Origin of the sequence: Rhodococcus sp. BH5 (assembly GCF_027583855.1) — a bacterium.
GTDB lineage: Bacteria > Actinomycetota > Actinomycetes > Mycobacteriales > Mycobacteriaceae > Rhodococcus_F > Rhodococcus_F qingshengii.
This window is the reverse complement of record NZ_JAJHVW010000013.1, coordinates 113,416-163,724: the sequence shown is the minus strand read 5'-3', so window position 1 is coordinate 163,724 and position 50,309 is coordinate 113,416. Positions and strand designations below refer to the sequence as shown.

The 50,309-nt window shown below is 62.8% G+C and carries 44 protein-coding genes and 1 tRNA gene; 13 read left to right on the top strand and 32 right to left on the bottom strand.

Annotated features, from left to right (window positions below; translation table 11 throughout):
- Positions 1 to 671: 671 nt before the first annotated feature.
- Positions 672 to 1,931, bottom strand: coding sequence for a UDP-N-acetylglucosamine 1-carboxyvinyltransferase (murA, locus tag RhoBH5_RS26875; protein WP_030537339.1), 1,260 nt, complete (start codon positions 1,929 to 1,931; stop codon positions 672 to 674).
- 54 nt (positions 1,932 to 1,985) lie between these two features.
- Between murA and RhoBH5_RS26870 the strand changes: the two genes are divergently transcribed.
- Positions 1,986 to 2,558, top strand: a complete 573-nt coding sequence (locus RhoBH5_RS26870) for a cob(I)yrinic acid a,c-diamide adenosyltransferase (protein WP_003941362.1) — start codon at positions 1,986 to 1,988, stop codon at positions 2,556 to 2,558.
- Between the two features lie 10 nt (positions 2,559 to 2,568).
- Here the strand turns inward: RhoBH5_RS26870 and RhoBH5_RS26865 are convergent, their stop codons facing one another.
- The 22 genes from RhoBH5_RS26865 to argS form a co-directional block, all read right to left on the bottom strand.
- On the bottom strand, positions 2,569 to 2,991 hold the full coding sequence (locus RhoBH5_RS26865) for a DUF2550 domain-containing protein (protein WP_029255703.1): 423 nt from the start codon (positions 2,989 to 2,991) through the stop codon (positions 2,569 to 2,571).
- Between the two features lie 49 nt (positions 2,992 to 3,040).
- On the bottom strand, positions 3,041 to 3,409 hold the full coding sequence (locus RhoBH5_RS26860) for a F0F1 ATP synthase subunit epsilon (RefSeq protein ID WP_003941287.1): 369 nt from the start codon (positions 3,407 to 3,409) through the stop codon (positions 3,041 to 3,043).
- A 6-nt stretch (positions 3,410 to 3,415) separates the two neighbouring features.
- Positions 3,416 to 4,867 carry a F0F1 ATP synthase subunit beta gene (gene atpD / locus RhoBH5_RS26855; RefSeq protein WP_003941349.1) on the bottom strand — a complete coding sequence of 484 codons (1,452 nt, stop codon included), beginning with the start codon at positions 4,865 to 4,867 and terminating at the stop codon, positions 3,416 to 3,418.
- A 3-nt stretch (positions 4,868 to 4,870) separates the two neighbouring features.
- Entirely contained in the window at positions 4,871 to 5,854 is a 984-nt protein-coding gene (locus RhoBH5_RS26850) for a F0F1 ATP synthase subunit gamma (RefSeq protein ID WP_003941320.1), read from the bottom strand.
- 48 nt (positions 5,855 to 5,902) lie between these two features.
- On the bottom strand, positions 5,903 to 7,546 hold the full coding sequence (gene atpA / locus RhoBH5_RS26845; protein WP_007726218.1) for a F0F1 ATP synthase subunit alpha: 1,644 nt from the start codon (positions 7,544 to 7,546) through the stop codon (positions 5,903 to 5,905).
- 62 nt (positions 7,547 to 7,608) lie between these two features.
- Positions 7,609 to 8,433, bottom strand: coding sequence for a F0F1 ATP synthase subunit delta (locus RhoBH5_RS26840; RefSeq protein ID WP_003941304.1), 825 nt, complete (start codon positions 8,431 to 8,433; stop codon positions 7,609 to 7,611).
- 5 nt (positions 8,434 to 8,438) lie between these two features.
- The gene (locus RhoBH5_RS26835; RefSeq protein ID WP_019749173.1) at positions 8,439 to 8,996 is read right to left on the bottom strand and encodes a F0F1 ATP synthase subunit B; all 558 of its coding nucleotides are present in this window, start codon (positions 8,994 to 8,996) and stop codon (positions 8,439 to 8,441) included.
- A gap of 7 nt (positions 8,997 to 9,003) precedes the next feature.
- Positions 9,004 to 9,246 carry an ATP synthase F0 subunit C gene (locus RhoBH5_RS26830; protein ID WP_003941327.1) on the bottom strand — a complete coding sequence of 81 codons (243 nt, stop codon included), beginning with the start codon at positions 9,244 to 9,246 and terminating at the stop codon, positions 9,004 to 9,006.
- Between the two features lie 83 nt (positions 9,247 to 9,329).
- A complete protein-coding gene (atpB, locus tag RhoBH5_RS26825; protein WP_030537337.1) occupies positions 9,330 to 10,157 on the bottom strand; it encodes a F0F1 ATP synthase subunit A in 828 nt (275 codons plus the stop codon).
- 280 nt (positions 10,158 to 10,437) lie between these two features.
- Positions 10,438 to 10,908 carry a glycine zipper family protein gene (locus tag RhoBH5_RS26820; protein ID WP_030537336.1) on the bottom strand — a complete coding sequence of 157 codons (471 nt, stop codon included), beginning with the start codon at positions 10,906 to 10,908 and terminating at the stop codon, positions 10,438 to 10,440.
- A 32-nt stretch (positions 10,909 to 10,940) separates the two neighbouring features.
- Entirely contained in the window at positions 10,941 to 12,128 is a 1,188-nt protein-coding gene (locus tag RhoBH5_RS26815; RefSeq protein ID WP_030537335.1) for a glycosyltransferase family 4 protein, read from the bottom strand.
- Positions 12,125 to 13,450, bottom strand: coding sequence for a serine hydroxymethyltransferase (glyA, locus tag RhoBH5_RS26810; protein WP_030537334.1), 1,326 nt, complete (start codon positions 13,448 to 13,450; stop codon positions 12,125 to 12,127). The genes RhoBH5_RS26815 and glyA overlap by 4 nt, the downstream gene beginning before the upstream one ends.
- A gap of 2 nt (positions 13,451 to 13,452) precedes the next feature.
- A complete protein-coding gene (locus RhoBH5_RS26805; RefSeq protein ID WP_003941345.1) occupies positions 13,453 to 14,115 on the bottom strand; it encodes an L-threonylcarbamoyladenylate synthase in 663 nt (220 codons plus the stop codon).
- Entirely contained in the window at positions 14,112 to 15,044 is a 933-nt protein-coding gene (gene prmC / locus RhoBH5_RS26800) for a peptide chain release factor N(5)-glutamine methyltransferase (RefSeq protein WP_270008994.1), read from the bottom strand. The genes RhoBH5_RS26805 and prmC overlap by 4 nt, the downstream gene beginning before the upstream one ends.
- Before the next feature lie 77 nt (positions 15,045 to 15,121).
- Positions 15,122 to 16,201 carry a peptide chain release factor 1 gene (gene prfA / locus RhoBH5_RS26795; protein WP_192713359.1) on the bottom strand — a complete coding sequence of 360 codons (1,080 nt, stop codon included), beginning with the start codon at positions 16,199 to 16,201 and terminating at the stop codon, positions 15,122 to 15,124.
- Positions 16,202 to 16,347: 146 nt separating this feature from the next.
- On the bottom strand, positions 16,348 to 16,584 hold the full coding sequence (rpmE, locus tag RhoBH5_RS26790; protein ID WP_003941310.1) for a 50S ribosomal protein L31: 237 nt from the start codon (positions 16,582 to 16,584) through the stop codon (positions 16,348 to 16,350).
- Positions 16,585 to 16,810: 226 nt separating this feature from the next.
- Entirely contained in the window at positions 16,811 to 18,940 is a 2,130-nt protein-coding gene (gene rho / locus RhoBH5_RS26785) for a transcription termination factor Rho (protein ID WP_058227676.1), read from the bottom strand.
- 503 nt (positions 18,941 to 19,443) lie between these two features.
- Entirely contained in the window at positions 19,444 to 20,388 is a 945-nt protein-coding gene (gene thrB, locus RhoBH5_RS26780) for a homoserine kinase (RefSeq protein ID WP_007726194.1), read from the bottom strand.
- Between the two features lie 44 nt (positions 20,389 to 20,432).
- Positions 20,433 to 21,515 carry a threonine synthase gene (thrC, locus tag RhoBH5_RS26775; protein ID WP_003941280.1) on the bottom strand — a complete coding sequence of 361 codons (1,083 nt, stop codon included), beginning with the start codon at positions 21,513 to 21,515 and terminating at the stop codon, positions 20,433 to 20,435.
- Positions 21,512 to 22,825, bottom strand: a complete 1,314-nt coding sequence (locus RhoBH5_RS26770) for a homoserine dehydrogenase (protein ID WP_007726192.1) — start codon at positions 22,823 to 22,825, stop codon at positions 21,512 to 21,514. The genes thrC and RhoBH5_RS26770 overlap by 4 nt, the downstream gene beginning before the upstream one ends.
- Entirely contained in the window at positions 22,822 to 24,243 is a 1,422-nt protein-coding gene (gene lysA, locus RhoBH5_RS26765; protein ID WP_003941384.1) for a diaminopimelate decarboxylase, read from the bottom strand. Before lysA ends, RhoBH5_RS26770 begins: the two co-directional genes overlap by 4 nt.
- Complete coding sequence (gene argS, locus RhoBH5_RS26760; protein WP_208690473.1) at positions 24,240 to 25,892, bottom strand: arginine--tRNA ligase; 1,653 nt, start codon at positions 25,890 to 25,892, stop codon at positions 24,240 to 24,242. Before argS ends, lysA begins: the two co-directional genes overlap by 4 nt.
- A gap of 216 nt (positions 25,893 to 26,108) precedes the next feature.
- Between argS and RhoBH5_RS26755 the strand changes: the two genes are divergently transcribed.
- Both RhoBH5_RS26755 and RhoBH5_RS26750 read left to right on the top strand, forming a co-directional pair.
- The gene (locus RhoBH5_RS26755) at positions 26,109 to 26,936 is read left to right on the top strand and encodes a DUF3105 domain-containing protein (RefSeq protein WP_003941378.1); all 828 of its coding nucleotides are present in this window, start codon (positions 26,109 to 26,111) and stop codon (positions 26,934 to 26,936) included.
- Entirely contained in the window at positions 26,929 to 27,648 is a 720-nt protein-coding gene (locus RhoBH5_RS26750; RefSeq protein WP_270008993.1) for a DUF305 domain-containing protein, read from the top strand. Before RhoBH5_RS26755 ends, RhoBH5_RS26750 begins: the two co-directional genes overlap by 8 nt.
- Positions 27,649 to 27,703: 55 nt before the next feature.
- Here the strand turns inward: RhoBH5_RS26750 and RhoBH5_RS26745 are convergent, their stop codons facing one another.
- Positions 27,704 to 30,073 carry a phosphoketolase family protein gene (locus RhoBH5_RS26745; protein WP_003941371.1) on the bottom strand — a complete coding sequence of 790 codons (2,370 nt, stop codon included), beginning with the start codon at positions 30,071 to 30,073 and terminating at the stop codon, positions 27,704 to 27,706.
- A gap of 243 nt (positions 30,074 to 30,316) precedes the next feature.
- On the opposite strand from RhoBH5_RS26745, the gene RhoBH5_RS26740 reads away from it, so the two are divergent.
- From RhoBH5_RS26740 to RhoBH5_RS26725, 4 genes are all read left to right on the top strand, one after another.
- Positions 30,317 to 30,392 (top strand) — tRNA-Arg (locus RhoBH5_RS26740).
- Positions 30,393 to 30,481: 89 nt separating this feature from the next.
- The gene (locus RhoBH5_RS26735; RefSeq protein WP_221742665.1) at positions 30,482 to 31,408 is read left to right on the top strand and encodes a LysR substrate-binding domain-containing protein; all 927 of its coding nucleotides are present in this window, start codon (positions 30,482 to 30,484) and stop codon (positions 31,406 to 31,408) included.
- Positions 31,409 to 31,536: 128 nt separating this feature from the next.
- Positions 31,537 to 32,865, top strand: a complete 1,329-nt coding sequence (locus RhoBH5_RS26730) for an MFS transporter (RefSeq protein ID WP_007726181.1) — start codon at positions 31,537 to 31,539, stop codon at positions 32,863 to 32,865.
- 2 nt (positions 32,866 to 32,867) lie between these two features.
- Entirely contained in the window at positions 32,868 to 34,745 is a 1,878-nt protein-coding gene (locus RhoBH5_RS26725; protein ID WP_158170827.1) for an FAD-dependent monooxygenase, read from the top strand.
- Between the two features lie 73 nt (positions 34,746 to 34,818).
- On the opposite strand, the gene RhoBH5_RS26720 is transcribed toward RhoBH5_RS26725, so the two are convergent.
- The gene (locus RhoBH5_RS26720; RefSeq protein WP_007726177.1) at positions 34,819 to 36,348 is read right to left on the bottom strand and encodes an MFS transporter; all 1,530 of its coding nucleotides are present in this window, start codon (positions 36,346 to 36,348) and stop codon (positions 34,819 to 34,821) included.
- Positions 36,349 to 36,433: 85 nt separating this feature from the next.
- Here RhoBH5_RS26720 and RhoBH5_RS26715 point away from each other — a divergent pair, with 85 nt between their 5' ends.
- The gene (locus tag RhoBH5_RS26715; RefSeq protein WP_003941367.1) at positions 36,434 to 36,811 is read left to right on the top strand and encodes a MarR family winged helix-turn-helix transcriptional regulator; all 378 of its coding nucleotides are present in this window, start codon (positions 36,434 to 36,436) and stop codon (positions 36,809 to 36,811) included.
- A gap of 233 nt (positions 36,812 to 37,044) precedes the next feature.
- Complete coding sequence (locus RhoBH5_RS26710; RefSeq protein ID WP_270008992.1) at positions 37,045 to 38,196, top strand: N(5)-(carboxyethyl)ornithine synthase; 1,152 nt, start codon at positions 37,045 to 37,047, stop codon at positions 38,194 to 38,196.
- 9 nt (positions 38,197 to 38,205) lie between these two features.
- Here RhoBH5_RS26710 and RhoBH5_RS26705 read toward each other — a convergent pair whose 3' ends face one another.
- The 5 genes from RhoBH5_RS26705 to RhoBH5_RS26685 form a co-directional block, all read right to left on the bottom strand.
- On the bottom strand, positions 38,206 to 38,577 hold the full coding sequence (locus tag RhoBH5_RS26705) for a limonene-1,2-epoxide hydrolase family protein (RefSeq protein WP_007726173.1): 372 nt from the start codon (positions 38,575 to 38,577) through the stop codon (positions 38,206 to 38,208).
- On the bottom strand, positions 38,574 to 39,728 hold the full coding sequence (locus tag RhoBH5_RS26700) for a 3'(2'),5'-bisphosphate nucleotidase CysQ (protein WP_047270166.1): 1,155 nt from the start codon (positions 39,726 to 39,728) through the stop codon (positions 38,574 to 38,576). Before RhoBH5_RS26700 ends, RhoBH5_RS26705 begins: the two co-directional genes overlap by 4 nt.
- Complete coding sequence (cysC, locus tag RhoBH5_RS26695) at positions 39,725 to 41,569, bottom strand: adenylyl-sulfate kinase (RefSeq protein WP_042923180.1); 1,845 nt, start codon at positions 41,567 to 41,569, stop codon at positions 39,725 to 39,727. The genes RhoBH5_RS26700 and cysC overlap by 4 nt, the downstream gene beginning before the upstream one ends.
- Complete coding sequence (gene cysD, locus RhoBH5_RS26690; RefSeq protein WP_270008991.1) at positions 41,569 to 42,495, bottom strand: sulfate adenylyltransferase subunit CysD; 927 nt, start codon at positions 42,493 to 42,495, stop codon at positions 41,569 to 41,571. The genes cysC and cysD overlap by 1 nt, the downstream gene beginning before the upstream one ends.
- Positions 42,496 to 42,638: 143 nt before the next feature.
- Positions 42,639 to 43,574 carry a helix-turn-helix domain-containing protein gene (locus RhoBH5_RS26685; protein WP_270008990.1) on the bottom strand — a complete coding sequence of 312 codons (936 nt, stop codon included), beginning with the start codon at positions 43,572 to 43,574 and terminating at the stop codon, positions 42,639 to 42,641.
- A 116-nt stretch (positions 43,575 to 43,690) separates the two neighbouring features.
- Here RhoBH5_RS26685 and RhoBH5_RS26680 point away from each other — a divergent pair, with 116 nt between their 5' ends.
- The 3 genes from RhoBH5_RS26680 to RhoBH5_RS26670 are packed head-to-tail and all read left to right on the top strand — an operon-like array spanning position 43,691 to position 46,789.
- Positions 43,691 to 44,857 carry a hypothetical protein gene (locus tag RhoBH5_RS26680; protein ID WP_030537322.1) on the top strand — a complete coding sequence of 389 codons (1,167 nt, stop codon included), beginning with the start codon at positions 43,691 to 43,693 and terminating at the stop codon, positions 44,855 to 44,857.
- 2 nt (positions 44,858 to 44,859) lie between these two features.
- Complete coding sequence (locus RhoBH5_RS26675) at positions 44,860 to 45,642, top strand: SDR family oxidoreductase (RefSeq protein WP_054801046.1); 783 nt, start codon at positions 44,860 to 44,862, stop codon at positions 45,640 to 45,642.
- 7 nt (positions 45,643 to 45,649) lie between these two features.
- Positions 45,650 to 46,789 (top strand): sulfotransferase family protein, encoded by a 1,140-nt coding sequence (locus RhoBH5_RS26670; RefSeq protein WP_270008989.1) that lies wholly within the window; start codon positions 45,650 to 45,652, stop codon positions 46,787 to 46,789.
- 73 nt (positions 46,790 to 46,862) lie between these two features.
- Here RhoBH5_RS26670 and RhoBH5_RS26665 read toward each other — a convergent pair whose 3' ends face one another.
- Both RhoBH5_RS26665 and RhoBH5_RS26660 read right to left on the bottom strand, forming a co-directional pair.
- Positions 46,863 to 47,708: an alpha/beta fold hydrolase gene (locus tag RhoBH5_RS26665; protein ID WP_270008988.1), complete on the bottom strand. Its 846-nt coding sequence runs from the start codon at positions 47,706 to 47,708 to the stop codon at positions 46,863 to 46,865.
- Complete coding sequence (locus RhoBH5_RS26660; RefSeq protein WP_270008987.1) at positions 47,705 to 49,495, bottom strand: N-acyl-D-amino-acid deacylase family protein; 1,791 nt, start codon at positions 49,493 to 49,495, stop codon at positions 47,705 to 47,707. The genes RhoBH5_RS26665 and RhoBH5_RS26660 overlap by 4 nt, the downstream gene beginning before the upstream one ends.
- Positions 49,496 to 49,592: 97 nt before the next feature.
- Here RhoBH5_RS26660 and RhoBH5_RS26655 point away from each other — a divergent pair, with 97 nt between their 5' ends.
- The gene (locus RhoBH5_RS26655) at positions 49,593 to 50,240 is read left to right on the top strand and encodes a TetR/AcrR family transcriptional regulator (RefSeq protein WP_054186755.1); all 648 of its coding nucleotides are present in this window, start codon (positions 49,593 to 49,595) and stop codon (positions 50,238 to 50,240) included.
- Positions 50,241 to 50,309: the final 69 nt, after the last annotated feature.

Below are 50,309 nucleotides of genomic sequence, written 5' to 3'. Positions count from 1 at the left end.
AAGCACGCCGCCAGCGTTCGTCCTGAGCCAGGATCAAACTCTCCGTTGAAGACTCTAGATATCACCAACCCGAAGGCCGGCTAATCAGTCATAGACAAAAAGAGTCAAATCACTAGCAAAAAACTCAACTAGCAAAAAATGTGTCGGCAACCATTCAGACGGAAGAATGAACAATCACCGACGAAAAATACTCACACCCCGAACATCAGAACCGAAACCCGAAGGCCCGGAACATCATTCGACATGTGAAGTACCAAAATAATTTTGGCACTGACATTCATCGACACACTGTTGAGTTCTCAAAGAACACGCGCACACCATCACCGCGACCTTCAGGCCACTCGCTCCGGGGCAACTTTTCCAGCCTATCCCATCGTGATCATCGGCGCAAACCGCTGAACATTCGGGGAAGAACTGGAGGTGAAGCACAACCATACATGATGGAAACTACTTCGGATTTTGGTCAGGCACTTCGTACAACCTCGTGTCACTCGCCGTGAAGCGGGAGTCGGTGTCCGTGTCGCTCTGACTTGGAATAAGTTACGCGAACCTTCAATCAATTCACAAATCGCCTGGTCACTACACCGAATTGGCCGATTAAGGCCAGGTCAGACCGTTGAGCCTTTCCGCCAACTGCGAATAGGCCCGAGTGTGACGCCGAGCACCGATACCTAGTCGGTGCCCACCCGCTCGATCACTCCCCCGAGTCCACGGAGATTCTCGACGAATCGCGGGTACCCACGGTCGATGTGGAAAATATCGTGAACTTCGGTGGTTCCGTCCGCAACCAACCCCGCAAGCACGAGCCCGGCGCCGGCCCGAATGTCCGAAGACCACACCGGTGCACTCGACAACACCGGAACTCCGCGGATCACCGCATGGTGACCGTCAGTACGAGCGTCGGCGCCGAGTCGGATCATTTCCTCGACAAATCGGAAACGCGATTCGAATACGTTCTCGGTGATCATCGACGTGCCTTCGGCAACCGCAGCCAAACCGATTGCCATCGGCTGCAGGTCGGTCGGGAATCCGGGGTACGGCAATGTTGCGAAATTGACCGCTTTAGGCCGTTCACGCTGAATGACGCGGAAACCGTCAACCTCGGGAGTCACCTCCGCGCCGGCCGTCCGAAGCTTGTCGAGGACCAGTCCGAGATGCTTGTGGTTCACCCCACGAACGCGGACGTCACCCCTGGTCATGGATGCCGCGACACCCCACGTTGCAGCGACGATCCGATCGCCGATGACACGGTGCGTAGTCGGTTCCAACTTGCGGACGCCTTGAATGGTGAGCGTCGAACTTCCGCCGCCAGATACCTTGGCGCCCATCTCGTTGAGCATGTTGCACAGATCCACGATCTCGGGCTCACGTGCAGCGTTGTCGATCACTGTCTCACCACGGGCGAGGACCGCTGCCATCAAGATGTTCTCGGTTGCACCCACAGACGGGAAGACCAGGCGGATGTTCGCTCCATGCAGGTCGTCTGCCTCGGCAACTACACATCCGTGTTCGATCTCGCTGCGCGCACCCAACAGGCGGAGCCCGGATTGGTGCATGTCGAGGGGCCTCGAACCGATGGCGTCACCGCCAGGCAAGGCAACAACAGCGCGTCGACAACGCGCGACCAGCGGACCGAGAACACACACTGACGCTCGGAACTGTTTCACCGCATCGAAGTCAGCGTGATACTTCGGCTCGGCCGGCGTCGTGATCCGCACTTCGGAATCTTCGAGTTCGACTTCGCAGCCCAGACCTCGCAGAACGTCCGCCATCAGCGGTACGTCGAGAATGTCCGGGCAGTTGGTCACGACAGTGGTGCCTTCGGCCAACAGCGCCGCGGCCATCAGCTTCAGCACACTGTTCTTGGCCCCTCCCACCAGTACTTCACCTTCGAGGCGGTTACCCCCGGTCACAAGAAAGTGCTCACTCACGGTTCACAGCCTAGAGCCACAACCTCGTCGGCACCGCGCCGGTACCGTAGCCCTATGTCTGTTCACCTGACGAAGATCTACACCCGGACCGGCGACGACGGGACCACGGGCCTCAGCGATTTTTCCCGCGTGTCCAAGAACGATCCGCGTCTGATCGCCTACGCGGATTGCGACGAGACCAATGCAGCGATCGGTGTGGCCGTTGCCCTCGGCACTCCCCCGGAGAATCTCCTTGCAATGCTGCGCCAGATCCAGAACGACCTTTTCGACGCAGGGGCCGACTTGTCCACCCCCGTGGTCGAGAACCCGAAGTACCCGCCGCTACGAGTGACTCAGTCCTACATCGATCGACTCGAAGGATGGTGCGATGAGCTCAATGAGCAACTGGCACCGTTGAATTCGTTCATTCTGCCGGGCGGTACCGCCTTGGGAGCCCTGCTTCACGTAGCAAGAACCGTCTCGCGGCGTGCGGAGCGTGCGGCTTGGTCCGCCATCGATGCGAACCCGGAGGACACGAGCGTGCTCCCCGCGAAATACCTCAACAGATTGTCGGATCTGCTCTTCATCATGGGAAGAGTGGCAAATCCTGAAGGCGATGTGCTCTGGAAGCCCGGCGCCGGAGCTTGAGCGGGACCGGTCAGGCGGTGCGTCGCCTACGGGCGCGCCCGTCCGGCCGCGATTCCACCCAGGACAGGAACGCTGTCAATGCTCCACTGTCCAAAGCGATTTCGTAGGCCGACGAGCCGTCATTGACCTTGACCACGACGATGTCGTCGCTCATGATGTCGAATTCGGTACCCGAGGGAGAGCGACGGCTCTCGACCTCGATACCTTGACGATCGATCCTGGAGTCCGGGCCCGGCCGCAGACTCGACAGTTTGAAAAAGACGAAGGTGCTTTCGCCGTAGCGAATGATTCCGTGACGCCACCCGCTGTCCCCCGGGGACGGCAGAACACGAAGCAGTGCAGCGGTACCGCCGCGACGCAGAACCAGCAGACGATACAGAAAAGCCGCGACGAGAACCGCGAGCAGCACAACCAGAATGATCAACACAGTCATTCCGAATGTCACTGTTCGTCGGCTCCCGTCGCGGCTTTACTCGAGTAACTTACGCGCGCTCGACGGCCCGGAGCTGACCCTTGGCGACCGCAATCGCTTCGAGGTCGCCCGAGTTCTCGGCCAAGACAGCCTTGGCTGCCTCGACGTCGATGTCCTGTGCCATGTCCGCGGACTCGGCAAGGATCGTCACCGTCGTCGCAGTGACGGAGAGAAATCCTCCGTGTACCGCAGCAACGATACGCTCGCCGTCGACCGAGGTGATCGACACGGTTCCGCCCTCGATCAGCTGGCCGAGGACCGGCTCATGCCCAGGCATGATTCCGATTTCACCCTCGGTGGTCTGAGCGCTGACCAGCGTCGCCGAACCAGACCACAAGCGCTGCTCGACGGCAACGAGTTCTACGGTCATCTCAGCCATCGTGGACTACTTCCCGGCCATCTTCTTGGCTGCAGCCTCGACGTCGTCGAGTCCACCGCAGCTGTTGAATGCCTGCTCGGGCAGGTGATCGAACTCGCCCTTGCAGACGCGGTCGAAGGCTTCGATCGTGTCGCGGAGCGGCACGACGGAGCCGGGCTCACCGGTGAACTTCTCGGCAACGATGAAGTTCTGGCCGAGGAACTTCTGGATACGACGGGCGCGGCCGACGAGGACCTTGTCCTCTTCCTGAAGCTCGTCCATACCGAGGATGGCGATGATGTCCTGCAGTTCCTTGTACTTCTGCAGGATGCGCTTGACCTCGTTGGCAACGCGGAAGTGCTCGGCACCGACGATGCCGGGCTCCAGGATGCGGGAGGTCGAGCTCAGCGGATCCACAGCGGGGTAGATACCCATCTGCGAAATCGGGCGCGAAAGCTCGGTGGTGGCATCGAGGTGCGCGAAGGTCGTAGCCGGCGCGGGGTCGGTGTAGTCGTCGGCGGGCACGTAAATAGCCTGCAGCGAGGTGATCGAGCGACCGCGAGTCGAGGTGATGCGCTCCTGGAGCTCACCCATCTCGTCCGCCAGCGTGGGCTGGTAGCCCACTGCCGAAGGCATACGGCCGAGGAGGGTGGAAACCTCGGAGCCTGCCTGCGTGAAGCGGAAGATGTTGTCGATGAACAGCAGAACGTCCTGGCCCTGAACGTCGCGGAAGTACTCCGCCATCGTCAGTGCGGACAGGGCGACGCGCATACGCGTTCCGGGCGGCTCGTCCATCTGGCCGAAGACAAGGGCGGTGTCCTGGAGGACGCCCATCTCTTCCATTTCCAGGTGGAGGTCGGTGCCCTCACGGGTACGCTCACCGACGCCTGCGAACACCGAGGTGCCCGAGAACTCGCGAGCGATACGCGTGATCATTTCCTGGATCAGAACGGTCTTGCCGACGCCGGCGCCACCGAACAGGCCGATCTTTCCACCCTTGACGTACGGGGTGAGGAGGTCGATGACCTTGATGCCGGTCTCGAGGATCTCGGTCTTACCTTCGAGCTGATCGAAGGCTGGTGGCTTGCGGTGGATTCCCCACTGCTCGCCGTCGCGGCCGAGGCCCGGGGTGTCGAGGCAATCGCCCAGTGCGTTGAACACGTGGCCCTTGACGACGTCACCGACGGGAACCGAGATCGGCTTGCCCGAGTCGGTCACTGCAGTGCCGCGGACGAGTCCGTCGGTGGGCTGCATGGAGACGGTGCGGACCAGGTTGTCACCGAGGTGCTGTGCAACCTCGAGCGTCAGCGTCTTGGCGACCGAGGGAAGCGTGATCTCGGCGTTCAGGGCGTTGAACAGTTCAGGAACAGCGCCACGCGGGAATTCAACGTCCACGACGGGACCGATGACCCGCACGACGCGGCCGGCTACGGCCGAAGCCGAACCTGCCCCGTTGTTTTCGGTTACTGCTGCGGTCATGTGCTAGTCACTTCCTGCGCTCGAGGCGAGCGCGTTGGCGCCGCCGACGATCTCGCTGATTTCCTGGGTGATCTGGGCCTGGCGAGCCTGGTTGGCCTGACGGCTCAACGTGTTCACCAGTTCGTTTGCGTTGTCCGTCGCGGCCTTCATGGCAGTACGACGGGCTGCCGACTCCGATGCCGCAGCATCGAGAAGCGACGAGAAGATACGAGTGCTGACGTACTTCGGGAGAAGAGCGCCGAGAAGCTTCTCGGGCTCGGGCTCGAAGCTGAAGTCCGCGACGGGGCCATTGTCATGGTCGTCGTCGTGGCCGTTGGTCAGCATGTCGTCACCGAGTTCGATGCGCTCTTCCGACACGAAGACCTCGAGAGGAGCCATACGGCGAACCTCGGGAGTCTGCGTCAGCATCGACACGAAGCGGGTGTAGACGATATGGAGTTCGTCGACGCCCTCGATCGTGCCTTCACCGTTCGGAGCGGCAACCTGGTTACCCGAACCAGCCATGAACAGCTCCACCAGGTGGCGGCTGGCCTTCGCTGCATCCGAGTAACCCGGATCCTGCGAGAAGCCCGTCCACGCAGCACCGATGTCGCGGCCGCGGAACGTGTAGTAGCCGAGCCCCTTGGAACCGAGCACGTACACGACCGGCTCCTTGCCCTCGCTGCGGAGGAGAGCCATGAGCTCTTCTGCCTGCTTGAGGACGTTGGAGTTGTAGCCACCACACATGCCGCGGTCACTGGTGACAACGAGGACCGCTGCCCGCTTGGGCTCCGGACGCTCGTTGAGCAACGGGTGATCGAGCGAAGCAGACGCACTCGCCAATTCGGTGAGTACCTTCGTGATCTCCTCGGCATACGGCTTGGACGCGGCGACGCGAATCTGAGCCTTGGTGATACGCGAAGTCGCGATCAGTTCCTGTGCCTTGGTGATCTTCTTGGTCGAGTTGACCGACTTGATACGAGACCGCAATTCGAGAATGCTCGCCATCGATCAATCACTCTCCCTTCGGAATTCGCAGTGTCATGGGCGCGTACGTCACTTGCTGACGGTCTTGCGCTTGACGTTGATCTGCTCGTTCGCGACCTCGTCGGCGCCCAAAGCGTCAGCCTCGGCTTCGTTCACGACCCGGCTTCCGTCGGATGCGATGAAGCCTTCCTTGAACTTGTTCGTCGCGGCGATCAGCTCAGCAGCGTTGTCGGCATCGAGTGCCTTACCGCCGTTGATGCTGGAGTAGACGCCAGCAGCCGAGTGCTTGAGGTCTTCGAGCAGTTCCTTCTCGAAGCGACGGACGTCGCCGATCGGAACGCTGTCGAAGATGCCTTCGCCGGCCAGGTAGATCGAGACGATCTGGTCCTCGACGGGGATCGGGCTGTACTGATCCTGCTTGAGCAGCTCGACCAGACGGGCGCCGCGCTCGAGCTGAGCCTTGGAGGCAGCGTCGAGGTCGGAAGCGAAGGCGGAGAACGCTTCGAGCTCACGGAACTGAGCCAGTTCCAGACGCAGCGAACCGGAAACCTTCTTCATGCCCTTGGTCTGTGCAGCGCCACCGACGCGGGAGACCGAGATACCGACGTTGATCGCGGGGCGAACGCCCTTGTTGAACAGGTCGGACTCGAGGAACACCTGACCGTCGGTGATGGAGATGACGTTGGTCGGGATGTAAGCCGAGACGTCGTTCGCCTTGGTCTCGATGATCGGCAGAGCCGTCAGCGAGCCACCGCCGAGTGCGTCGGACAGCTTCGCCGAACGCTCCAGCAGACGGGAGTGCAAGTAGAAGACGTCACCAGGGTAAGCCTCGCGTCCCGGCGGGCGACGCAGCAGCAGCGAGATGGCGCGGTACGCCTCTGCCTGCTTGGTCAGGTCGTCGAACACGACCAGAACGTGCTTGCCCTGGTACATCCAGTGCTGGCCGATGGCCGAGCCGGTGTACGGTGCGAGCCACTTGAAGCCTGCGGAATCAGATGCCGGAGCAGCAACGATGGTGGTGTATTCCATCGCGCCCTTCTCCTCGAGGGCAGCCTTGACGCCCGCGATGGTGGAACCCTTCTGACCGATGGCAACGTAGATGCAGCGCACCTGCTTGTTGACATCGCCGGAATCCCAGTTGGCCTTCTGGTTCAGGATGGCGTCGATGCAGACCGCGGTCTTGCCGGTCTTGCGGTCGCCGATGATGAGCTGGCGCTGGCCGCGGCCGATCGGGGTCATGGCGTCGATAGCCTTGATACCGGTCTGGAGCGGCTCTTCGACCGGCTGGCGCTCGAGCACCGAAGCGGCCTGGAGCTCGAGTGCACGGTTCTCGGTGCTCTCGATCTCGCCGAGGCCGTCGATGGGCGCACCCAGCGGGTCGATGACGCGGCCGAGGAAAGCATCGCCGACGGGAACCGACAGAACGTCGCCCGTGCGCTTTACTTCCTGGCCTTCTTGAATGTTCTGGTAATCGCCAAGGATGACGGCACCGATTTCGGTGGCATCCAGGTTGAGCGCGACGCCGACGATTCCACCGGGGAACTCCAACAGCTCGTTGGACATAGCCGAAGGCAGGCCAGAGACGTGCGCAATGCCGTCACTGGTGTCGGTCACTGTGCCGACCTCCTCACGGGAGGCCTCCGGGGAGTAGCTCGCGGTGTAGTTGTCGATCGCGCTACGGATCTCGTCGGAGGAGATCGTCAGCTCCGCCATGTTTTTCCTGCTCTCGGTGTCTGGTCTTCGAAAAGATCTGGAGTATGTGTTCGGCTGAAGGACTACTTGAGGTTCTTCCGCAGTGCTGCGAGTCGACCCGCTGCGCTGCCGTCGATAACCTCGTCGCCCACCCGGACGACCAAGCCGCTGAGGAGTTCTGGATCAACCTCGACGTGTACTGCTACCGGCTTCCCGTAGGTGCGGGTAAGAGTGCTGGCCAAGCGATCCGACTGCTCCGAGCTCAACGCCGAGGCGCTGCGAACGTGAGCAACGGTGGTATCGCGCTGCGCTGCGGCAAGATTCGACAGCTGATCGAAAGTGTCTGCGGGTGCAGACTTCAACCGGCCGACGGCCTGTCCGGCGAGTGCCTCGGTGACCGCGGTGACCTTGCCGTAGAGCAAGCGGGAGAGGAACTCACGCTTGCGGGCTGCGGGAACCGACAGATCCGAGAGCGTCTGCTCCAGGCTGGGATCCCCTGCCACGATGCGACCGAGACGGAAGAGCTCGTCCTCAACGGTGTCCAACTGGCTCTGATCGGCTGCGGCGCGGAGCAGAGCTTCGCGTCCGAGCAGTTCGAGCGAGTTGACCAAGTCGCGGGCCGCAGACCAGTCCTGGCCTGCAGCTGCCTTCACGGTGGCGAGCGCCTCGGCGCCGACCTTTCCGGAGAACAACTGCTCTGCCAAAGCCTGGCGACCAGCGGCCGGTGCCGAAGCGTCAGCCAGCGCGCTGCGAAGAGCGCGCTGGCCGTCGAGTACCTCGACCACCGAGAAGAGCTCGGACCCAGCCTGAGCAGAAGCAGCAGTTGCGGCTCCTGCAGAGACGGCGCCCAGGGCACTGCTCAGCGCAGAACGAGTCTGCGCCAAGGCTTCACGGCTCGCTGCGTACATGTTGCTCACTTCCTGGCTGAATCAGCGCTGACGGTGTCGAGCTCGTTGAGGAAACGATCAACCGTTCCGGCGCGCTTCACGTCGTCGGCGAGGGACTCCCCGATGACCTTCTCGGCCAGGTCTACAGCGGTCTTGCCGAGATCCGAGCGGAGCTCAGCGACGATCTGCTGACGCTGGGCGACGAGCTGGCTGTGGCCTGCGGCCACGATACGGTCGCTCTCGTCCTGCGCCTGAACCTTCATGTCAGCGATGATCTGCTGACCCTGGGTACGCGCTTCCTCACGGATCTGCGCTGCCTCGGTACGAGCTTCGGCGAGCTGCGCGCGGTACTGCTCGAGCGCGGCCGCTGCCTCTGCCTGTGCGTCTTCGGCCTTCTTGATGCCGCCCTCGATCTGCTCGGTGCGTTCGGCCAAGACCTTCTGGAACTTCGGAAGAACGAGCTTCCAGAAGACAAAACCGACTACGACGAGCGCAACCGCGGACCACACGATGTCGTATGTCTCGGGCAAGAGAGGATTGTGTGTCTCCTCTGTTGCCGCGAGCACTGCGAAGGTGGCTCCCATGTCTGTCTTAGAAAATGAAACCGGCGACAAGGCCGATCAATGCGAGGGCCTCGGTGAATGCAATACCGAGGAACATGGTGGTACGAACCTGTCCGGCCATCTCGGGCTGGCGGACCATGCCTTCGATTGCCTTGCCCACAACGATGCCCACGCCGATGCCGGGGCCGATTGCTGCGAGGCCGTAGCCGATGGCTCCGTAGCCGCGCGACTTGGTCTCGACAACTTCCTGAGCGAGGTAAGCGATGCTCATGGTGTTCCATTCCCTTTCTGTTGACCTCTGCCGGATTCGGCAAGAGGCTCAGTTCTTGGTGTAGCTGGTGAGGAGGTAAAAGGTCAGTGCTCGTCGGCGTGGAGCGCCAGTTCGATGTACACCGCGGTCAGCAACGCGAACACGTAAGCCTGCAGGAAGATGACCAGCAGCTCGAAGAACGTGAATGCGATACCGGCGATGATCGACGGAACGCCGAAGATCGCCTGGAATCCGCCGGACACGAAGAAGAAGTAGTTCGTCGCGCTGAAGAACAGCACCAGCAGGATGTGGCCGGCCAACATGTTGGCCATGAGACGAACCATCAGCGTGAACGGGCGCAGGATGAAGGTCGAGATGAACTCGATGGGCACCAACAAGAAGTGCAGGGGCAGCGGGACGCCGGGAACGACGATGCTGCTCTTGACGTACTTGAAGAAGCCGTACTTCTTGATTCCGACGTAGTTGAACACGATGTAGGCGAGCGCCGCGAGTACCAGGGGCATACCGATTCGTGCGTTCGGCGAGATGTTCAGGAAAGGAATGATGCTGGCCAGGTTGCTGGCGACCACGATGAAGAAGATCGTCGTGATGACCGGCAGGAAGCGCTTGCCCTGTTCCTTGCCCAGGATCTCCTCGGCGATGTTGATACGAACGAAGTCGAGCGCAAGCTCGGCGGCGTTCTGCATCCCACGGGGAACCAATCGAGGACTGCGCATCGCGATCACGAAGAAGGCTGCGACCAGCACCGACATCAGCAGACGAATCAGCATCAGACGGTCGAGCTCGAAGGGGCCCGCGTGAATCAACACGGAGGGCGGGAAAAAATCGTCTAGTGACGGCGCATGGAATTCATCCGCGGCCAGGGTGGTGACGCTCAGCGTTCTCTCCCGTAGTCGGTCCGCAGCCATCATTGACTGCGGTTCGATCGGACATTGACGATCTACAAGTCGACAAGTTCGACTCGCGCATTCGTCAGCAGCTGGAGAACCCTAGAGGGGCCTGGCGTCTGTCGGTGTCGGCGACTCTCGTCGACTCAGTGGTCAGAATTTCGACCACCTGCGAGCACATGGCATCGTCGGCTGAGTGTTACTCGGCCCACCATTGCTCTCGCTTGAACCGAACCTTATCAAGTCATCTACGACATTGTGTAGATGGGGTACCTGGAAGTCCGATTAGTTACCTCTTGTAGTACTACTCGTCGTCGTCGACGTTGCTGCTGGGAGCGGGATCGACGTACGGAGTTTTGGTTCCCAGGACGCCGTAAGTCTCCGCACCGAGCACCACGACCAGCGACATGATGATGACCAGGACGAGGGCGGTCTTGTTGTAGAAATCCATGTCCGAGAGGACAAAGAGAACCACCATCGCGAGAATCATCTTCAGCAGCCAGGTACCGAGCAGAACGGCACCGGCCGTGAGCGCAGGCAGCTTCGCTGTGAGCAGCACGCCCAACGCCGTGAACAGGATGAACCCGCCGCCGACGGCTGCGCCGATCAGAGCGCCGTAGACGCCTTCCTTACCGGCGAAGAGCCCGCCCAGGAGCGCGCCGACCACGGCCAGCGCGATCAGCCCCATCACACCCCACTTCACGGCCGACTTCATGGCGGCGGTCGAATCAGGGATGGGTTGCGAGGCAGGTACAGGCTGCGGCGTGTTCGTCACGATGCCCAAGGGTAATGGATCGGAAAACTTGGCTAGCGACGCTGCTGCTTGCGATCGATCAGCGAAGGCACCGCAGTGAAGAACAACGCAAGAACCAAACCGGCCGCGACGAGTACAACAACCAGCTGACGATTGAGCAGCGAGGATCCGACGGCACCGAACGCCAGGACGCTGACCCACAGGTAGATGACCAGCACAACTCGTCGGTGCGTGTGTCCGATCTGCAAGAGGCGATGATGCAGGTGCATCTTGTCCGGACTGAACGGACTGACGCCCGCTTTCGTCCGGCGGATCACGGCCAGGAGCATGTCCAGCATCGGGATGAACATCACAGCCCCGACCAGCAACAACGGCGCGAGGAGGCCGACGAGGTCGCGGGTTCCGTAAGCAGCGAGCGGAATACGACCGGATGCACTGGTGGAGATCGCGGCCAGCATGAGACCGATCAACATCGACCCGGAATCGCCCATGAAAATGCGCGCTGGATTGAAGTTGTGTGGAAGAAAACCGAGACAAGCGCCTGCCAAGGCCGCCGCGATCATCGCCGGCGGGTAGACACTCGCGTCGCCGCCCTGATCGTGGAGAAGACCGATCGAGAAGATGAGGATGGCGAGCGCCGCGATCAGCCCCAACCCGGCGGCCAATCCGTCGAGACCGTCGACAAAATTCATGGCGTTGATGGTCGCGACGGCAACAGCAACGGTGAACAGTCCGGATTGAATCTGATCGAGGATGATGGTGGACCCACCGTCACCGCCGAACGGGTTGTAGATGATGAACCAGCTGACGCCCATCACCACGAGAACGCCGGCAGCAGTCACCTGACCGACAAATTTGGTGAGGGCGTCGAGGCCCCACCTGTCGTCGATCACACCCACGAGGACGATGACGGCGCCAGCTACGAGCGCAGCGTGTACGTCAGGACTGCCGAAGCCGAAACCTCTTGTGAGCGCGGGTAATTGCTGCGCAAACAGCAGACCGACAGCCATGCCGACATACATTCCGACGCCACCGAGGCGCGGAATCGGCTCGACGTGAACGTCCCGATCACGAGGAATCGCGACAGCGCCGAACCTCAGCGCCAACAACCGGACTGCGCCAGTCGCCAGGTAGGTCACCACCGCCGCCGTACACAGCACGAGCAAAAGTTCACGGATGGGAACACCCGCTCCCCCGCCACCCTGTGCCAGATACGTGGTCGCCTCGTAGGAAGTGATCACTGCTCGAGATCACCCGTCTGGCGGGCATAGGCAGGCTTTGCCCGGACCAGTTCGCGAACGCCGTCGGCAACTGCTGCCAACTCGGCCTCTCCTGACGTGGTGGCGGGGTCCGCGACAACTGCGCGCGCGATCAACTCCCCCACCACGCTCATGTCGGAGCGGTTGAAACCCTGGGTCGTGACGGCCGCGGATCCGACGCGGATTCCGGACGTGACGGCGGGCGACTGCGGATCGAACGGAATCGCGTTCTTGTTGAGCGTGATCGAAGCCAGTCCGCACCTACGCTCGGCGTCGACTCCGGTGACACCGCTTGCGCGCAGGTCGAGAAGCGCCAGATGTGTGTCGGTTCCACCGGACACGGTGCGCAGGCCGCGAGCTTCCAACGACTGCGCGAGTGCCGATGCGTTGGCAACCACTTCCTGTGCATACCAACGATATTCCGGCGTCGACGCTTCCTTGAAGGCAACCGCCTTCGCAGCGATCGCATGCATCATCGGGCCGCCTTGAATGAAGGGGAACACCGCGCGATCTACAGCCGAGGCATGCTCGCTGCGGCACAGGATCATTCCGCCGCGCGGGCCTCTGAGGACTTTGTGCGTCGTCGCGGAGACGACGTCGGCGTACGGAACGCACGAAGGTATCGCCCGGCCTGCCACCAGTCCGATGAAGTGGGCGGCGTCGACCCACAGGATCGCACCGACCTCGTCTGCGATCGAGCGGAAGGCTGCGAAGTCGATGGTGCGGGAGTACGCGGTCGCGCCGGCGACGATGATTTTCGGCTTGTGCGCCAGAGCTAGGGTGCGAACCTCGTCGTAGTCGATCAATTCGGTGGCCGAATCGACGTGATAGGGAACGGTGGTGAACCACTGCCCAGAAAAGCTGACGCGAGACCCGTGAGTCAGATGCCCACCGTGCGGCAGACTCATCGCCAATACGGTGTCGCCGGGCTTGGCGAATGCGGCGTACACCGCGAGATTCGCAGTGGCCCCCGAATGCGGTTGGACGTTGACGTGCTCGGCGCCGAACAGCGCCTTTGCCCGATCGATCGCCAGATTCTCGGCTACGTCGACGTACTCGCACCCGCCGTAGTAACGCCGACCCGGATAGCCCTCGGCGTACTTGTTGCTCAGGGTCGAACCCAAGGCAGCCAGTACGGCAGGGCTGGTGAAGTTCTCGCTCGCGATGAGTTGAAGTCCGTCGCGCTGACGCTCGAGTTCGGCCAGCGCAACAGCCGCGATCTCGGGGTCTGCCGTGGCAAGCTCACCGAAATCCGGTCCCCAATACGTGGATTCCCCCGCGCGCTCGCCGCCGGCGCCGACCATCGTTACGAAACTCCCTCTACGAGACTTTCCGGACTGGTGCCCAATACCTCGGCGATGGATTCTGCCGAGACGGCACCCACTCGCAAGATACGCGGTGAATTGCCGGTCAGGTCGACGATCGTGGAAGCAACGGCGTGTTCGGCCTTGCCCCCGTCGAGATACACGCTGGCAGATCCGCCGAGCTGATCTCGGGCTTCCTCGACGGTAGTTGCCGGCGGACGCCCCGAAATGTTGGCGCTCGAGACGGCAAGCGGTCCGACATCGCGCAACAGTTCGAGGGCAACTGGATGCAAGGGCATGCGGAGCATGACGGTTCCGCGGGTATCACCGAGGTCCCAGGCAAGTGAAGGCGCCTGCTCGACGACCAGGCTCAGTCCGCCGGGCCAGAATGCGCGGATCAGATCCCGTGCCTGCGGGCGCACGCTGTAGACGAGCCCGTCGATGGTGTTCCACGATCCGACCAGAACCGGGACGGGCATGTCTCGCCCGCGTCCCTTGGCGCGCAAAAGACTCGTGACAGCTTCGCTGTCGAACGCGTCGGCGGCGAGTCCGTAAAGGGTGTCGGTAGGGAGAACTACGAGTCGGCCGGCCTTGAGCGCGTTCTTCGCGGCGGCCAAGCCTGCGGTTCGGGAATCTGTCTGACTGCAGTCGTACACGGTGCTCACTCAGCCATCCTTTCACTCTGCGCTTCGGGCGTTCGATTCCGCTGTGCTTCGACGTCGGTGGCGACACGTCTGGCGACGACGAATCGCGGACGACCGGCAAGATCTGGATGCTGCGCGACCTCGCCGAATACCCGGCGCGCCGAGAACAGCGCAGCGACGCCGTCCCCGTTGGTGTCGTCGTGCTCGATGCCTGCCGCGCCGCCGATTCGAAGCCACCGTGCGATGTTGCTGATCATGGGTTTGATGACGGACAGACCGTCGGTACCGCCGAACAGTGCGGTGTGTGGGTCGTAATCCATGACCTCAGGCTGCAATTGCGCGCCTTCGGGGATGTACGGCGGATTGGACACGACCAGATCGACGCCGCCCTCGAGCCCTGGCAACAGGTTCCGATCGGTGACATCACCCTGATGCAGATGGATCGGTGTATCACCGGCGGCCTCGCGGTCGGCAGCATTACGACGCGCCCACGCCAACGCGGCGGGCTCCTTCTCCACGGCGTGAACGACGGCGTCCGGACGGGCCTCGGCGATGGACAGCGCGAGTACACCCGATCCCGTGCACAGGTCCAGAACTACCGGCGGCTTGCTTCCGCAACCTTCGAGGAACGAGAGTGCCCAACCCATGAGCAGTTCGGTTTCCGGCCGCGGAATGAAGACACCCGGCCCGACAGCGACGTCGATGTTGCCCATCGACGCGACTCCGATGATGTGCTGCAACGGAATCCGCTTCACCCGTTGGGCAACCAACTCGTCGAACGCCGCGATGACCTCGGGATCGACCAACGGAATCAGTCCGAGACGCGTGCGTTCGACCCCGAGCAGGCGGGATGCCAACAACTCGGCGTCGGTGCGTGGGCTGGGCACACCTGCGGCGTCGAGCTGTTTTGCAGCTTCGATCAGCGCCAAACGAAGTGGAAGTCGACTCACGGGTACAGCCTGCCACGCTCGACCGACACGCGGTTCACCGAGTTCCCGGCGGGATGGAGGTCAGTCATGGTCTGCATCTACTCGGCCGCGAGACGCGCCTCTCGGTCCGCCTTGCCCAATGCATCGAGAAGTGCGTCGAGCTCACCGTCGAGCACCGCGTCGAGGTTGTGCGACTTGAATCCGATGCGGTGATCGGTGATGCGGTTCTCGGGGAAGTTGTAGGTGCGGATGCGCTCCGAACGGTCCACCGTCCGAACCTGACTCTGGCGACCTGCCGACGCTTCAGCGTCCGCGGCTTCCTCGGCGACTACCTGCAAACGGGCTGCAAGGACCTGCATGGCGCGCGCCTTGTTCTGGAGCTGCGAACGCTCGTTCTGGCAGGTGACGACGATGCCGGTCGGAAGGTGCGTGATTCGGACAGCAGAGTCGGTCGTGTTGACGCCCTGACCGCCCTTGCCGGACGAACGGTAGACGTCGATACGCAGGTCACTTTCGTCGATCTGGACCTGCTCGACCTCTTCGGGCTCCGGGTAGACCAGAACGCCGGCAGCCGAAGTGTGAACGCGTCCCTGGGATTCGGTGACAGGCACTCGCTGGACGCGGTGAACGCCGCCCTCGAACTTCAGCCGCGCCCACACTCCGTCCGGGGTGTCCGACTTGCTCTTGATCGACAGCGTGGCTTCCTTGTATCCGCCGAGATCGGAGACCGTCGCGTCGAGAATCTCGACGCGCCAGCCATGCTGTTCCGCGTAGCGGACGTACATGCGGGCCAGGTCCGAGGCGAAGAGCGCGGATTCTTCGCCGCCCTCACCGGACTTCACTTCGAGGACGATGTCGTCGCCGTCATGCGGATCACGCGGCGCCAACTGATCGGTAAGCGTCTGCTCGAGCTGCGCGACCTCGGCTTCGAGATCGGGGATCTCGGCGGCGAAGCTGGAATCGTCGGCGGCTAGTTCGCGCGCGGCTTCCAGATCGTCCTGCGCAGCGGTGAGCTTGTTGTACGTCGACATGATCGGCGAGAGCTCGGAGAACCGCTTACCGACGCGCCTGGCAGCGGCAGGGTCGTTGTGCAGCGCCGGATCGGACATCTGTGCTTCGAGACCGGCGTGCTCCGCCAAGATGTCGTCGATGGCCGAGGGCTGGGTTGCGCCTGCCATGGTTCGCTCCGCTCTGAGTTTCGATTCCTACGGTGCGCGCTTGAAGGTATTTCGACGCCGGGACCCGGGAAACGCGCAAACCGAGTGCAGGCACAAAAAAGCCGACGCCCGATCTGCGCATGGCAGATCGGGCGTCGGCGGAACAGCTAGGACTCGGTGGCCGGGACCTTGCTGTCTGCGCGCTTGCCGTAGCGAGCCTCGAAGCGAGCGACGCGTCCACCGGTGTCGAGAATCTTCTGCTTGCCCGTGTAGAACGGGTGGCACTGCGAGCAAACCTCGACGTTGATGCGTCCGGACTCCTTGGTGCTGTGGGTCTCGAACGTGTTACCGCAACCGCAGACGACGGTGGTCGCTACGTAGGTTGGGTGGATTCCTGCCTTCATGGTGTCCCTTTCAATGGTCGCCGGGTCGACGTCGCCAATCGACATCGTGAACCGGAACCGGACTCGGCCGTTCAGTATGCCAGATGCGGTACCTCACCGGATAATCCGCGTCTCGCACGCCTCGGGGTGGCTGTACGAAGTTGTCAACGCACTGTCGCTCGGTTTTGTTCCGCCCACGCAAAAGGCCCACAACCAGCTGGTTGTGGGCCTTTTGACGTCGAATCGATCAGTCGTCGATCGCACCCGGTGCGGTCTTGGAGACCTGCATCAGGAACTCGAGGTTGTTCTTGCTCTTCTTCAGTCGATCGATCAGCAGATCGATGGCCTGATGCGAGTCCAGACCGGACAGGACGCGACGGAGCTTGTGCAGCACCGCAGCTTCGTCCGGGCTCAGGAGCAACTCGTCCTTACGCGTGCTGGACGGGTTGACGTCCACGGCCGGGAACACGCGGCGTTCGGCGATCTTGCGATCGAGCTTGAGCTCGGCGTTGCCGGTGCCCTTGAACTCTTCGAAGATCACGGTGTCGCCGGTGGATCCGGTCTCGACCATTGCGGTAGCGATGATGGTGAGCGATCCACCGTTCTCAATGTTGCGGGCAGCACCGAGGAAACGCTTCGGCGGGTAGAGCGCCGTCGAGTCGACACCACCGGAGAGGATGCGTCCCGACGCCGGCGAGGAGTTGTTGTATGCACGACCCAGACGCGTGATGGAGTCGAGCAGTACGACGACGTCCTTACCCATCTCGACCAGGCGCTTCGCACGCTCGATTGCCAGCTCGGCAACTGCGGTGTGATCTCCCGGCGGGCGGTCGAAGGTGGAGGAAATGACCTCACCCTTCACGCTGCGCTGCATGTCGGTCACTTCCTCGGGGCGCTCGTCCACGAGGATGACCATCAGATAGCACTCAGGATTGTTGGTGGCGACCGCATTCGCGATCGCCTGCAACACGCTGGTCTTACCGGCCTTGGGCGGGCTGACGATGAGGGCACGCTGGCCCTTACCGATGGGCATCACCAGGTCGATGACACGCGTCGTGAGAATGTGCTGCTCGGTCTCGAGGCGCAGACGCTGGTTCGGGTACAGCGGCGTGAGCTTGTTGAACTCGGGGCGCTTCTTCGCGGCCTCGACGTCGCCGCCGTTGACCGTGTCGATGCGAACCAGCGGGTTGAACTTCTGGCGCTGGCTGCCCTGCTCACCGTCACGCGAGACGCGGACGGCACCGGTGATGGCGTCGCCACGGCGAAGGCCGTTCTTGCGGATCAGGTTCATGGAGACGTAGACGTCGTTGGGACCGGCGAGGTACCCGGACGTACGCACGAAGGCGTAATTGTCGAGGACGTCGAGGATGCCGGCGACCGGCTGAAGGACGTCGTCCTCACGAATCTCGGTCTCGCGTGAATCGTTGGGTGCGCCACCCTCACCGCGATCGCGACCACGGCCACGGCGCTCGCGGAAACGGCGTCCGCGGCGTCCGCGTCCACCCTCTTCGTCGTCGTCCGGTCCGTTGTTGCGGTTGTCCGTACGCGGACCGGCGTTGTTCTGGCCGGCGTTGTTCTGATTGCCGCGATCCTGACGGTCCTGGCGATCCTGGTTGCCCCGGTTGCCCTGGTTCTCGCGCTGGCCCTGGTTGTCCCGCTGGCCCTGGTTGTCCCGGTTTCGCTCGCGGCGGGGACGCTCGTTGCCCTGCTCGGCGGGAGCCTGATCAGCGTCGGACTTGCCCTCGGTGCGCGCAGGACGCTCGGCCGGAGCCTCGGCCTTGGCGGTCTCGGCGACCTTCGAAGAATCGGCGGCCTTCGCGGTGTCCGCGTCGGACTTCGCCGAAGGCGCTTCCTGCTCGATGCTCAGTTCGCCCTGGTCGGGTGAACCTGCACGACGAGCGGCGCCACGACGCTGACGTCCGCGACGGGGTGCGCTCTGATCGGAATCCTCGGCGGATTCCGTACGCGCAGGCGCGGCCTCGGCAGGAGCCGACTCGGCTGCCGGAGCTGTTTCGGCTGCGGGGGTTTCGGTGCGTGCGGCGCGAGTGCTCTTGGCACGAGTGCGCGCAACGGGTGCGTCGTCGAGAGTGAGTTCACTCTGTGCGGGTGCAGCCTTCGCGCTGCCGCCCTGGCGCTCCTTGATGGCTGCGATCAGGTCACCCTTGCGCATGCCGGAAGTGCCTTTAATGCCCAGTTCACCCGCAAGAGTGCGGAGTTCGGTGAGCACCATGCCGGAGAGTCCGGCACCACGGCGCGTTTCGGCACGCTTCGTGGAGGTCGCCACCGCACCGTTCGATGCTGAAGATGACGCCTGAGAATTGTCGCCTGATTCCGACCCGGCGGGTGCAGAAGTGGCGATGAGGTCCGTATCGGTCACGGAGGTCCTTTCCTTCCCTCACTCGCACTGCGCAAAGTCGAGGGTTCGTCCCGCAGTTCGATTGAATACCGAACTCGGTGGTGCCGTACGTGGTTGCTGTCCAGAACTGCCGGCTTGTCCGCCGTCACATGATTGTCGGAAACTCTCGCCTCAAACTTTTCATGCGCTCGCAAACCTGCCCAACGCGCCTTCGTCGACGATTCACTCCCCCGTGTGTTGAACCCCAGAGTGATGGAACCTCTGAGTGTTCGATCCGCGGAGGATTCAAACCTTCGGAGAAGGTACAAGCGTGAGGATCATGCCTGCGAGAATCATGCCAAGGACTGTGGACCCCGATTGGGAAGGAGTTTTGCCCCCTGGTGATGCACCGGCGACTGACGCGCACGATGTACGGACATAGCCCAGGATAGCGCCCAAACCTGAGTCCGGCAAGAATTTGGACGACTGGGTGTGTCAGTTCACTACCGATCGGTAGTGGGCGATCACCAGGACCAAGGCAGGGATCAGACCGTCGTCGTGGATACTTCGACGCCGTCGGCGATGTCCAATTCGAGGACACGTAGTCCGTCTGCCCGCGCCGCTTCCGCGAGTTCGACGGGGAAAGGTTCTGTGCTGAGCGCCAACACGGTGGGGCCGGCTCCGGAAACGGTCGCAGCAATACCCGCCTCGCGCAGGATCCCGATCCATCGCGTCGTGAGCGGAAGCGCGGGTGCGCGCTGTGCCTGATGCAGGCGATCCTCGGTGGCCGCCATCAACAGATCGGGCCGAGCAGTGAGCGCAACGACGGCGAGCGCGCTGCGGCTCGCGTTGAACGAGGCATCCTGGTGCGGAACCAATTCGGGCAGGAGCCCGCGAGTGTGTGCGGTGGACGACCGCTCCTCGGGAACCAGTGCCACAGCACGGATGTCGGGATGGACGTCGAGTTTGGCCGCGGAGTAGATCGGCTCGTCGCCTTCGACGGCCGGTGGGCAACTCCACGAGACGACTGCGCCACCGAGAACACTGGCAGACGCGTTGTCCGGGTGACCTTCGAACTCGGACGAGAGTTGAACCAACTGCTCTTCCGTCAAGCCGATCTCGGCATCGAGAGCGCGCGCCAGACCGTTGGCTGCTGCCAATCCACCGACAGCCGCGGAAGCCGAGGATCCCAACCCGCGCGAATGTGGAATCGCGTTGCGGCACAACACGTCCAGGCCACTGGCCCACACTCCGGCCGCCTCGAGACCACGCTCGATGGCGCGGACCACGAGATGCGAAGGACCCCAGGGCACGTCGGCAGCGCCTTCACCTTCGACGCGAATCTGAAGGCCTGAATCCGTTGTGGTGACCACGATTTCGTCGTACAACCCCAACGCCAGACCGAGGGTGTCGAACCCCGGCCCCAAGTTTGCACTCGAGGCCGGGACGCGAGCAGTCACCGAAAGGCCGATAGGCAGGGTTATAGTCATGTCAGACACCGGATTCCGCGGAGTGGTCGATGAATCCAGGGACACTATGCAAGCTCGAGGGCAGCCGCGACGGCAACGGGATCGACACCGATCGGCTCGACGTTCGGCATACCCTTCAAAGCCGTGTCAGGATCCTTGAGACCGTTACCGGTCACCGTGCACACGACGGTCAGGCCCGGCTCGAGCCAGCCCTCTGCACGTGCGGCGAGCAGGCCGGCGACGCTGGCTGCCGACGCCGGTTCGACGAAGACGCCCTCGGTGGCGGCGATCAGACGGTAAGCCTCGAGGATCTTCTCGTCGGTGGCGGCACGGAATGCACCGTTCGACTCTTCCTTCGCGGCGACAGCGCCGTTCCAGGAAGCGGGAGAACCGATTCGGATTGCCGTGGCGATGGTTTCGGGATCCTTGACGGGTGCACCGTTGACCAGCGGAGCCGCTCCGGCTGCCTGGACGCCGAGCATGCGGGGCTTGACCGTGGTCAGACCGTCCGCGTAGTACTCGGAGTATCCGCGCCAGTACGCGGTGATGTTACCGGCGTTTCCGACCGGGAGTGCGTGCACGTCGGGAGCCTTGCCGAGGACGTCCATGATCTCGAATGCCGCGGTCTTCTGGCCTTCGATGCGCACCGGGTTGACCGAGTTGACGAGACCGATGGTGGGGAATTCGGCCGTGGTCTTGCGTGCCAGCTCGAGGCAGTCGTCGAAGTTGCCCTGGACCTGAATGATCTTGGCGCCGTGCATGACTGCCTGCGCAAGCTTGCCCATGGCGATCTTGCCCTGCGGGATGAGCACGGCGCAGGTCATGCCGGCCTTGGCTGCATACGCAGCGGCCGAGGCGGAGGTGTTGCCGGTGGACGCGCACAGAACTGCGCGCTGGCCACGGGCCAAGGCGTCGGTGACGGCCATCGTCATGCCGCGGTCCTTGAAGGAACCGGTGGGGTTGAGGCCCTCGACCTTGAGGTAGACGTCGCAGCCGGTGATCTCGGAGAGGTGGCCGGCCGGCAGGAGCGGGGTGCCGCCTTCGCGCAGGGTGACGGTCTTCCAGTTGTCACCGATCGCGAGACGGTCCCGGTATGCCTCGATGAGACCCGGCCATGCCTTGTGGACGGGGTTGACGATGCCGGTCATTGTTCAGTGCCTTCCAGTCGCAGCACGCTGGTCACAGCGGTGACGAATTCGAGTTCGTTGAGGGCCGCCACGGTCTCGGAGAGAGCCGCGTCGGTTGCTACATGAGTGACGACCACCAGACGCGCGCCGGCGCCGGCGCCCTCCTGGCGGACTACGGAGATGCTCACGCCGTGCTTGGCGAACTCGGCGGCGACTGCGGACAGCACACCTTCCTTGTCCGCGACCTCCATGTTCACGTAGTAGCGCGTGAGGATGTCGCCCATCGGGGCGACCTTGAGCTTGGCGTACTTGGACTCGCGGGGGCCGCGGCCGCCGTGAACCTTGTTGCGCGCAGCCATCACCAGGTCACCCATCACCGCGGAAGCGGTGGGGGCGCCGCCTGCGCCCTGGCCGTAGAACATGAGCCGGCCGGCGTTCTCTGCTTCCACGACAACGGCGTTGAACGCGCCGTTGACCGAGGCCAGCGGATGGCTGAGCGGAACCAGCGCCGGGTACACGCGAGCGGAAATCCGCTCCTTGCCCTTGGGCGTGACGATGCGCTCGCAGATCGAGAGCAACTTGATCGTGCAGTCGAGTGCCTTCGCCGACGCCAGGTCGGCGGAGGTGATCGTGGAGATTCCTTCGCGGTACACGTCCGCGGCAGTGACGCGGGTGTGGAACGCGATCGACGCGAGGATCGCTGCCTTCGCCGCGGCGTCGTAGCCTTCGACGTCCGCGGTCGGGTCGGCTTCCGCGTATCCGAGGCGTCCGGCTTCGGCGAGGGTCTCTTCGTAGTCGGCGCCGGTCTCGTCCATCGCGGAGAGGATGAAGTTGGTGGTGCCGTTCACGATTCCGGCGACCTTGTTGACACGGTCTCCGGCTAACGACTGTGTGAGCGGGCGGATCACGGGGATCGCGCCGGCAACAGCGGCCTCGAAGTACAGGTCGACAGAGTTGGCCTCTGCAGCCTCCGCCAATTCACCGGTGTGGTCCGCGAGCAGCGCCTTGTTGGCGGTCACGACCGACTTGCCGGAGTTGAGCGAAGAGAGAATCAGCTTGCGAGGGAGCTCGATTCCGCCGATCACCTCGACCACGATGTCGACGTCGTCACGACCGACCAGGGACTCGGCGTCCGTCGTCTGCAGTTCCTCGGGAATTCCGCGGTCCGAGCCGATACGGCGGACGGCAACCCCCCGCAGTTCCAACGGGGCGCCGACGCGAGCTTCGAGTTCCTCGGCCTGCTCACGAATGATCCGGACGACCTCGCTCCCGACGTTGCCGAGGCCGAGAACGGCCACACCGATAGCGCGATGCGCCGATTCGCTCGTCACTGCGATACCTCCAAGCTGAGCAGATCTTCCACTGTTTCCCTCCGCAGAATCACGCGTGAGACTCCGTCACGCACCGCCACCACGGCTGGGCGGGTGAGCAGGTTGTACCTGCTCGACATCGAATAGCAGTATGCACCGGTCGCTGCTACCGCTAGTAAATCACCGGGCCCGACGTCCTCGGGCATCCAGGTGTCCCGAATGACCACGTCACCGGACTCGCAGTGCTTACCGACGATACGTGCAACGACGGGATCAGCCTCGGAAGTTCGCGAAACCAACTTGGCTTCGTACTCCGCACCGTAGAGGGACGTGCGGATGTTGTCGCTCATCCCGCCGTCGACGCTGATGTAGCGGCGTGTCAGCGAGCTACCCACCGTGACGTCCTTGATGGTGCCGACCTCGTAGAGCGTCACCGTGCCAGGTCCGGCGATGGCGCGGCCGGGTTCGACGGCAAGCGTCGGCTCCGGCAATCCGGCCAGTGCGGACTCGTTGCGCACGATGTGGCCGAGCTTTGCTGCCAGTTCGTCGACGGGCGGCGGGTCGTCGGAGGGGATGTACGAGATCCCCATTCCGCCGCCGAGGTCGATGATCGAAATCTGCTTGGTCTTCTCGACGCCGAACTCGGTGACGACGTCGCGGAGCAAACCGATCACGCGGTGCGCTGCCACCTCGAAACCGTCGACGTCGAAGATCTGCGAACCGATGTGGCTGTGCAGGCCGACCAGGCGCAAGTTGTCGGCAGCGAAGACGCGACGGACTGCGTCGATCGCCGCTCCCCCGGCCAGCGAGAAACCGAACTTCTGGTCCTCGTGTGCGGTGGAGATGAATTCGTGGGTATGCGCTTCGACGCCGACGGTCAGTCGGATCAACACGTCCTGAACGACACCGGCCTCACCGGCGACACGATCGAGTCGGTCGATCTCGATCGACGAGTCGAGCACGACGTGTCCGACGCCCGCGGCGACACCAGCGGCCAGTTCGGCGACTGACTTGTTGTTGCCGTGCATGGCAATTCGCTCGGCCGGGAAGTCCGCGTGCAACGCGATCGCCAGTTCGCCGCCGGAGCAGACGTCGAGCGAGAGGCCTTCGTCGGCGACCCAGCGTGCGATCTCGCCACAGAGAAATGCCTTGGATGCGTAGTGCACCTTGGCATCCGGGCCGAAGGCGCGGGCCATGTCACGGCAGCGCGAGCGGAAGTCGTCCTCGTCGATGACGAACAGCGGGGTGCCGTACTTCTCGGCAAGTTCACCGACCTTGACACCCGCGAGGGTCACTTCACCGTCGTCGCCACGAGAAGCGTTGCGCGGCCACACCTGCGGTGAGAGTTCGCCGAAGGCTTCGGGGCTGGTCGGACGGTCGGGCAAGCCGGGGGCCTGCAACTGCTCGGCGTGCTTGGGGCCGGCGGGGTGCGCGTTCACATTTGCTCCGGTGCGGTGACGCCGAGCAGTTCGAGACCGTTGGCCAGGACCTGTCGGGTGGCGGCGCAGAGAGCCAGACGCGCGCGGTGCACGTCGGTGGCGTCTTCGTCGCCTTGCGGAAGGATGCGGCACGCGCCGTAGAAGCGGTGGTACGCACCCGCGAGTTCTTCGAGGTAGCGGGCAATACGGTGCGGCTCACGCAGATTCGCAGCGCTCGACACGACGCGTGGATACTCGCCGATCGTGCGGATGAGGTCACCCTCCTGCTCGACGGTGAGCAGGGCGAGGTTGCTCGCGTCGGCGGACAGACCGAGGTCTGCGGCGTTGCGAGCGATCGCCGAGAGGCGTGCGTGCGCGTACTGCACGTAGTAGACGGGGTTCTCGCTGCTGGTCTTGGTCCACAGGTCGAGGTCGATGTCGATGCTCGAGTCGACCGACGAGCGGATCATGACGTAACGCGAGGCGTCGACGCCGATTGCCTCGACCAGGTCGTCGAGGGTGATGACGGTGCCTGCACGCTTGCTCATCTTGACGGCAGTGCCGTCCTTGACGAGGTTGACCATCTGGCCGATCAGCACCTCGACGGTGTCCGGATCGTCGCCGAATGCGGCAGCGGCAGCCTTGAGACGGCCGATGTAACCGTGATGGTCGGCGCCGAGCATGTAGATACAGAGGTCGAACCCACGGGCGCGCTTGTTCTGGAAGTAGGCGATGTCACCGGCGATGTAGGCGGCGTTGCCATCGCTCTTGATGACGACGCGGTCCTTGTCGTCGCCGTAGTCGGTGCTCTTGAGCCACCACGCACCGTCTTCGTGGAAGAGGTTGCCCGAATCCTTGAGGGATTCGACGGCCTTCTCGACCGCACCGGATTCGAAGAGCGAGTTCTCGTGGAAGTAGACGTCGAAGTCGACGCCGAAGTCGTGCAGGGTCTGCTTGATGTGCGTGAACATCAATTCGACGCCGATGGCGCGGAAGGTTTCCTGCTGCTCGTCGGCAGGCAGATCCATGACGTCGGGACGCTGCTTCAGAACCGAGGCGGCGATGTCGGCGATGTATGCACCGGCGTAACCGTCTTCGGGAGCAGGTTCACCCTTCGCTGCAGCGATCAGCGAACGCGAGAAGCGGTCGATCTGGGCACCGTGATCGTTGAAGTAGTACTCACGTGTTACCAAACCACCCTGCGCGGACAGAATGCGTCCGAGCGCGTCTCCGACTGCGGCCCAACGGGTTCCACCGAGGTGAATCGGTCCGGTGGGGTTGGCGGAGACGAATTCGAGGTTGATCTTCTTGCCGGCGAGGGAGTCACCCGAGCCGTACGACGCACCGGCTTCGAGAACCGACACGACGATCGCGCCCTGGGCGTCCTTGTCCAACCGAATGTTGAGGAAGCCGGGCCCGGCGATCTCGGCGGATTCGATTCCGTCGGCAGCGGTGAGGGCTTCGGCGATCCAGCCCGCCAGCTCGCGGGGATTCGTGCCGACCTTCTTGGCTACCTGCATGGCAATGTTGGTGGCGTAATCGCCGTGCTCGGGGTTGCGTGGTCGCTCGACGGTGAGGGTTTCGGGTAGCACGGATACGTCGAGGCCACGATCGGCAAGGACGCTCGCTGCGGTTCCGCGGAGCAGTTCGGCAAGGTCAGCTGGAGTCACAGGTATTCATCCTATTGCCTGCACACCGGAAGTGGAGACTCGCCTCACGCCTCGCTCTCCGTGAACGTGCGCGGGGCCGCTGTGGCGTGTCGCACGCCACTCTCAAAGTTTGCCCTCAGACTCGGAAAGTACAGTGGTAATGCCCGAGCTACCACCGCGTACCTTCATGCGCGGGCGCGCCACACCTCAAGCCCACACACCGAAAGAGCCCAATCGATGCCAAGCGGTTCCGATAGTCGCGGTCCCAACAAGAACTCCGGGGCCAAATCAGCCAAGGCCATCAAGGCCGCCAACAAGAACAGTCGGCCGGCCAAGAAGGGCAAGGGCGGCGTCCCCGCTCCCCGCCAGATCCCCTGGCTGTCGATCGGCGCCGGTGTGGCTGTGCTCGCACTCATCGCCGTGCTCGGTATCAATCTGTGGCCCAAGGTCGAGGAGCGGCAGGCCCTCGAGCCGTACAAGTACAGCTCGGAGAACAAGGATCCGTCGGACAAGATCGACGGCGTCCTCAAGATCGAGTACCCGGCCGGCCAGCACGTCGATTCCACTCAGCGCGTGGCGTACGACCAGACCCCGCCGTTCGGTGGCCCGCACGACGCCACCTGGGCTAACTGCACCGGAACCGTGTACGCCGACCCGATTCGCACCGAGAACGCCGTCCACTCGCTCGAGCACGGCGCCATCTGGATCACGTACAACCCCGATCTCGTCGACCAGGACCAGATCGACAGTCTCGCCGGACGCGTGAACGGCAAGTCCTACATGCTGATGTCGCCGTACCCCGGTCAGAGCAGCCCCATTTCTCTGCAGTCGTGGGGCCATCGCCTCGAGATCGACAAGGCCGACGACGATCGCATCGATCAGTTCATCACTGCGCTGAACCAGAACCCGAACGTCTACCCCGAGGTCGGCGCGAGCTGCACCAACCCGCTGTTCACTCCGTCGACGTCGCCGTTCGATCCCACACCTCCGGGCGCCGACGCCATCCAGATGGACGGCACGGGCGCTACCCCGGCCACCGACGAACAGATTCCCGCCGGTGGATAGTTCGACGAACACCGATCAGTCTTCGAAGCCGAGTCAGCGCACCGCACTGCTGATCATCGGTCTGATCGGCGCGATCGCCGTCGGTTTTGCGCTCGGCGCACTGACCAACCTCCTCGGACCCGATGCGAAGTCGTCACTGACCGTTCCGGCTTCGGATTCGGTGGACGTGGGCTTCGCGCAGGACATGAGCGTGCATCACAGCCAGGCCGTCGACATGGCGTCCATCGCCCTGACGAAGTCCACGGACAACGACGTACGCACGCTGGCGTTCGACATCTTGACCACGCAGCAGAACCAGCTCGGTCAGATGCAGGCGTGGCTGACCATGTGGGATCAGCCGCTGTCCAAGGTGGGCCCGTACATGGAGTGGATGTCGTCGGATTTGGGCTCCGGCCATGGATCGCACGGGACTTCGGCCACGATGGACATGAGTCATTCCGGGCCGGTCGACACCATGCCCGGCATGGCGTCCCCCGAGGACCTTGCGGCTCTCCGCGCAGCGGAAGGTCTGCAACTCGACACCTTGTTCCTGCAGCTGATGCTTCGTCACCACGAAGGTGGGCTTCCGATGATGGAGTACGCAGCAGCCGACGCCACCGAGGGGCCGGTGCGCAGCCTGGCGCAGACGATGGTCAACACGCAGCAGAGCGAGTCCAAGCTGATGACCGACATGTTGGCAGCTCGCGGCGCAATGCCACTGCCCATGAACTGAGCAGAACTGAACTGAGCCGAGAATGTTCAGACCCAACTGGGCCTGGTCCTGAATTTCAGGACCAGGTCCAGTTTTCTACTTCCGGCATGTCTTCGAGGTGCTCGACGATGTAACGCGAGTGCTTTTCGAGTTGTGTGCGGCAGAACTCCGCCAACTCGGACGCCCCGGCCGGCCGACGCTTGGAGCGTCGTAGCGCCTCGATCACCAGGTGGTAGCGGCTCATCTTGTTGAGGACGACCATGTCGAACGGTGTTGTGGTTGTTCCCTGTTCACTGAATCCGCGAACGTGGAAGCGCTCGGGACTCGGACGCCCGTGAATCAGTTCGTGCACGGCACGCGAGTATCCGTGGAATGCGAACACGACGTCGGTCTGCGCGGAGAACAGATCGAGGAAGACCCGCTCCCCGAATCCGTGGGGATGCTCGGTTGGCGTCAGCAAGGCCATCAGATCGACGACGTTGACGACGCGGGTGATCAGTTCGGGTGTGTGATCGCGCAGCAACTGTGCAGCAGCCAGGATCTCCTGCGTCGGCACATCTCCCGCGGCGGCCAGGACCACGTCCGGTTCCTGTCCGCGAGCCTCGGTTCCGGCCCATTCCCAGACCGAAGCGCCCGCCGCGCAGTGCTCGTGCGCTTGCTCGAGCGTGAGGTACTGCAGGTGCGGTTGCTTGTCCACGACTATCAGGTTGACGTGGTCGGTACTACGCAGGCAGTGATCCGAGATCGAGAGCAACGTGTTGGAATCCGGCGGCAGCCACACGCGGATCACACTGGGTGCCAAGGGAATAACGGCGTCGATCATGCCGGGGCCCTGATGACTGAATCCGTTGTGGTCGTTGCGCCAGCACGTACTGGTCAACAGCACGTTGAGCGAAGCAACAGACGCCCGCCACGGCAGGTCGACGGCATGTTGGAGCCACTTGGCGTGCTGGATGAGCATCGACACGCTCACCATCGCAAATGCTTCGTAGCTCGCGAACATCCCGTGTCGGCCCGACAGCAGATAGCCCTCGAGCCATCCCTCGCAGAGGTGCTCGCTGAGGACCTCCATGACACGACCGTCCGCGGACAGCCCGTCGTCGTAGTCGGTGATCGGCAGTTGCCAGCAGCGATCGGTTGTCTCGAATACGGCGCCGAGGCGATTGCTCGACGTCTCGTCCGGACAGAAGAGTCGGAAGATCCCGCCGCTGTCCTCGGTTTCCGTGGCGGCGTAGATGTCGCGCAGAAGCTCGCCGAGAACTCGCGTCGTCTCGTGGAAGGTCGAACCCGGGGATTGGATGGGAAGCGCATACTTTTCGAGCGGCGGCATCGGGAGATCGACGCGAAGTCGTCCACCGTTCGCGTAGGGAGTGCTCCCCATGCGCTTGTCCCCCGTCGGCGACAGCGCCGCCAGTTCCGCGACGAGTGATCCGTTGGCGTCGAACAACTCGTCCGGACGGTACGACCGCATCCACTCTTCGAGTTGCCGCAGATGTGATTCGTTGCTTCGCACGCCGGACAACGGCACCTGGTGCGCACGATGTGTGCCCTCGACCAAGATTCCGTCGACGGTGTGTGGACCGGTCCATCCTTTCGGCGTCCGCAACACGATTGCCGGCCACGAACCCGTCCACTCCTCTCCGCGGCGTGCGGCACCCTGCATCTCGCGGATCTTCTCGTGCGCCTGCGAGATCGCTTGATACAGCTGAGGAAACACCGCGTCGGGGTCGTCACCGGAGACGACGATCGGCGCCCACCCCTGTCCACCAAGATAGGCCTGGATGTCTTCGTCGCTGCTGCGTCCGTAGACCGTCGGCCCGGCGATCTTGGCACCGTTCACGTGCAGGATCGGCAGCACCGCGCCGTCGCGTCGTGGATTCAGGAACGCCGGGAGCTTCCACGAACCGGACAACGGCCCGGTCTCCGCTTCGCCGTCGCCGATCACACAGGCCACCACGAGGTTCGGATGATCGAAGGCAGCGCCGGCCGCATGGGCAAGGGCGTAGCCGAGCTCGCCGCCTTCGTGGATGCTTCCGGGTGTCTGCACACTCACATGGCTGGGCACTCCGCCGGGAGCGGAGAATCGCCGACACATCCGGTGGATGCCCTCGGCGTCGTCCGAGACTTCCGGATAGATCTCCGAGTACGTTCCCTCGAGATACGTCGACGCGACCAGCGCCGGACCGCCGTGCCCGGGACCGGTCACGTAAAGCCAGTCTGCGCCGGTGGCGACGATGTGCCGATTGAGGAGCGTGTAGATCATCGACAAGCCGGGGCTGGTCCCCCAGTGCCCGAGCAGTCGGGGCTTGATGTGCTCGGCACGCAACGGTTCCCGCAGAAGCGTGTTGTCCTTCAGATAGATCTGCGCGACGGTCAGGTAGTTGGCCGCTGCCCACCACTTCAGGTCGAGCGCGAGCTGGTCTTCGGAATAGTGGTGATCGGTCATCAACGACTCCCGTACCTCACGAGGGTGCCCGAGCAGTCCGCCCGAGCCTGTGCTCAGAGCCGAGCCTAGGCGTAAAAAGCATCCGAGTCAGTCGGTACAGATGATTCGACGACCATGGTCCCCGGCCGCATCCTCGACTACCTCACGCGAGGACGCCATGCCGAGACGGGTGCCGGTTTGGTCTTGTCCCCCCGTGATGCGCTACGCTAACGCAGCCCAATCGGCACACCGAAAGTTCGGTGCGCCCCCGTAGCTCAGGGGATAGAGCGTTCGCCTCCGGAGCGAAAGGTCGCAGGTTCGAATCCTGCCGGGGGCACCACGAAGACGCAGGTCAGCGATTGATCGTCGACCTCTTCACGGTGCCACACCAAAATATTCAGGGCAATCTACCCGACTACTGTCGATCTCATGCCTCGCATCGATCCTGCTCCCACGTACACGATGCGTCAGCTGGCTGCGTTTGTCGCGGTAGCCGAGACCGGGACGATCAGCGCCGCGGCCGAGCGCTTGCATCTCTCCCCCTCCGCCCTGTCCGCGTCGCTCACCGAACTCGAACGCGCGCTCAAAGTTCAACTGTGCGTTCGTCGTCGCTCATTCGGCATTCAACTGACCCGCACCGGCGAATCCGTTCTGGTGCGCGCCCGTGCGCTACTTCAGCAAGCCGGGGAACTCGAATCCGATGCGCTCGGAACCGGCGGAAGCGTGTCGGGGCCCATCGCGATCGGCTGTTATCCCGCTCTGGGGCCGACGGTGTTGCCGTCGATGATCGCCGGGTTCACCCGTGAGAATCCTGACGCGCAGGTGGAGTTCCGCGAGGACACTCAGAATCGGCTCCAGACACATCTCGAGAACGGCGAGTTGGACCTCGCGATCGCTTACGACCTGGACCTGTCTCCACAATTGCGCACAGTTCCGTTGGCCATCCGCGAACCCTTGATCGTCCTGGGTGCAGAACACCCACTCGCGCGGTCCGAGCGACCGATCCATCTTCCGGACCTGGCGGAACACCCGATGGTTCTCCTCGACGCGCCGCCGAGCACCAAACACGCGCTCGACGTCTGTCGCGCAGGCGGATTCGCCCCGAAGGTTGCCTACAGAACTGCGAACTTCGAGACGGCGAGGGCATTTGTCGGCCGTGGCCTCGGCTGGACGCTGCTACTCCAGCGGCCCAAGATCGACGTCACGTACGAGGGGCTCGAGGTGGTCGTCAAGACCATCGCTTCCCCCGCCGTGCCGTCGGTGCACGTAGTTCTCGCTTGGCACCAGAACACTCGCCTCAGCCGCGTCGCACGCGCTTTCATAGAATTCGTTTCACCCTCAGAACCTGCCCAATAGTCCCACTACCAGGCAGCGGAGCTGGTTCCACGCATTTTCCGTGCAAGAACCTCCAATTCTTTCGCTTTTCAATTGTTGTGGCGCACGTCATTGTTTCTTCAAGCCACATTCATCTCGAAAGGCACTTCATGACCTCCATCGCCTCACCGACCGCAACGCGCGCCGCCGCGACGGTCAAGGCGCGTAAGGCCGCCCTCGGCAGCTTTGTCGGCACCGCCATCGAGTGGTACGACTTCTTCATCTACGGCACCGCCGCCGCACTCGTGCTCGGCAAGCAGTTCTTCCCCGGCACGTCCGATCTGGCCGGCACCCTCGCCGCCTTCGCCACCCTCGCCGTCGGATTCGTCGCGCGTCCCATCGGCGGAATCGTGATGGGCCACTTCGGCGACCGCATCGGACGCAAATCCATGTTGGTCACCTCGTTGATGCTGATGGGCTGCGCCACCGTTGCCATCGGGCTGCTACCCAACTACGCCGCTATCGGCGTCTTTGCCCCCATACTCCTGGTGACCTTGCGATTCGTTCAGGGACTCGGTGTCGGCGGCGAGTGGGGCGGCGCAGTTCTGGTCGCCACCGAAAACGCACCCGAGGGCAGGAAGGGGCTGTACGGCAGCGCACCACAAATCGGTGTTCCCGCAGGCGTACTGGTGGCCAATCTCGTCTATCTCCCCCTCGCCGCCTTCATGGACGACGATGCATTCAACTCCTGGGGATGGCGAATCCCGTTCCTGCTCAGCGCAGTTCTGGTGGGCGTTGCGATGTGGATCCGTCTCGGCCTCGAGGAAAGTGACGAGTTCACCGCGTCGAAGTCCGAGGCACCGGCGGAGTCCATGCCGATTCTCGAGGTTCTCACCAGACACTGGAAGACTGTGCTCCTCGCCGGTGGAACCTTCATCGCCACCAACGGAATCGCGTACGCGTACATGGTTTACGTCCTCAAGTACGGCGAGACCGAACTCGGCTTCAGCAAGACCACGATGCTCTTTCTTCTCATCGCATCCTGCCCGTTCTGGATGGCGGGAATGGCTTTCAGCGCTCACAAGTCGGACACTCTCGGACGCCGGACCGTCTACATCCGCAGTTCGATCACCCTGGTAGTGGCGGCAGCGGTGTTCTTTCCGCTGATCGACACAGCGATCGTTCCGGTGATGCTCGTATCGATGATCGCCCTCGGCTTCACGCTCGGCTGCTGCGCCGGCCCACAAGCGGCACTGTTCGCCGAATTGTTTCCCGCACACATCCGCTACAGCGGAGCGTCACTCGGCTACCAGATCGGCGCAATCCTCGGCGGCGGTCTGGCCCCGATGATCGCCACCGCGCTCTACGCCGCCTTCGACACCTCGTTCGCCATCACCGCCTACTTCGTGATCATTGCCGTGATCAGCCTGGTTTCCATCCTGCTGCTCCCGGAACCTCAATTGATCCCGAAAAACACTGCCGCACAGAAAGCCTCGTGACCATGTCGACCTACTTTCATCCGAAGAAGTACGCACCCGAGGACTTCGCCTCCCTGGCGCCTTCGGCCGACGCACTTCCCGTCGTGATCGTCGGAGCCGGCCCCGTCGGCATGGGCGTAGCCATGGGCTTGGCGCAGCGCGGCATTGCCGTCACGATTCTCGAAGCGGCCGATCAGGTCTCGTTCGGCAGTCGCGCGATCTGCGTGTCACGCCACAGCCTCGAAGTTGCCGAACGCCTCGGCTTCGGTGCCGAGCTCGAAGACCTCGTTCTGCCGTGGGTGGGTGGTCGGAGTTACTACCGCGATCAGGAAGTACTGCAGTTCCGCATGGCATCCGCCGAGCACGACGCGCGTGGACCCATGGTCAACGTCTCGCAATCCGAGTTCGAGCAGATCATGACCGACAAGCTGCTCGCTCACCCACTGGTGAACTTCCACTGGTCGTCGTCGATCGCCGGCATCTCCGTCGGTGACAACGAGGTGACTCTGACCGTCGACACCGCGTTCGGAACCCGCGAACTGCGCGCGGCGTGGGTCGTTGCCGCCGATGGTGGACGCAGCAAGATGCGCGAACTCAGCGGAATCCGCTTGCAGGGCAACAGCTACGAGGGCAACTACGTCATTGCCGACATTCATTGGGAATCGGAACTCCCGGCCGAGCGTCTGGTGTGGTTCGACGCACCCAGCAACCCGGGGTCCACGATCATCATGCATCGCCAACCACGGGACATCTGGCGCATCGACTACCAGCTCGACGCCTCGGACGATCCGGAAGCGGAGACGCAAGAAGATCGCATCCGTGACCGCATCACGCGTCACCTCGAATGGCTCCAGAGCGACATCCCCTGGACCCTGGAATGGTTCGGCTTCTACCGCGCCCACGCACTCGCTCTGGAAGATTTCACTCACGGCCGTGTGCTTTTTGCCGGCGACGCCGCGCATCTCGTTCCGATCTTCGGTGTTCGCGGCCTGAACTCGGGCATGGAAGACGCCGAGACCTTGGTGTGGCAACTAGCCGCCGTCATCAACGGAGCTGCCGATTCCACCATCCTCGACGCGTATTCGAAGGAACGTCGCAGCGCGTGGCAGCAGAACGTCGACAACGCAGGCAAGTCGACGCTCATCATGTCGCCGGGAAGTCACGGCTACCGGACCACCCGCGATGCCGTACTCGAACTCGCCACCAAGCGAAGCGAATTCGCGCACCTCATCAACCCGCGCCAGTCGAGTGCGACGCACGCCCGGCTCTCCCCGCTGACGTGGCCGACAGCTGCGGGCGCCGAGGGCGTACTACCCGGCGATCCGTTGGAAGACAGGGTCGTCCAGGTCTCGGCGGACGGTTCATCTACCTCCTTGAACAGTCTGCGCGGTACTGGATTCGGCCTGCTGGCTTTCGGACTGTCAGCTGAGCTGGTATCCGAACTCGACACGCAAGCCGAAATCCTTGCTCAGGCCCTTGCACCGGAAACCGTACGCGTGATCACCGTGGGAACTACCGACTCCACGGTTCCCGATGCCGAAGGCAATCTCGCATCTGCCCTCGGCGCTCGTGTCGGCGAAATCTTCGTGATTCGGCCCGACGGATTGGTGCTGTGCCGCATCAGCGATCCCACGCAATTGAACGACGTGGCCAAACACCTCACCGCCGGCACTGCGCCGACGCACTTCGATACGGCACAGTCGGCGACAACTGCGGTGGTCGACGACGAGGGCCACCGCGAACACGTCTGGTTGGCACTGTCGAATGCACTGGATCAGGCTGATCCGTCCGACCGCGAAGCCATGTTGGCGCGCCTTGCCTTGATTCTCGGTTCGCAAGCTACGTCGACGACCTTCGACGTAGCACTGAAAGACGCTGCCCTGAAATCTGCCACGCGATAGTTCAGACACAGCAACTCGGCCGCGCAGGATTGTCCCCTACGCGGCCGAGCGCATTCGCGGATGAAGCGAGTATTCAGTTGACCTCGGCCAATTCCTTTTCTTCCTCAGCGCGCATTTCACGCACGGATCTTCCCCGCTGCGACCTTCCACGTACCAGCGGCGAGACGGTGATCGCCAAGCCCACCAGCGCGACCCCGGTGACCAGGATCAGTCCGGGATGGAACTGCTCGAATCCGGCGGTACCGGCGCCGGACGCGGTGTGCGATCCAGCGGTTACGAGGGCAGTGGTCAGAGCGAGCACGAGCGCCGCACCGACCTGAGCGGAGGTGTTCACCAGCCCGGACGCCAAACCCTGCTCCGAGTCGTCGACACCCGAGGTGGCCTGGGCCATGATCGAGGTGTACCCCAGCGCGAATCCGAGTCCGAGCAGGATGACGCTCGGCAGAATCGCCACGACGTACGACGGTGAATCGCTGCCCGCGAAGAGGAACCAGAGGTACCCGACGCTGAGCGACGTCAGTGCCGCGATGATGAGCTTGGCACTGCCGTACAGGTCGACCAGCCGTCCGACGAACGGTGATCCGAAGGCGACGATGATGCCCGCGGGCAGCAGTGCCATCGCCATCTTCAGGGGCGACCAGCCGAGGGCCGACTGCAGGAAGATCGTCATCATGAACTGGAAGCTCAGGTAGGAACCGAAGAGCGCGATGATGGCCAGATTCGCACGAACGATAGTGCCGACGCGCAGAAGCCCAAGTCGCACAAGCGGATGCGCCACCTTCTTCTCCACGAAGAAGAACGTCGCCAGAAGCACGGCTGCGACGGCGAACGAACCCAGCGTCATCGGGTGTGCCCATCCACGGGTCGGAGCCGAAACCATCGTGTACACCGTGAGAAGCATTCCCGTCACCAGGGTGACGGCGCCGACGAGATCGTGTCCCCCGGTATCTGCGGGACGGTCCCGCGGAATGAGGAAGTACCCACCGATCAGCGCGATGACGGCAAACGGAACCGGCATCAGGAACGTGAATCGCCAACCGGCACTGGTCAACAGCCCACCGAGGATCAGACCGGACGAGTAACCACTGGCGCCGAACACGGAGAACACCGACAGCGCACGGTTACGGGCCGGACCTTCCTTGAACGTCGTGGTGAGAATGGACATTGCGGTCGGAGCGGTGAAGGCCGCGGCCAATCCCTTCACGAATCGTGATGCGATCAGCAGTGTTCCGTTGTCGACAAGGCCACCGACCAGCGAGGCGATTGCGAACACGGTCAGTGCGATCAGGAAGACCTTCCTGCGCCCGAGAAGATCGGCGGTACGTCCACCGAGTAGCAACAGGCCGCCGAATCCGAGGACGTAGCCGTTGATGATCCACTGCAGCGAGGTAGTGGACAGGCCCAGTTCATTGCCGATGGACGGAAGCGCGACGCCCACCATCGACACATCGAGACCGTCGAGGAACAACACGAGGCAGAGCACCGCGAGGATGCCCCACAGCTTGAGGGACCAGCCCTCCCCTGTGGCCGGATCCGAGGATTCCGTAGAAACCGGGGCTTCCGGCGAATCGAATGGTTTGAGTGTCGAGTCTGTGCAAGTCACGTCAGCGAGAATAGATGCACATGCACATAATGCACAAGCATTTAATGCAATTGCACGTAATCGAGTCTTCAACTAGAATGCGGTCGTGACGTCGGAATCCGAATTGCGCAACACCTGGCGCTCGCTGTCGACCAGCTACAACGACATCGCGTGCGAACTCGATCGCCAGATGCAGTCGGCGCATGGGCTGAGCATGAGCGACTTCGAGGCTCTCGACCGACTCATGGACGCCACGTGCGAACGTCCACGCATGCAGGAGCTTGCCTCGGAGATGTACCTGAGTCCCAGCGCGCTCTCCCGTAGCGTGGCCCGTCTCGAGAAGGCCGGACTGGTTCAGCGAGCACTGTGCGAGGCCGACCGGCGCGGAGTCTTCGTCGACGTCACCGACAAAGGACGTCAGGTACACGCGGACGCCAGCAAAATCCAACTGGCCGTACTGGATTCACGCCTGCGCGAGCAGTAGCCACACGTCAGCGGAGCACGACACAGCGCCCGGCCACCGGGCGAGGGCCGTTCCGGACTAGACTGAGCACATACCGACGCGCCTTTCTGTTGCCGTCGGCGATCGACAGCAGCGCAGCCAGCACGCTTTCACGCGGTCCTGGCCGAGGCAATCTGCCAGCGTTCCTGCGGCTTCTGCTAGTCCCTCAGGCTCCTGCCTGACATCTCTACCTGCTCCTATCGAGAGATACACAATTGAACAACGCACGCACCCTTGGAGTCATCGGACAGTCGAGCAAACCGGCAGAACGCCGGTTGCCGATCCATCCTGCGCATTTCGATCGCATCGATGCCGAACTACGTTCTCGGATCTACCTCGAAGAAGGCTACGGCCACCCCTTCGGCTACTCCGACGACTACCTCTCGCGCCTCGTTGCCGGAATCCGCACGCGCAAGCAGATTTTGGCGGAAACCGATGTGGTTCTGCTACCGAAGCCGTTGGTGCGTGACCTCGCCGAACTACGGTCAGGTCAGGTTCTCTGGGGCTGGCCGCACTGTGTCCAGGACACCGAACTGACACAGATCGCGATCGACAAGAAACTGACTCTCATCGCCTTCGAGGCCATGAACTTCTGGCACAGCGACGGATCGTTCAATCTGCATGTGTTCCACAAGAACAACGAGCTCGCCGGTTATTGCTCGGTACTGCACGCCCTGCAGTTGATCGGTTCCACCGGTGACTACGGCCGGCGTCTCACCGCTGCCGTGATCGGTTTCGGAGCCACTGCACGCGGCGCGGTCACAGCACTCAAGGCGCACGGTATCCACGAAGTGGACGTCCTCACCCAGCGTGGAGTCACCGCGGTCAGCTCCCCCATCCACTCGGCGCGCATGGTCTCGTTCGACAACAACAACGGTGACGTCCGTGGCAGCCACGTCATGCTCGACAACCACAGCGTGCCGGTGCCCGGTTTCTTGGCCGAGCACGACATCGTCGTCAACTGCGTACTGCAGAACACGGACGCCCCACTGACGTTCCTGACCGAGGAAGATCTCATGGACTTCCAACCGGGAAGCCTCATCGTCGACGTCTCGTGCGACGAAGGCATGGGGTTCAGCTGGGCTCGTCCCACCTCGTTCGCGGATCCGACCTTCATCGTCGGCGACAACATCACTTACTACGGCGTCGATCACAGCCCGTCGTACCTGTGGAACTCCGCGTCGTGGGAGATCAGCGAATCACTTCTTCCCTACCTGCCCACTGTGATGGCAGGAGAGACGGCCTGGAAGGCAGACGAGACCGTCGATCGGGCCATCGAAATCCGGGAGGGCGTCATCGTGAATCCCGCCATCACACGTTTCCAGCACCGCTCGTCGGACTACCCGCACGCTGTCATCGCGGAGTAGGCGCCCCGATCAGGCCTGGCCGGCTGCCGCATTGATCGGCGCCATGTCGAAATAGTCGCGCCAGGCTTTGATCTTTCCGTCCTCGACTTCGAACACCCCCATGACCGGGAGCGCTACCTCGGCGCCGTTGATGGTGAAAACGTCGACGCGCTCGTTCATGACGGTGTTGCCGTCCGCGACCTGACGCTTGATCTGAAAGTCGATGTTGCCGAAGGCACCGACAAACTGCTCGATGAACGCCCGGACGGCCTCGCGACCGACCACGGGCTCCATCGGGATGTTGTGATAAACGACGTCATCGGTGAAGTAGTCGACGATCTTTGCAACATCGGCGTCTGCCCACAGCGCACAGAAATCGGTGATCAGTTTGTCCGATGTCATTGTGTTCCAGCCTCTTTCGAATCGTCTTCGTGGGGTTCGATGATTGCCAGGATGCTTTCGATCTCGCCTGCCGGTATCCCGAAGTACTCGGTGACGAAAACTGTGACGGCCGGTGCCTGGCCAGGTGTTCCGAGGTCGAGCAGATACCGGGCTACGACGCTCTCGCCCCACTCACGCAGCGCGAGTTCACGTATCGCCACGATTCCGCGATATTGCTGGCCTTGTTCGAGCTCGTTGCTGATGAAGGCTCCGCTGTCACCGGTTCGCTGACCGTTCTCGACCCGCCAGGCGTCGGCGGCGAAGCGGACCTTCGTTGCGTCATGAGTGAGCAATGCGTTCACGTATTCACGCGCCATGGCGACGCGTCCGCTTACCGCAGACTCCGTGGAGTGCTTGGCAATTGCGCCCAGGATCGACTCCGACAACTCCGGTCGGCAGATCACGAGATCCGGCAGGTACGGATGCGATTCGTTGTAGAGCAGCGGCGAACCGTCGATGCGGCTGCAATGCAGTCCCGCCGCCTGTGCGACGCCGACGGGTGCAGCCGAATCCCATTCCCACTGCCCACCGGCGTGCAGGTACGCGTCGACCTCGCCGCGCACCACCGCCATCGCCTTGGCGCCGGCCGATCCCATGTGCACCACGTCGGCGCCGAGTTCGGCTGCCACCGCTTCGGTGAATGCGGGTGGTCGCGATCCGCTGACTACTACGCGGAGCGGCGAGTTGGCGGCAACCGAAGCTGCCTCGTCGCCACTGGAGTACACCGCTCCGAGCGCCGGCTGAGCAACCGCGGCTGCGGTAATTCCGCTACCGCGCTCCCAAAGCGCCACGTGCACTGCCCAATCCGCATGATTCGGCAAGCCGTATTCCTTGGAGCCGTCCAGCGGATCGATGATCCAGACCCGAGCTGCATCCAGACGACTGCGATCGTCGGCAGATTCCTCAGAGAGCACGGCATCGCCCGGCCGCTCGGCAGCCAACCGGTCGAGGATGTAGGAATCGGCGGCCTTGTCGCCCCGGCGACCCAGTTCACGACCGTCGTCGACACCCAGACCCTCGGCTCGGATCCCCAGGAGGATCGCACCGGCGGCCTGCGCCAATTCCGCCGCGAGTGCCTCGTCGGCGATTCTGCTGTGTGTGGATTCGCTCACCGGTCCAACACTTCCATAATTCGCAGCGCAAGTTCGGTAGGCGTTCCGTCTTCGGGTCTGATCACCAGCTCGGGACTTGTCGGAGCTTCGTAGGGATCGTCGACTCCGGTGAATCCCGTGATTTCCCCGGCCCTGGCCTTGGCGTACATGCCCTTGGGGTCTCGGGCTTCACATTGCTCGATCGGGGTGTCGACGTAGACCTCGACGAACTTCAGCCCGGCGGCCTCGTGCGCCGCCCGCACTCGATCACGATCTGCGCGGTACGGGCTGATCAGGCAGGCCACTGCCACTGCACCTGAATCAGCGAACAACTGCGCCACCGAGCCGACTCGGCGGACGTTCTCGGCGCGGTCATCGGCACTGAATCCCAGATCCGCGTTCAATCCGTGCCGGAGGTTGTCGCCGTCGAGGCGGTACGCCGGGATACCCGCGGCCACCAACCGCCGCTCGAGTTCCACCGCGATCGTCGACTTACCCGAGGCCGAGAGACCGGTGAGCCAGACGGTGGCGCCGGCAGTCGCACGTTCCTCGCGAGAAACCTCCGAACTGTGCCAGACGACGCGCGATTCCTTGAGTGTCGGACCGTTGATCATTCCGGCGGCGACGGTATTGCCCGTGGTCTCGTCCACGAGAATGAAGCTGCCCGTCACGCGGTTGCGGCGGTAGGGATCGAACATCAACGGCTGCTGCGTCTTGATCGAGATGCGGCCGATCTCGTTGAGGGACAGAGATTCTGCCTTCTCGTCGCGGTGCAGCGAATTGACGTCCAGCCGGTAGTCGAGCTTGACGATCTGCGCTTTCGTGGAGCGCGTGGTGTGCAGCAACGAGTAGCGATTGTTCTCCGACAGAGTTGTCTGTTCGGTCAACCAACAGACCATCGCATCGATTTCCTGCCCGACCTGCGGCCGGTTGTTGAGTCGACACAATTGGTCCCCGCGGCTGACGTCGAGATCGTCGGTCAGCTCGATGCATACGGCCGAGGGCGCAAACGCTTCGTCGATCACGTCACCGCCCGGCCCGTGGACTGCCTTCACCGTCGAGGTGAATCCTGAAGGCAAAGCCACGATTTCGTCGCCGGGCTTGAAGACGCCACTGGCCACCGTTCCGGCGTATCCACGGAAATCGTGGAGGTCGGCGTCGGTCTGCTTCTGCGGACGGATCACGTACTGCACCGGAAACCGAGCGTCGATCAAGTTGCGGTCCGACGCGATGTGCACCTGCTCGAGATGGTGCAGCAGAGAAGGCCCGTCGTACCAGGACATGTTCTCGGTCCGGGCAACGATGTTGTCCCCCAACAGCGCCGAGACCGGAATGAACGTCAGGTCGTGGACGTCCAACTTGATCGCGAACTGTCGGAATTCTTCCTTGATCTCCTCGAACCGTTCCTGAGACCAGCCCACCAGGTCCATTTTGTTCACACACAGCACGAGGTGGGGTATCCCCAGGAGAGTGGACAAGAAGGCGTGCCGCCGCGTCTGTTCGAGCACCCCTTTGCGAGCATCCACCAGGATCAGGGCAAGGTCGGCCGTCGACGCGCCGGTCACCATGTTGCGGGTGTACTGCTCGTGCCCGGGAGTGTCCGCGATGATGAACTTCCGATGAGGGGTCGCGAAATACCGGTGGGCCACGTCGATCGTGATGCCCTGTTCACGCTCGGCGCGCAATCCGTCGGTCAGTAGCGCGAGGTTGGCGTACTCGTCGCCGCGTTCTCGACTGCTCCGTTCCACGGCCTCGAGTTGGTCCTCGAAGATCGACTTGGAGTCGTAGAGCAAGCGGCCGATGAGTGTCGATTTTCCGTCGTCGACACTGCCCGCTGTAGCGACTCTCAGCAGTTGCGGCATCAGAAGTACCCCTCTTTCTTACGATCTTCCATGCCAGCTTCGGAAATCCGGTCATCAGCCCTGGTTGCGCCACGCTCCGTGATACGGCTCGCCGCAACTTCTTCCACGACAGCGCCCGGTGTTTCGGCCGACGATTCGACACATCCGGTACACGTTGCGTCGCCGACCGTACGGAAGCGCACCAACGCCTCGTAGGACTCTTCGCCGGCGCGAAGCTCGAGGAAACGGGTGCGTGCCAACAACATTCCGTCGCGTGGAACCACCTCGCGACGATGGGCGTAGTAGATGCCGGGGAGGTCGATCTGCTCGCTCTCGATGTACTGCCAGATGTCGAGCTCTGTCCAGTTCGAGAGCGGGAAGATCCGAATATGTTCGCCCTTACGGTGTTTGCCGTTGTACAGGTTCCACAGTTCAGGTCGCTGCACCTTCGGATCCCATTGCCCGAACTCGTCCCGGAAGCTGAACACCCTCTCTTTGGCGCGCGCCTTCTCCTCGTCTCGGCGAGCACCACCGAACACGGCGTCGAACTTGTTGTCGCGAATTCCGCGCAGCAACGCGTGCGTCTGGAGGCGATTGCGACTGGAACCGACTCCGGTGTCCTCGATGACGCGACCGGCGTCGATGTCGTCCTGCACGCTGGAGACGACAAGACGCAGGTTGAAGCGATCGACCGTCTGATCGCGGAATTCGATCACCTCGTCGAAATTGTGACCGGTGTCGACGTGCATCACAGCGAACGGCAGTGGGGCAGGCCAGAATGCCTTGGCCGCTACGTGCAGCATCACGACGGAATCCTTACCTCCGGAGAACAGGAGGACCGGCTTTTCGAAAGTCGCTGCGACTTCGCGGAAAATATGGACCGCCTCCACTTCGAGTGCTCGCAGATGCGACAACTCGTAGGCGGGCGGGGTCTGGAGTGTTGCCATGTCTTTCGCTCCTGAGCATCACGTACTCCGTGCGGAACACCATTTCCGCATCGGTACATTTATGTACCGGACTGGTTCTAAATTGAACGCAATCACAGAATAGAACTCGTTCTACCCAAAGGTCAATGACCGGCAATAAGACGTCACAGACCGCGAACCGGACTCCTGCCACCAACTTCCGCCGTCACCGCATCCGCCGCCGCAACCAGCACCGCGGCGCGGCGCTCGATCTCGGCGCCCGTGATCGCCCCACCCACATAAAGTGTCAGCACAAGGGCCTGATGCCCCTCGGCGTCGTAGGTCGGGGCCGCGATGAGACTGACGGGATGCTCGTCGTCAGAGCTGATGTCGCGTCCGAGATACACCCTCTCGCCCAGGCTCGACACCATCTCACCGAGCAGTTCACGCACCTCCGGCGGAAGATCGTGCGTCGCAACGCCCGCCATCAGCGTGTGCAGTCGCTGCCCGACGGGATCCAGACTCTCGACCAGATATCCCGCAGCCCGACACTCGCGGACCACGTTCCACAGACGCTCGCGATCCAAGCGCACCGGCAGGCTCGGCTCTTTGCTCAGCCAACTGTCCATGTCGTGATCCGAAGCCCAGAGGACGTACATCAGCCCGACCGGCGGAGCGAACGGGTACACCTGACCGACCTTGGCAGCGCGACGCGCGCCGATCGGTCCGGTCACTTCGAGAACGCTGATCTGATCACCGATCACACCGGACGCCGTGCACGTCGTCCCGAACTCCGTGCTCACTTTCTCCAGATGGGTACGGGCAATGGGTCCGACGGCAAATCCTCGCTGAGCTGCACGTCCGGCCGCGATCAAGGCCGGACCGAGCCCATAGGTCTTCGACACCTCGTCCCGAGTCAGGTATCCACGATCAGCCAGCGCCGTGAGGATTCCCAAGCAGGTGGGCTTGCTGATCTCGAGCGCGCGGGCCAGTTCCGACAGCCCGAACCGCTGATCAGGGCGGCCGACGAGGTAGTCGAGCACCTGAACCACCCGTTCGGTGGGAGGCGATTGTCTCCCCCTCGGGCGTCCCTCTTCAGGCGTCTTCTCCGGTCCACCCATTGACCACTCCCTAGAACGCGTTCTATTGTCGAAATACCCAACATCTACCAAATAGGTACATATTTGTACCACGACGCTCTGGACCGGCGACATAGTCGGAACTGTGAGGAGCCAGCGTGCTGACGGACCCGTTTGCCGAGGCGATCGCCGAAGCCGAGAAATTGATCGAGACTGCGCCGCACATCAGATCCGAACAGGATCTACTGGAGGGATACCAATATCTGGCCGGCGGAATCATCGCGACGACGCATGCCGCCTGGGCCGGCGAAAAGACCCATCCGAGTTTCATCCAGGGCACCGGACCATTCACCAAGATGGGCCTCGACAACCCCGACACTCTGTACTTCGGCGCCCGAATCAACGACGACAAGGAATACAAGGTCACCGGAAAGCGCGGCACCACAGCCGATCTCAGCTTCCAAGTGTTGAGTGGGAACTACACCAACTCGAACGTTCCCGGAAGCGAAATCGCCTTCGACGACCGCGAGCTGGAGATAGACGACGACGGCAACTTCGTCGCTTGGTTCGGCCCCGGCCCCGCCGACGGACGAGCCAACTACTACACCCTGGCGCCCGGATCCTCGCAGCTGGTTGTTCGCGAGGTCTACAGCGACTGGAGTCAGCAGCGCGGCGTGATCCGCATCGAGCGCACCGATTCGATCGGGATCGCGCCGCCACCTCTCACCGCCGAAGAGACCGAGAAGCGTTACGCCCGGGCTGGGAAGGCACTGGTCACGCGGGTCAAGACGTGGCTCCAGTTCCCGGAGTGGTTCTACCTCAAGCTCGCGGTCAACACCATGACCGAACCACGCCTGACACCGGGCGGGCTGGCAACGCAGTACTCGTCGGTGGGACATTACGAACTCACCGACGAGCAGGCGATGATCATCACCGTTCCCGCCTCCGACGCACCGTATCTCGGCTTCCAACTGGGGAGCCTCTGGTACATCTCACTGGACTACGTCAATCATCAGACCTCCCTCAACAACGGCCAGGCACAGGTCGATCCGGACGGGATGGTTCGAATGGTGGTCAGCGAGAAGAACCCCGGTGTCACCAACTGGATCGAAACCGTCGGACATCCGCGCGGCATTCTGCAGTTCCGTTGGCAGCGCGTGTCCCGCGAGCTGACGCCGCAGGACGGTCCCACCGTCGAAATCGTCGCCGTCGCAGATATTGCGAAGCACCTGCCGCATTTCGACACCAACGCCATCACCGCCGAGGACTGGGCAGCACGCATTGCCCAGCGCCAGGCCGCCATCGACAACCGAATGCTGGGGTAATCATGACCGCCTTGCTCGAAGACCGTGTAGTAGTCATCTCCGGAGTCGGCCCGGCACTCGGCCGCGCTCTGGCCCTTCGATGTGCGTCGGCCGGCGCGAGTCTTGTTCTCGCAGCACGTACGCAATCGCGACTCGACGACGTTGCGAAAGAAATAGTCGATGCCGGTGGGCGCGCCGTCACCGTTGCCACCGACATCACCGACCAGGCTTCCGCCGAGAATCTGGTGGCCGAGTCCATTGCCGCCTACGGCAAAGTGGACACTCTGATCAACAATGCATTCTCGATTCCGTCGATGAAACCGTTGGCTCGCACCGATTACCAGCACATCCGCGACAGCATCGAACTGACCGTACTGGGTGCGTTGCGCCTGACTCAGCTGTTCACGCCGGCACTTGGCGAGTCGGACGGCTCCGTGGTGAATATCAATTCGATGGTGTTGCGGCATTCGCAAGAGCGCTACGGCAGCTACAAGATGGCGAAGTCGGCCCTGCTCGCCATGTCGCAGTCCCTGGCCACCGAACTCGGCCCGCAGGGAATTCGTGTCAATTCGATTGCACCCGGCTATATCTGGGGAGACACCCTCAAGGGATACTTCGCGCACCAGGCGGAGAAGTTCGGCATGACTGTCGAGCAGATCTACGAGCACACTGCGTCGAACACCGACCTCAAGCGCCTGCCGACGACGGATGAAGTATCCGATGCGGCGATCTTCCTGGCGTCTCCGATGGCCAGCGCGATCACCGGCCAATGCATCGACGTCAACTGCGGCGAATTCCATCACTAGGAGCACCATGACTGAACGCACTCACGTCGGCACCGTCGAGGATCTCCATGCCTCGGCGACGCGGATGACCGGCCTGACGGACTTCGGCGTCGACGATTACACCGAAGCTCTGTCGGTCCTGCTCGAGTCTTACGACCGTGACGAGGATCTGACGCCCTTCGGCAGCAAGATTTCTCGGGTATTCCTTCGCGGCGCCCTGGTGGCCCGTCTGCTCAGCGAATCGGCGTGGAAGGAGCATCCGGAGCACGCCGACGTCAAGATCGAGCGGCCGATCTTCGTCACCGGATTGCCACGGACGGGCACCACTGCCTTGCACCGCCTCCTCACGGTCGACCCGGCTCACCAGGGCCTCGAGATGTGGCTGACCGAGTTCCCTCAGCCTCGCCCGCCTCGCGATACGTGGGAATCGAACCCGGTCTTCGCCAAGATCGAGCAGACATTCGGTCAACACCACGTCGAGCATCCCGAATTCATGGGCGTGCACTACATGTCGGCCAGCGAAGTCGAAGAATGTTGGCAACTCTTGCGTCAGACGTTCAAGTCCGTGTCGTACGAGTGCCTGGCGAATCTACCCACGTACTCCGCATGGCTGAAGGACCAGGAGTGGTCGAACGCCTATGCACGACACAAGAAGAACCTGCAGCTGATCGGTCTGCCCGATCAGGATCGACGGTGGGTCCTCAAGAACCCGAGCCACCTGTTCGCGCTCGACGAATTGATGGAGGCGTACCCCGACGCGCTTGTCATTCAGACTCACCGCTCCCCTACGACGATCATTCCGTCGGTGTGCAGCCTGGCCGCCCAGGCGACAGAGGGTTGGTCGAACACGTTCACCGACAAGGTGATCGGCGAAAGTCAGCTCGAATTGTGGGCCAGGGGGCTCGAGCAGTTCGACAGTGCACGCGCACACCACAATCCCGCGCAGTTCATCGACGTCGACTATCAGAACTTCGTCACCGATCCGCTGGGAACCGTCGAGAACATCTACACGCACTTCGACATCCCGTTGACAGCTGCCGCGCAGCAGTCGATGGAGGCCATGCACGAGGAAAGCCGCTCGGGTGCTCGCAAACCTTCGCACAAGTACACGCTCGAGGAGTTCGGTCTGACGAAGGAGCAGGTGGAAGAGCGATTCGGAACTCGCTGACCACCGCTGGCCGACGACCTTGCTGACAACTGAAGCCCCGCCGATCGGCGGGGCTTCAGTGATCAAAACGCGGTCAGCTGCTGAGATGCTCACCCAGCAGTCGGTCCAACTCGACCGGCGCCTCGTCCGGAATCCAGTGGCTCACGCCGCTGAGAACCTCGAACCGGTACGGGCCGTCGACAAACGCGGGGGTGAGCGCAGACCCTTTGGGGCCGATGGCGGCGTCGCCGTCACTCCAGACGTGCAGGGTCGGCACGGTGACCCTGGCAGTTGCGGGGTTCGGCTTGGTCATCCACATCGCGCGGTACCAGTTCAGACCGCCGCGTAGCCGACCGGGAGCCAGCATGGCGTTCAGATCGCGCCGCGCGTTCTCCGGCGTCTGCCCGCTCGAAATCAGGAACTTTTCACCTGCCGACGTGGAGGACAGAATCTTCTCGGGGACGAAGGGTAATTGGAACGCGCCCATGTACCACGACTTCAGTCCCTGTGTGCTGGTCACCATCGCCTTGACGAACGCCAGTGGGTGCGGAACCGACACCGCGGTCACGGTATCGAGCAAGTCCGGCCGTTCGGCGGCCACCTGCCATGCGACTGCGGCACCCCAGTCGTGGCCGACCAGGTGCACTTTGCCCACCGCGAGCGCGTCGATCAGTGCGACAGTGTCAGCGGCGAGTTCGGACCCACGGTACGCCCAGCGCGCTTTCGGCCTGGCGCCGGGTGAGTACCCTCGCTGATCCGGTGCGACGGTCCGGAAGCCGCGGGCGTGCAGTAACGGCGCAAGGTGATCCCATGAGCGGGAATCCTGCGGAAACCCGTGCAGGAGAACCACGACCGGACCGTCGGCGGGTCCTTCGTCGCGTACGTCGAAGGTCAGCCCGGACCGGGAGTACGAGGTGAGGCGATCCGTCGGTGTAGTCATAGCGCCACGCTAGTCTTCGCGGCCCTGGTAACCGGAGCCTTTTCACCGGCACGCAGGAACTGACCTGTCTTTTCGATTCCGAATCCGGGGGCGAATTCACCTTCGCGGTAGACGAGTCGGCCGTTGATCACCGTAGCGACCGCTGCGTCGTCGCTGCGGTTGACCATCCGGCTGATCCCGCCGTACTCGGGAACCTTTGCCTCGAACAACCCGTCCACCGACTCGTCGAGCCCGGCCGGGTCGATGACAACGAAGTCCGCGCGGTCACCCTGGCGTAGATACCCGGCGTCGATGCCGTACCAGTCCGCCAGTTCGCCCGTCAGGCGGTGGATTGCGCGCTCGATGGTGAGGAACGGCTTGCGGTCACTCTGAGCGTCCTTGACGCGCTTGAGGAGTCGCACCGGGTAGTTGTAGAACGCCATGTTGCGCAGATGCGCGCCGGCATCGCCGAAGCCCATCTGCACACCGGAACTCGCGGCGAGTTTCTTCGCGAACTTGGGCCGGTGATTGGCAATGGTGGTGCGCCAGCGAAGATCTCGCCCGTACTTCACCACCAGGTCGAGGTACGCGTCCACCGGGTGCACTCCGCGGATGTCACCGACCTGACCGAAGTTCTTGCCGATCAACGTCTCGTCCGGGCATCCCACGATGACCGCATCGTAGAAATTGCGATGCCAGATGCGGGGTGAGAACTTGTTGTCGTAGTCCTTACGGAATGCGCGACGGTACGACTCGTCCTGGAGCAGTTCGTTGCGCTCCACCTGGTCCTTGAGGTGCAAAGCGGCGGCGCCGGCACCGAACTCCTCGAACACGACCAGGTCGATTCCATCCGCGTAGACGGTGAAGGGAACCGGAAGGTGCTGCCACTTGAAATCGGTCTTCGCGAAGCGATTGAGCAGTGGGGCCGCAGCGAGCATGAAGTACACGATCACCGGGTAGGCCTTCGAATCCGCACCGGAGAGCAGCGACGTCTTGAGCGGCTTCTTGCGCCCGATCGCCGAGCTTTCGGCGAAGAACGCCGCGACGTTCGGATGCAGGTTGATGGTCGGAGCGCTCTGCAAGATCTTTCCGCGATCACGAAGGATGCGATTGAGGAATCGGAACTCTTTCCACCGTGCATACGTCGACGGCAAAGAGCGAGAACGATATTCGTCGCCGTCGATCTTGTCGAGGGCATTGGTCATCGACGACAGGCCCAGCATCCCAGCGTCGATGGCGTCCTCGAGCATCGAGCCCATCCGGCCGAGTTCCGAGCGAGTCGGCTTGACCTTCTTGTCGGTGCCGCGCCCCAGTCCGAGTACGTGCGTGCGGATATCGGAATGACCGATGAAGGCCGCGACATTGGGTCCGAGGGGAAGGGCTTCGAGGGCGGCGGTGTACGCCGCGGGACCGGTCCAGGTCTTGTTCGCTTCGAGGATGCGCAGCACCGCGTCGTGGGGAACTGCTTCGACCCGGCTGAACAGATCCGCGATCTCGCGCGGCGTCGAATACACCGTCGACAGCGAGCAATTGCCGAGCACGACCGTCGTGACGCCGTGGCGAACCGATTCCGGAAGCCCTGGACTGACCAAGGCTTCGGCGTCGTAGTGCGTGTGGACGTCGACAAAGCCGGGGAGAACCCATTTGCCGGCCGCGTCGATCACTTCTGTGTCCGGCCCGATCTCGAGGCGCGTCGTGGACACCTCCGCGACCACGCCGTCTCGAATTCCGAGATTACGACGCAGACCTGGAGCCCCCGTCCCGTCGAACCACAACCCGTCGTTGACCACGATGTCGAAAGCAGACACTGTCGGACTCCTCGCCTCACGTATGTGTTACCTCACGTTATAGACAGCGTTGAGTAAAAGTCAATGAACCTTCCGAACCAATACATAAGATGACGGAATGGCTGCAGTCCCCCGCTCCCCCGAAGACCGTCAGAGGCAAATCCTCGAGGTGGCAGTACAGATGCTGCGGACCGAGCCTTTCGACCAACTGTCGATGGATCGCGTCGCAGCCGAGGCCGGTGTCTCGCCGCCACTGCTGTTCCACTACTTCAAGAACAAGAAGGGTTTCCAGAACGCCATCCTCGAGGCCGCCTCGGCCGATCTCGAAGATCGAATGCGACCGGATCCCGAGCTACCCATCACGTCCCAGCTGCGCTCAGGTATCGAGACATTCGTCGACGCCGTTATCGAGCACCCCACCATTTACCTCGCCGTGATGCGTATGGCCGGCAGTGGCGACGTTCGAATGCGCACGATCTACCGAGGCATGCGCCGCACTTTCACCACGTGGATCGTCGCTGCGCTGACGAATCTAGGCATCGAATCGAACGCGACCGTGGAGGCGACAATCGCCGGGTGGCAGGCATTCATGGAGGAAATCGTCGTCAACTGGATCGACGAGCCGACGCTCGAGCGAGGCGAAATGGTCGACCTCTGCGAACGAATCTTCTACCACTGCCTACCGGCAGCGGGCATCAGCGTGGAGCAAATAGTGGCAGCCACCGTTGCCGCGACGGCCAGTGAGTCCGGCGCAACACAACTGTGATCTTCGTGCCGGGGTTTCACAGGTGGTCACGATTGGGTATCTTGCTTGCAGTGGCACTGGACCACGACC

What these genes read in the sequence shown, in the direction of transcription:
- RhoBH5_RS26870 (WP_003941362.1), top strand. Translation starts at nt 1,986, where the DNA reads ATGTCTGTTCACCTGACGAAGATCTACACCCGGACCGGCGACGACGGG.
- RhoBH5_RS26865 (WP_029255703.1), bottom strand. Translation starts at nt 2,991, where the DNA reads ATGACTGTGTTGATCATTCTGGTTGTGCTGCTCGCGGTTCTCGTCGCG.
- RhoBH5_RS26860 (WP_003941287.1), bottom strand. Translation starts at nt 3,409, where the DNA reads ATGGCTGAGATGACCGTAGAACTCGTTGCCGTCGAGCAGCGCTTGTGG.
- atpD (WP_003941349.1), bottom strand. Translation starts at nt 4,867, where the DNA reads ATGACCGCAGCAGTAACCGAAAACAACGGGGCAGGTTCGGCTTCGGCC.
- RhoBH5_RS26850 (WP_003941320.1), bottom strand. Translation starts at nt 5,854, where the DNA reads ATGGCGAGCATTCTCGAATTGCGGTCTCGTATCAAGTCGGTCAACTCG.
- atpA (WP_007726218.1), bottom strand. Translation starts at nt 7,546, where the DNA reads ATGGCGGAGCTGACGATCTCCTCCGACGAGATCCGTAGCGCGATCGAC.
- RhoBH5_RS26840 (WP_003941304.1), bottom strand. Translation starts at nt 8,433, where the DNA reads ATGTACGCAGCGAGCCGTGAAGCCTTGGCGCAGACTCGTTCTGCGCTG.
- RhoBH5_RS26835 (WP_019749173.1), bottom strand. Translation starts at nt 8,996, where the DNA reads ATGGGAGCCACCTTCGCAGTGCTCGCGGCAACAGAGGAGACACACAAT.
- RhoBH5_RS26830 (WP_003941327.1), bottom strand. Translation starts at nt 9,246, where the DNA reads ATGAGCATCGCTTACCTCGCTCAGGAAGTTGTCGAGACCAAGTCGCGC.
- atpB (WP_030537337.1), bottom strand. Translation starts at nt 10,157, where the DNA reads ATGATGGCTGCGGACCGACTACGGGAGAGAACGCTGAGCGTCACCACC.
- glyA (WP_030537334.1), bottom strand. Translation starts at nt 13,450, where the DNA reads ATGGTCGGCGCCGGCGGCGAGCGCGCGGGGGAATCCACGTATTGGGGA.
- prfA (WP_192713359.1), bottom strand. Translation starts at nt 16,201, where the DNA reads ATGGCAGGCGCAACCCAGCCCTCGGCCATCGACGACATCTTGGCGGAG.
- rpmE (WP_003941310.1), bottom strand. Translation starts at nt 16,584, where the DNA reads ATGAAGGCAGGAATCCACCCAACCTACGTAGCGACCACCGTCGTCTGC.
- thrB (WP_007726194.1), bottom strand. Translation starts at nt 20,388, where the DNA reads ATGACTATAACCCTGCCTATCGGCCTTTCGGTGACTGCTCGCGTCCCG.
- thrC (WP_003941280.1), bottom strand. Translation starts at nt 21,515, where the DNA reads ATGACCGGCATCGTCAACCCCGTCCACAAGGCATGGCCGGGTCTCATC.
- RhoBH5_RS26755 (WP_003941378.1), top strand. Translation starts at nt 26,109, where the DNA reads ATGCCAAGCGGTTCCGATAGTCGCGGTCCCAACAAGAACTCCGGGGCC.
- RhoBH5_RS26745 (WP_003941371.1), bottom strand. Translation starts at nt 30,073, where the DNA reads ATGACCGATCACCACTATTCCGAAGACCAGCTCGCGCTCGACCTGAAG.
- RhoBH5_RS26735 (WP_221742665.1), top strand. Translation starts at nt 30,482, where the DNA reads ATGCCTCGCATCGATCCTGCTCCCACGTACACGATGCGTCAGCTGGCT.
- RhoBH5_RS26730 (WP_007726181.1), top strand. Translation starts at nt 31,537, where the DNA reads ATGACCTCCATCGCCTCACCGACCGCAACGCGCGCCGCCGCGACGGTC.
- RhoBH5_RS26725 (WP_158170827.1), top strand. Translation starts at nt 32,868, where the DNA reads ATGTCGACCTACTTTCATCCGAAGAAGTACGCACCCGAGGACTTCGCC.
- RhoBH5_RS26705 (WP_007726173.1), bottom strand. Translation starts at nt 38,577, where the DNA reads ATGACATCGGACAAACTGATCACCGATTTCTGTGCGCTGTGGGCAGAC.
- cysC (WP_042923180.1), bottom strand. Translation starts at nt 41,569, where the DNA reads ATGCCGCAACTGCTGAGAGTCGCTACAGCGGGCAGTGTCGACGACGGA.
- cysD (WP_270008991.1), bottom strand. Translation starts at nt 42,495, where the DNA reads ATGGCAACACTCCAGACCCCGCCCGCCTACGAGTTGTCGCATCTGCGA.
- RhoBH5_RS26685 (WP_270008990.1), bottom strand. Translation starts at nt 43,574, where the DNA reads ATGGGTGGACCGGAGAAGACGCCTGAAGAGGGACGCCCGAGGGGGAGA.
- RhoBH5_RS26675 (WP_054801046.1), top strand. Translation starts at nt 44,860, where the DNA reads ATGACCGCCTTGCTCGAAGACCGTGTAGTAGTCATCTCCGGAGTCGGC.
- RhoBH5_RS26670 (WP_270008989.1), top strand. Translation starts at nt 45,650, where the DNA reads ATGACTGAACGCACTCACGTCGGCACCGTCGAGGATCTCCATGCCTCG.
- RhoBH5_RS26665 (WP_270008988.1), bottom strand. Translation starts at nt 47,708, where the DNA reads ATGACTACACCGACGGATCGCCTCACCTCGTACTCCCGGTCCGGGCTG.
- RhoBH5_RS26655 (WP_054186755.1), top strand. Translation starts at nt 49,593, where the DNA reads ATGGCTGCAGTCCCCCGCTCCCCCGAAGACCGTCAGAGGCAAATCCTC.